The sequence below is a fragment of the Streptosporangium sp. NPDC049644 genome, from assembly GCF_040675205.1.
In the GTDB taxonomy this organism is placed as follows: domain Bacteria; phylum Actinomycetota; class Actinomycetes; order Streptosporangiales; family Streptosporangiaceae; genus Streptosporangium; species Streptosporangium fukuiense.
The window spans coordinates 1-54976 of the sequence record NZ_JBFAOJ010000036.1 but is presented as its reverse complement, the minus strand read 5'-3'; the positions used below and the strand labels follow the sequence as shown (position 1 = coordinate 54976).

At 70.1% G+C, this 54976-nt stretch carries 55 protein-coding genes, 2 tRNA genes and 1 other RNA gene (1 of these 58 cut by a window edge); 27 read left to right on the top strand and 31 right to left on the bottom strand.

The annotated features are described in order from the left end of the window. The 3 genes from AB0J58_RS21305 to AB0J58_RS21295 form a co-directional block, all read right to left on the bottom strand. Nucleotides 1-298 carry the 5' end (the start) of an extracellular solute-binding protein gene (locus AB0J58_RS21305; RefSeq protein ID WP_364218013.1) on the bottom strand. Its footprint begins 1064 nt before the window's first position, so 298 of the gene's 1362 nt are visible here — the first part of the coding sequence; it begins with the start codon at nucleotides 296-298; its stop codon lies beyond the left edge, outside the window. A 173-nt stretch (nucleotides 299-471) separates the two neighbouring features. Next, nucleotides 472-852 (bottom strand): metalloregulator ArsR/SmtB family transcription factor, encoded by a 381-nt coding sequence (locus tag AB0J58_RS21300; RefSeq protein WP_343971596.1) that lies wholly within the window; start codon nucleotides 850-852, stop codon nucleotides 472-474. Between the two features lie 89 nt (nucleotides 853-941). Then, complete coding sequence (locus AB0J58_RS21295) at nucleotides 942-2366, bottom strand: MFS transporter (RefSeq protein WP_364218051.1); 1425 nt, start codon at nucleotides 2364-2366, stop codon at nucleotides 942-944. A gap of 170 nt (nucleotides 2367-2536) precedes the next feature. On the opposite strand from AB0J58_RS21295, the gene AB0J58_RS21290 reads away from it, so the two are divergent. Genes AB0J58_RS21290 through AB0J58_RS21270 form a run of 5 tightly spaced genes read left to right on the top strand, consistent with a single transcriptional unit; the run spans nucleotide 2537 to nucleotide 7820 of the window. Then, nucleotides 2537-3496: a ketoacyl-ACP synthase III gene (locus tag AB0J58_RS21290; RefSeq protein WP_364218011.1), complete on the top strand. Its 960-nt coding sequence runs from the start codon at nucleotides 2537-2539 to the stop codon at nucleotides 3494-3496. After that, complete coding sequence (locus AB0J58_RS21285) at nucleotides 3496-4227, top strand: glycosyltransferase (RefSeq protein WP_364218009.1); 732 nt, start codon at nucleotides 3496-3498, stop codon at nucleotides 4225-4227. The genes AB0J58_RS21290 and AB0J58_RS21285 overlap by 1 nt, the downstream gene beginning before the upstream one ends. After that, complete coding sequence (locus AB0J58_RS21280) at nucleotides 4224-5345, top strand: cytochrome P450 (protein ID WP_364218007.1); 1122 nt, start codon at nucleotides 4224-4226, stop codon at nucleotides 5343-5345. Before AB0J58_RS21285 ends, AB0J58_RS21280 begins: the two co-directional genes overlap by 4 nt. Beyond that, the gene (locus tag AB0J58_RS21275) at nucleotides 5342-6847 is read left to right on the top strand and encodes a class I adenylate-forming enzyme family protein (RefSeq protein ID WP_364218005.1); all 1506 of its coding nucleotides are present in this window, start codon (nucleotides 5342-5344) and stop codon (nucleotides 6845-6847) included. The genes AB0J58_RS21280 and AB0J58_RS21275 overlap by 4 nt, the downstream gene beginning before the upstream one ends. Continuing rightward, entirely contained in the window at nucleotides 6840-7820 is a 981-nt protein-coding gene (locus AB0J58_RS21270; protein ID WP_364218003.1) for an NAD(P)-dependent oxidoreductase, read from the top strand. The genes AB0J58_RS21275 and AB0J58_RS21270 overlap by 8 nt, the downstream gene beginning before the upstream one ends. Here AB0J58_RS21270 and AB0J58_RS21265 read toward each other — a convergent pair. Beyond that, a complete protein-coding gene (locus AB0J58_RS21265) occupies nucleotides 7775-8671 on the bottom strand; it encodes a hypothetical protein (RefSeq protein ID WP_364218001.1) in 897 nt (298 codons plus the stop codon). The two genes, AB0J58_RS21270 and AB0J58_RS21265, sit on opposite strands and share 46 nt — an antisense overlap. Nucleotides 8672-8907: 236 nt before the next feature. On the opposite strand from AB0J58_RS21265, the gene AB0J58_RS21260 reads away from it, so the two are divergent. After that, nucleotides 8908-10290 (top strand): LCP family protein, encoded by a 1383-nt coding sequence (locus AB0J58_RS21260; protein WP_364217999.1) that lies wholly within the window; start codon nucleotides 8908-8910, stop codon nucleotides 10288-10290. A 118-nt stretch (nucleotides 10291-10408) separates the two neighbouring features. Continuing rightward, nucleotides 10409-10972, top strand: coding sequence for a hypothetical protein (locus AB0J58_RS21255; RefSeq protein ID WP_364217997.1), 564 nt, complete (start codon nucleotides 10409-10411; stop codon nucleotides 10970-10972). A gap of 114 nt (nucleotides 10973-11086) precedes the next feature. On the opposite strand, the gene AB0J58_RS21250 is transcribed toward AB0J58_RS21255, so the two are convergent. After that, on the bottom strand, nucleotides 11087-12838 hold the full coding sequence (locus AB0J58_RS21250; RefSeq protein WP_364217995.1) for a hypothetical protein: 1752 nt from the start codon (nucleotides 12836-12838) through the stop codon (nucleotides 11087-11089). 607 nt (nucleotides 12839-13445) lie between these two features. Here AB0J58_RS21250 and AB0J58_RS21245 point away from each other — a divergent pair. Together AB0J58_RS21245 and AB0J58_RS21240 are read left to right on the top strand one after the other, a co-directional pair. After that, on the top strand, nucleotides 13446-14411 hold the full coding sequence (locus AB0J58_RS21245; RefSeq protein WP_364217993.1) for an ATP-binding protein: 966 nt from the start codon (nucleotides 13446-13448) through the stop codon (nucleotides 14409-14411). 63 nt (nucleotides 14412-14474) lie between these two features. Then, nucleotides 14475-14861 carry an SCO5389 family protein gene (locus AB0J58_RS21240; protein WP_343971632.1) on the top strand — a complete coding sequence of 129 codons (387 nt, stop codon included), beginning with the start codon at nucleotides 14475-14477 and terminating at the stop codon, nucleotides 14859-14861. Nucleotides 14862-14869: 8 nt separating this feature from the next. Here AB0J58_RS21240 and AB0J58_RS21235 read toward each other — a convergent pair whose 3' ends face one another. The 3 genes from AB0J58_RS21235 to AB0J58_RS21225 are packed head-to-tail and all read right to left on the bottom strand — an operon-like array spanning nucleotide 14870 to nucleotide 17590. Beyond that, on the bottom strand, nucleotides 14870-15904 hold the full coding sequence (locus AB0J58_RS21235) for an LLM class flavin-dependent oxidoreductase (protein WP_364217990.1): 1035 nt from the start codon (nucleotides 15902-15904) through the stop codon (nucleotides 14870-14872). Nucleotides 15905-15930: 26 nt separating this feature from the next. After that, the gene (locus AB0J58_RS21230; protein WP_364217988.1) at nucleotides 15931-16599 is read right to left on the bottom strand and encodes a ribonuclease HII; all 669 of its coding nucleotides are present in this window, start codon (nucleotides 16597-16599) and stop codon (nucleotides 15931-15933) included. Between the two features lie 55 nt (nucleotides 16600-16654). Beyond that, nucleotides 16655-17590: a LysR family transcriptional regulator gene (locus AB0J58_RS21225; RefSeq protein WP_364217986.1), complete on the bottom strand. Its 936-nt coding sequence runs from the start codon at nucleotides 17588-17590 to the stop codon at nucleotides 16655-16657. Nucleotides 17591-17688: 98 nt separating this feature from the next. Here AB0J58_RS21225 and AB0J58_RS21220 point away from each other — a divergent pair, with 98 nt between their 5' ends. Together AB0J58_RS21220 and AB0J58_RS21215 are read left to right on the top strand one after the other, a co-directional pair. Further along, nucleotides 17689-18969, top strand: a complete 1281-nt coding sequence (locus tag AB0J58_RS21220) for a pyridoxal phosphate-dependent aminotransferase (RefSeq protein ID WP_364217984.1) — start codon at nucleotides 17689-17691, stop codon at nucleotides 18967-18969. 172 nt (nucleotides 18970-19141) lie between these two features. After that, nucleotides 19142-19786 carry a GNAT family protein gene (locus AB0J58_RS21215; RefSeq protein WP_364217982.1) on the top strand — a complete coding sequence of 215 codons (645 nt, stop codon included), beginning with the start codon at nucleotides 19142-19144 and terminating at the stop codon, nucleotides 19784-19786. 182 nt (nucleotides 19787-19968) lie between these two features. Here AB0J58_RS21215 and AB0J58_RS21210 read toward each other — a convergent pair whose 3' ends face one another. Further along, on the bottom strand, nucleotides 19969-20454 hold the full coding sequence (locus AB0J58_RS21210; protein ID WP_364217980.1) for a hypothetical protein: 486 nt from the start codon (nucleotides 20452-20454) through the stop codon (nucleotides 19969-19971). Between the two features lie 303 nt (nucleotides 20455-20757). On the opposite strand from AB0J58_RS21210, the gene AB0J58_RS21205 reads away from it, so the two are divergent. Beyond that, the gene (locus tag AB0J58_RS21205) at nucleotides 20758-23850 is read left to right on the top strand and encodes a BTAD domain-containing putative transcriptional regulator (protein ID WP_364217978.1); all 3093 of its coding nucleotides are present in this window, start codon (nucleotides 20758-20760) and stop codon (nucleotides 23848-23850) included. Nucleotides 23851-24162: 312 nt separating this feature from the next. Here the strand turns inward: AB0J58_RS21205 and AB0J58_RS21200 are convergent, their stop codons facing one another. Continuing rightward, nucleotides 24163-25614 carry a methyltransferase gene (locus AB0J58_RS21200; protein ID WP_364217976.1) on the bottom strand — a complete coding sequence of 484 codons (1452 nt, stop codon included), beginning with the start codon at nucleotides 25612-25614 and terminating at the stop codon, nucleotides 24163-24165. A gap of 269 nt (nucleotides 25615-25883) precedes the next feature. On the opposite strand from AB0J58_RS21200, the gene AB0J58_RS21195 reads away from it, so the two are divergent. Then, nucleotides 25884-26066: a hypothetical protein gene (locus tag AB0J58_RS21195; protein ID WP_343971659.1), complete on the top strand. Its 183-nt coding sequence runs from the start codon at nucleotides 25884-25886 to the stop codon at nucleotides 26064-26066. A 34-nt stretch (nucleotides 26067-26100) separates the two neighbouring features. On the opposite strand, the gene AB0J58_RS21190 is transcribed toward AB0J58_RS21195, so the two are convergent. Then, nucleotides 26101-26697 (bottom strand): TetR/AcrR family transcriptional regulator, encoded by a 597-nt coding sequence (locus tag AB0J58_RS21190; RefSeq protein WP_343971662.1) that lies wholly within the window; start codon nucleotides 26695-26697, stop codon nucleotides 26101-26103. A 145-nt stretch (nucleotides 26698-26842) separates the two neighbouring features. Then, complete coding sequence (locus AB0J58_RS21185) at nucleotides 26843-27328, bottom strand: GNAT family N-acetyltransferase (protein ID WP_364217974.1); 486 nt, start codon at nucleotides 27326-27328, stop codon at nucleotides 26843-26845. A gap of 142 nt (nucleotides 27329-27470) precedes the next feature. Between AB0J58_RS21185 and AB0J58_RS21180 the strand changes: the two genes are divergently transcribed. Then, complete coding sequence (locus AB0J58_RS21180; protein ID WP_364217972.1) at nucleotides 27471-27995, top strand: helix-turn-helix domain-containing protein; 525 nt, start codon at nucleotides 27471-27473, stop codon at nucleotides 27993-27995. Here the strand turns inward: AB0J58_RS21180 and AB0J58_RS21175 are convergent. Then, on the bottom strand, nucleotides 27943-28596 hold the full coding sequence (locus tag AB0J58_RS21175) for a VC0807 family protein (RefSeq protein ID WP_343971670.1): 654 nt from the start codon (nucleotides 28594-28596) through the stop codon (nucleotides 27943-27945). The genes AB0J58_RS21180 and AB0J58_RS21175 overlap by 53 nt on opposite strands. A 205-nt stretch (nucleotides 28597-28801) precedes the next feature. On the opposite strand from AB0J58_RS21175, the gene AB0J58_RS21170 reads away from it, so the two are divergent. Continuing rightward, nucleotides 28802-29659: an SURF1 family protein gene (locus tag AB0J58_RS21170; RefSeq protein WP_364217971.1), complete on the top strand. Its 858-nt coding sequence runs from the start codon at nucleotides 28802-28804 to the stop codon at nucleotides 29657-29659. A 105-nt stretch (nucleotides 29660-29764) separates the two neighbouring features. Here AB0J58_RS21170 and AB0J58_RS21165 read toward each other — a convergent pair whose 3' ends face one another. After that, nucleotides 29765-30463 carry a hypothetical protein gene (locus tag AB0J58_RS21165; RefSeq protein ID WP_364217969.1) on the bottom strand — a complete coding sequence of 233 codons (699 nt, stop codon included), beginning with the start codon at nucleotides 30461-30463 and terminating at the stop codon, nucleotides 29765-29767. A 148-nt stretch (nucleotides 30464-30611) separates the two neighbouring features. Between AB0J58_RS21165 and AB0J58_RS21160 the strand changes: the two genes are divergently transcribed. Continuing rightward, nucleotides 30612-31808: an amidohydrolase family protein gene (locus tag AB0J58_RS21160; RefSeq protein ID WP_364217967.1), complete on the top strand. Its 1197-nt coding sequence runs from the start codon at nucleotides 30612-30614 to the stop codon at nucleotides 31806-31808. Here the strand turns inward: AB0J58_RS21160 and AB0J58_RS21155 are convergent. The 3 genes from AB0J58_RS21155 to AB0J58_RS21145 all read right to left on the bottom strand — a co-directional run bounded on the left by AB0J58_RS21155 (nucleotide 31789) and on the right by AB0J58_RS21145 (nucleotide 34669). Continuing rightward, nucleotides 31789-32127: a YkvA family protein gene (locus AB0J58_RS21155; RefSeq protein WP_343971680.1), complete on the bottom strand. Its 339-nt coding sequence runs from the start codon at nucleotides 32125-32127 to the stop codon at nucleotides 31789-31791. The two genes, AB0J58_RS21160 and AB0J58_RS21155, sit on opposite strands and share 20 nt — an antisense overlap. 154 nt (nucleotides 32128-32281) lie before the next feature. Next, nucleotides 32282-33697 (bottom strand): amidase, encoded by a 1416-nt coding sequence (locus AB0J58_RS21150; protein ID WP_364217965.1) that lies wholly within the window; start codon nucleotides 33695-33697, stop codon nucleotides 32282-32284. A 3-nt stretch (nucleotides 33698-33700) separates the two neighbouring features. Next, nucleotides 33701-34669 carry an LLM class F420-dependent oxidoreductase gene (locus AB0J58_RS21145; protein ID WP_364217963.1) on the bottom strand — a complete coding sequence of 323 codons (969 nt, stop codon included), beginning with the start codon at nucleotides 34667-34669 and terminating at the stop codon, nucleotides 33701-33703. Nucleotides 34670-35507: 838 nt separating this feature from the next. On the opposite strand from AB0J58_RS21145, the gene AB0J58_RS21140 reads away from it, so the two are divergent. Beyond that, complete coding sequence (locus tag AB0J58_RS21140; RefSeq protein WP_364217961.1) at nucleotides 35508-35672, top strand: hypothetical protein; 165 nt, start codon at nucleotides 35508-35510, stop codon at nucleotides 35670-35672. A gap of 74 nt (nucleotides 35673-35746) precedes the next feature. Here AB0J58_RS21140 and AB0J58_RS21135 read toward each other — a convergent pair whose 3' ends face one another. Further along, on the bottom strand, nucleotides 35747-36514 hold the full coding sequence (locus AB0J58_RS21135; protein ID WP_364217959.1) for a hypothetical protein: 768 nt from the start codon (nucleotides 36512-36514) through the stop codon (nucleotides 35747-35749). Between the two features lie 81 nt (nucleotides 36515-36595). Next, complete coding sequence (locus tag AB0J58_RS21130; protein WP_343971696.1) at nucleotides 36596-37216, bottom strand: TetR family transcriptional regulator; 621 nt, start codon at nucleotides 37214-37216, stop codon at nucleotides 36596-36598. A 473-nt stretch (nucleotides 37217-37689) separates the two neighbouring features. On the opposite strand from AB0J58_RS21130, the gene AB0J58_RS21125 reads away from it, so the two are divergent. Next, on the top strand, nucleotides 37690-38613 hold the full coding sequence (locus AB0J58_RS21125) for a hypothetical protein (protein WP_364217957.1): 924 nt from the start codon (nucleotides 37690-37692) through the stop codon (nucleotides 38611-38613). A 102-nt stretch (nucleotides 38614-38715) separates the two neighbouring features. Here the strand turns inward: AB0J58_RS21125 and AB0J58_RS21120 are convergent, their stop codons facing one another. The 5 genes from AB0J58_RS21120 to AB0J58_RS21100 form a co-directional block, all read right to left on the bottom strand. Further along, on the bottom strand, nucleotides 38716-39783 hold the full coding sequence (locus tag AB0J58_RS21120; protein WP_364217955.1) for an aspartate-semialdehyde dehydrogenase: 1068 nt from the start codon (nucleotides 39781-39783) through the stop codon (nucleotides 38716-38718). Continuing rightward, a complete protein-coding gene (locus AB0J58_RS21115; protein ID WP_355547632.1) occupies nucleotides 39780-41054 on the bottom strand; it encodes an aspartate kinase in 1275 nt (424 codons plus the stop codon). The genes AB0J58_RS21120 and AB0J58_RS21115 overlap by 4 nt, the downstream gene beginning before the upstream one ends. 91 nt (nucleotides 41055-41145) lie before the next feature. Continuing rightward, nucleotides 41146-41679, bottom strand: a complete 534-nt coding sequence (locus AB0J58_RS21110; protein ID WP_030919805.1) for a DUF5063 domain-containing protein — start codon at nucleotides 41677-41679, stop codon at nucleotides 41146-41148. Then, nucleotides 41672-42271 (bottom strand): recombination mediator RecR, encoded by a 600-nt coding sequence (gene recR / locus AB0J58_RS21105; RefSeq protein ID WP_030919803.1) that lies wholly within the window; start codon nucleotides 42269-42271, stop codon nucleotides 41672-41674. The genes AB0J58_RS21110 and recR overlap by 8 nt, the downstream gene beginning before the upstream one ends. Nucleotides 42272-42274: 3 nt before the next feature. Then, nucleotides 42275-42628 carry a YbaB/EbfC family nucleoid-associated protein gene (locus tag AB0J58_RS21100; protein ID WP_343971709.1) on the bottom strand — a complete coding sequence of 118 codons (354 nt, stop codon included), beginning with the start codon at nucleotides 42626-42628 and terminating at the stop codon, nucleotides 42275-42277. 342 nt (nucleotides 42629-42970) lie between these two features. Here AB0J58_RS21100 and AB0J58_RS21095 point away from each other — a divergent pair, with 342 nt between their 5' ends. Beyond that, nucleotides 42971-44437: a GAF domain-containing protein gene (locus tag AB0J58_RS21095; RefSeq protein WP_364217953.1), complete on the top strand. Its 1467-nt coding sequence runs from the start codon at nucleotides 42971-42973 to the stop codon at nucleotides 44435-44437. A gap of 139 nt (nucleotides 44438-44576) precedes the next feature. Here AB0J58_RS21095 and AB0J58_RS21090 read toward each other — a convergent pair whose 3' ends face one another. After that, nucleotides 44577-46757 carry a DNA polymerase III subunit gamma and tau gene (locus tag AB0J58_RS21090; protein ID WP_364217951.1) on the bottom strand — a complete coding sequence of 727 codons (2181 nt, stop codon included), beginning with the start codon at nucleotides 46755-46757 and terminating at the stop codon, nucleotides 44577-44579. A gap of 30 nt (nucleotides 46758-46787) precedes the next feature. Continuing rightward, nucleotides 46788-46883, bottom strand: an RNA gene (gene ffs / locus AB0J58_RS21085) — signal recognition particle sRNA small type. Between the two features lie 82 nt (nucleotides 46884-46965). On the opposite strand from ffs, the gene AB0J58_RS21080 reads away from it, so the two are divergent. Further along, nucleotides 46966-47054 (top strand) — tRNA-Ser (locus tag AB0J58_RS21080). A 255-nt stretch (nucleotides 47055-47309) separates the two neighbouring features. Here AB0J58_RS21080 and AB0J58_RS21075 read toward each other — a convergent pair. Then, on the bottom strand, nucleotides 47310-47474 hold the full coding sequence (locus tag AB0J58_RS21075) for a hypothetical protein (protein WP_364217949.1): 165 nt from the start codon (nucleotides 47472-47474) through the stop codon (nucleotides 47310-47312). A gap of 87 nt (nucleotides 47475-47561) precedes the next feature. Here AB0J58_RS21075 and AB0J58_RS21070 point away from each other — a divergent pair, with 87 nt between their 5' ends. After that, nucleotides 47562-48419, top strand: a complete 858-nt coding sequence (locus AB0J58_RS21070) for a neutral zinc metallopeptidase (protein WP_364217947.1) — start codon at nucleotides 47562-47564, stop codon at nucleotides 48417-48419. A 106-nt stretch (nucleotides 48420-48525) separates the two neighbouring features. Next, nucleotides 48526-48828 carry a type II toxin-antitoxin system VapB family antitoxin gene (locus AB0J58_RS21065; protein WP_030919787.1) on the top strand — a complete coding sequence of 101 codons (303 nt, stop codon included), beginning with the start codon at nucleotides 48526-48528 and terminating at the stop codon, nucleotides 48826-48828. A 105-nt stretch (nucleotides 48829-48933) separates the two neighbouring features. Here AB0J58_RS21065 and AB0J58_RS21060 read toward each other — a convergent pair. The 4 genes from AB0J58_RS21060 to AB0J58_RS21045 all read right to left on the bottom strand — a co-directional run bounded on the left by AB0J58_RS21060 (nucleotide 48934) and on the right by AB0J58_RS21045 (nucleotide 50526). Further along, a tRNA-Ser gene (locus AB0J58_RS21060) sits at nucleotides 48934-49023 on the bottom strand. 24 nt (nucleotides 49024-49047) lie between these two features. After that, nucleotides 49048-49491: a tRNA adenosine(34) deaminase TadA gene (tadA, locus tag AB0J58_RS21055; protein WP_364218049.1), complete on the bottom strand. Its 444-nt coding sequence runs from the start codon at nucleotides 49489-49491 to the stop codon at nucleotides 49048-49050. A 17-nt stretch (nucleotides 49492-49508) separates the two neighbouring features. Next, nucleotides 49509-50000, bottom strand: coding sequence for a tRNA adenosine deaminase-associated protein (locus AB0J58_RS21050; RefSeq protein ID WP_343970237.1), 492 nt, complete (start codon nucleotides 49998-50000; stop codon nucleotides 49509-49511). Between the two features lie 16 nt (nucleotides 50001-50016). Beyond that, nucleotides 50017-50526 (bottom strand): tRNA adenosine deaminase-associated protein, encoded by a 510-nt coding sequence (locus tag AB0J58_RS21045; protein ID WP_245651776.1) that lies wholly within the window; start codon nucleotides 50524-50526, stop codon nucleotides 50017-50019. A gap of 178 nt (nucleotides 50527-50704) precedes the next feature. On the opposite strand from AB0J58_RS21045, the gene upp reads away from it, so the two are divergent. The 5 genes from upp to AB0J58_RS21020 all read left to right on the top strand — a co-directional run bounded on the left by upp (nucleotide 50705) and on the right by AB0J58_RS21020 (nucleotide 54918). Further along, complete coding sequence (gene upp, locus AB0J58_RS21040; RefSeq protein WP_343970242.1) at nucleotides 50705-51343, top strand: uracil phosphoribosyltransferase; 639 nt, start codon at nucleotides 50705-50707, stop codon at nucleotides 51341-51343. A 185-nt stretch (nucleotides 51344-51528) separates the two neighbouring features. Beyond that, the gene (locus AB0J58_RS21035; protein ID WP_343970245.1) at nucleotides 51529-51759 is read left to right on the top strand and encodes a hypothetical protein; all 231 of its coding nucleotides are present in this window, start codon (nucleotides 51529-51531) and stop codon (nucleotides 51757-51759) included. 317 nt (nucleotides 51760-52076) lie between these two features. Next, nucleotides 52077-52607, top strand: coding sequence for a PH domain-containing protein (locus AB0J58_RS21030; RefSeq protein WP_030919774.1), 531 nt, complete (start codon nucleotides 52077-52079; stop codon nucleotides 52605-52607). A 141-nt stretch (nucleotides 52608-52748) separates the two neighbouring features. Next, nucleotides 52749-54107: a helix-turn-helix transcriptional regulator gene (locus tag AB0J58_RS21025; protein WP_364217945.1), complete on the top strand. Its 1359-nt coding sequence runs from the start codon at nucleotides 52749-52751 to the stop codon at nucleotides 54105-54107. 109 nt (nucleotides 54108-54216) lie between these two features. After that, the gene (locus tag AB0J58_RS21020; protein WP_030919768.1) at nucleotides 54217-54918 is read left to right on the top strand and encodes an FCD domain-containing protein; all 702 of its coding nucleotides are present in this window, start codon (nucleotides 54217-54219) and stop codon (nucleotides 54916-54918) included. Nucleotides 54919-54976 lie beyond the last annotated feature (58 nt).

Genomic DNA, 54976 nt, shown 5'->3' with positions numbered 1-54976 from the left:
GTGCCTTGGACAGCCGCTTGTGGTAGCCGGCCTCGTCGAAGGTGCGCAGGTCGACCTTGATGCCGGGATTCGCCTCCTCGAAGGTGGCGAGCGCCGCCTTCAGCCCGGCCTCGGGCGGGGAGAAGGTCCAGTACTTCAGGGTGACGGGCCCACCGGGCTTCTCGGTCGGTTTCTCCGTGGGTTTGGAAACGGACTGCTCGACCGGTTTCCCGCCTTCGGCCGCCCCTCCGACGCCGCAGGCGGTCAGCCCCAGGGCGAGGGCGGCGGTCATGGCGAACACGCGAGTCGTACCACGCATGCATACCTCCAAAAGGATCACGGTGCGGGTGACGGTGTTCAGCCCGGCGAGCCTGATCACAGTAGATCGTGAAAAAAGATCTTATGTGCTCCTCTGCCGCGACGACGGGACCTGAAACCCGCTGCGCCCCGCGACCCTGCCGCGAACCCGGGTGACAACCGGACGGGCCGCTCTCAGCCCTCGACGATCTCGTGACGGAGGTGCTCGCGACTGAGGTCGAGGAGCATCCTGACATGGGCGTCGGCGAGACGGTAGTAGATCATCCGACCGGACCGACGGCCGGCCACGATGCCCGCCGTCCGCAGCAGCCTCAGGGCGTGTGACACGGCGGTGTCGCTGACCTCGACGGTCTCGGCGAGGTCGCAGACGCACAGCTCACCCGCCTCGAGCAGCGCGTACAGCAGCTGCGCGCGGGTCTGGTCGCCCAGCAGCCTGAACAGGTCGGCGAGCCGGGCCGCCTCGCTCGGGGTGACAAGACGATCCCGTGTCGCCGCCACCCTGGCCTCGTCGGGCTCCACGGTCACGCACGTGTCCAGACCGGCGACGACTTCCATGGGCGAACTCCTGAACAGATACTCAAATGATAACGACTATCGTACCAAGTCGCCCGGACGGCGGCGGGGCCGCGAGCCCGGCTGGACGGTCAGCCCTGTTTGGCGCTCAACGGCTGGGCGATGTCCTCCAGCCCCCTGCCCTCGGCCTTGACCCCGAGGAACAGCTCCACCAGCCCTGCGATGATCATGAGAGTCGCGCCGATGCAGAAGGCCAGCGCCGTGTCACCGGGTCTGCCGCTCTTGACCAGGTTGGCGAAGACCAGCGGCCCGGACACGCCGCCGGCGAAGGTGCCGATCGCGTAGAAGAACGCGATCGCCATGGCCCGGGTCTCCATCGGGAAGATCTCACTGACCGTCAGGTAGGCCGCGCTCGCCCCGGCGGAGGCGAAGAAGAGCACGACGCACCAGCAGGCGGTGAGCGTGACCGCGGTCAGCACCCCCTGGTCGAACAGCCAGGCCGTGCCGAGAAGGAGCACCCCGGATCCGATGTAGGTGCCGGAGATCATGGGGATGCGGCCGACCGTGTCGAACAACCGCCCGAGCAGGAGCGGGCCGAGGAAGTTGCCGACCGCGATGACCGCGAAGTAGTAGCCGGTGTGGGTGACGATGCCGAAGAAGGTCGACAGGATCTGCGCGTACCCGAAGGTGACGGCGTTGTAGAGGAACGCCTGGCCGATGAAGAGCGCCAGGCCGAGGACCGTGCGCTTGGGGTAGCGGGCGACCATGGTGTGCGCGATCCGCCCGAAGCCGATCGACGTGCGTTGGTGGATGGTCATCGACCGCGAGGGCTCGTCGAGCGGGATGCCCTCCTCGCGCTCGATCCGCTCCTCCACCTCGTCGACCAACCTCTCGGCCTCCCGGTCGCGGCCGTGGATGAACAGCCAGCGGGGACTCTCCGGCACGTGTCTGCGGACCAGCAGGATGGCCAGGCCGAGCACCACTCCCAGGCCGAAGGCGACGCGCCAGCCGATGTTCAGCGGAAGGTTGTCGAGCAGCGGCACGGTCAGCAGCGCGCCTCCGGCGGCGCCGAGCCAGTAGCTGCCGTTGATGATGATGTCGATCCTGCCGCGATGGCGGCTCGGGATGAGCTCGTCGATGGCCGAGTTGATGGCCGCGTACTCGCCACCGATGCCGAAACCGGTCAGGAACCGGAACAGGAAGAACCACCAGGCGGAGAAGGAGAACGCCGTCGCGGCGGTGGCGACCAGGTAGACGGCCATTGTGATCATGAACATCTTCTTCCGGCCGAACCTGTCGGTGAGCCAGCCGAAGAACAGCGCCCCGAGACACGCCCCCGCCACGTAGAGGGCCGCGGCCGTGCCCGCGACCTGGGCCTGGGTGATCGCCAGGCCGCTGCCCTCCTTGGCCAGCTGGGCGGAGAGGTTTCCGATGATCGTCACTTCGAGGCCGTCGAGGATCCAGACGGTGCCGAGGCCGACGACGATCATCCAGTGCCATCGCGACCACGGCAGCCGGTCCAACCTCGCGGGGACCTTCGTGGTCACGGTCCCCATCTGAACATCGCTCACGACAGGATCGGCTACCCCTGCATGACCGGCTTATGCCGGTGTGAGACACGCCGTTTCACCGGTCCCCAGCCGCACAATCAGGACAAATCCGCACCTTTTCGATACATTGCGCGAGCATGTGACATGGGGAGACTAAATCCTGTATAGGGAGATCAATGAAAGCCCGGATCACGGGCGTCGCGACGTATCTGCCGGAACGGACCATGTCCAGCGCGGATGTGGAGCGGCGGATCGAGGGCTACGTGCCCTACGGAGGCGTCGTCGAGAGGCTGACGGGAGTCCGACGGCGCCATGTGGCCCGCGATGACCAGCAGGCCTCGGACCTGGCCGCCGAGGCGGCGCGCGGCCTCGACCACTCGGGCGTCGACCTGCTCGTCTTCGCGTCGGCCTCGCAGGACATGGTCGAGCCCGCCACCGCGCACATCGTGGCGGCCAAGCTGGGGCTCTCCTGCCCGGTGTTCGACATCAAGAACGCCTGCAACAGCATGCTCAACGGGATCCAGATCGCCGAGGCACTGATCCTGTCCGGGGCGTACCGCAAGGTACTGGTCTGCTCGGGCGAGATCCCCTCACGGGCGATCCGCTGGCGGGTCAGGGACCGCGCGCAGTTCGTCGACTCCTTCGCGGGCTACACGATGTCGGACACCGGAGCCGCGGTCACGGTCGCCGCCGATATGGAACGCGGCATTTTCTACCGCGACTTCGCGGCCGACTCCACGGCGTGGGCGATCGGCACCCTGCCGGGAGGCGGTTCGGCGCATCCCCGCGACCCCGAATACTCCTACTTCCGAGGCGACGGGCGCAGGTTGAAGGAGGCGTTCGAGATGACCGGCCCGGACATCTTCCTCAACGCGCTCAAGCGCACCGGCCTGACCTGGGACGACTTCGCCATCGTGGCGGTGCACCAGGTGGCACTGCCCTACCTGCGCTTCCTGGCCCAGGTGCTCGGCATCCCCGCCGACAGGCTCGTGGTCAGCCTGCCCGAGCACGGCAACTGCGCCTCGACCACGCTGCCGCTCCAGCTCGCACTGGGCGGCTGGCGGCCCGGCGACCGGGTGGCGCTGCTCGGCCTGGGCGGCGGGATCAGCACCGGTGTGATCCTGGCGGAGATGTGATGAACCTCTGGGTGATCATCCCTGCCTACAACGAGGCCCCCGGCATCGAGGCGACGCTGAGCGCGCTGGCCGAGCAGGACGATCGGGACTTCACGCTGCTCGTGGTGGACAACGCGAGCACCGACGGCACCGCCGAGATCGTCCGGCGGCACGGTGTCCAGGTGATCGTCGAGACCCGGAAGGGCACGGGCGCCGCCTCCGACACCGGCATGCGCCACGCCATCGCGCACGGGGCGACCCATCTGGCCAGGACCGACGCCGACTGCCTGCCTCGCCCCGACTGGGTGCGCAACATCCGGCGGGCCTTCGGTGACGGTCTGGAGATGGTCGGCGGCCAGCTGCGCCCCCGGACCGACGAATTCCGGCTGAAGTTCTGGGAGCGGCGCCTCATCCCGTTCGTGGTGGAGGTGGCGGCCACCTTCGGGCGCTTTCGGCCCGGCAACAGGGACCCGCGCTACCTGGGGCCGTACGTGATGATGCCCGGCGCCACCCTGGCCATCACCGCGGACCTCTACGACCGCGCGGGCGGCTTCCCCAGGACCGCGATCGAGGAGGTCCACGAGGACCGCGCCCTGGTCAACCGGGTGCGCATGCTCACCGCCGCGTACGGCTCGCGCCGCGACGTGGTGGTCTTCGGCTCCGTGCGCAGGCTCAGGGCGTACGGTCTCGTGGGCACCCTCGCCTGGTACGCCGACCACCACTACCGCCCAGAAGTGATCGACGTCCGGTGAACCACGAGACACGGCTCTACCTGGCCGCGCATCCCTTCGCCTACCCGCTCCTGCGGCTGCTGGCCAGGTTCGGGCCCGTGGTGCGGGTTCCCGGGCTGGGCGTCGTGGTCAACGACGCCACCGTCGCACGGGCCGTGCTGATGGACGAGCGGTTCCGCAAGGACGGCCCCGGATCGCCCGGCGACCTGTGGACGCCCGTGCTCGGCCCCTCCGTGCTGCTCAACATGGAGGGAGCGGGCCACCTCGCGCTGCGCAGGAAGCTGATGCCGCTGTTCACCCCCGCGTACGTCTCGGCGCTGGTGGACGACGTGCTCCGCGGGCCGCTCGACGACCTCTCGGCGCGCCTGGGGCGCGGCGAGGCGGTCGACCTGGTGGACGCCATGCGGCTGATGGCCGGAGCGGTGATCTGCCGGGTGATCGGGCTGGGCGAGGTCTCCGAGGCTCGGGCCAGGGAGCTGTTCGCGGAAGGGGAACGGGTCGTCTCGATGGTCTCGCTCCGCTCGCGGCGGCTGTCCGATCGGCAGGTGGCGGCCGCCCGGCAGGTGCTGGACCGGATCGGGGACATCGCACAGGCCGCCTACGAGGCCGCCGACGAGTCCACGGTGATGGGCCGGATGCGGGCACAGGGGCTCTCGCCCGCCGAGGCCAGGGGAGCGGCCGGGGCGTTCTTCCTGACCGGTACCGAGACGGTCGCCACGTTCGTCCCCCGGCTCTTCGCCCTCCTGCACGACCACCGGACCCCGGTGGACGACCTGGACCGGGTCATCGAGGAGGCCATGCGGGTCACCACGCCGACCCCGCTGATGCTCCGCTCGGTGTCCGCCGCCGCGCGCGTCGGCAGGGCCGCGGTGCGCCCCGGCGACAGGGTGCTGATCGTCACTCACAACTGCGCCAGGGCGTACGGCCCGTTCGATCCCTCCCGCCCCCACCCGCCCGAGCTGCGCAGGCTCTGGTTCGGCGCGGGCCCGCACTTCTGCATCGGCTACCCGCTGGCCCTGGCGGAGATCCGGGCGGTGGCCTCCGTACTGCTCTCCCACCGGGTGCGCGTCCTGCGACGGCGCGCGGCCAGAGGGGTCCTCATTCCCACCTACGAGCACCTGTGGGTCAGTGCCACATGAACGACATCATCAACGGGATCATGACCATCGCCGGGCGGGAGCCAGGACGGACCGCCATCGTCGACGGCCGGGGCCGCGAGATCACCTACGGTGAGCTCGCCCGCCGGGTGTCGGCGGTCCGCGACGCGATGGGCGGACCGTCGGCCGAGGAGGGGATGCGGCCCGGGGACGGGGTGCTGTTCGCGGTGCGGCCCGGGGTGGACGCGGTGGCGCTGGCGCTGGGGGCGGTCGCGGCGGGCGGGACGCTCGTCCTCGCGGATCCCGGGCTGGCGCCCGACGTGCTCGCGGCCCGCATGGCCGCGACCCGGCCCGCGTGGGTGATCAGCGAGTCCCTGCTCTACACGCTGAGCGGCCCGCTCAGGAGCCTGGCCCGCCGCCGCGGCCTGCTCCTGCCGAACCTCGCCGATCCGCTTCCCGGCCGGCCCGTCCGCCACCTGTACACCGGCCCCTGGCTGCCGGGGGTTCCCCGGGAAGCGCTGCGGCTGCCCGGGATCCTCCGATCGCCGTCCGGCCCGTCCTGGCGGCGGGCGTACGAGTCCGACCCGGACCAACCGGCGGCGGTGATCTTCACCTCCGGGACCACGGCGCGTCCGCGAGGGGTGGTGCACACCCGAAGGTCGCTCGCGACCGGGTTGGAGATGTTCAGGAGCGCGTTCCCGCTCGGCCCCGGCGACATCGTGCACACCGACCAGCTGATGCTCGGCCTTCCCGCCCTGCTGGCCGGGGCGACCTGGTCACTGCCCGGGGGCGGGGACCTCGCCGCCGAGCTGGCCGCGAGAAGGGCCACCCACACCTTCGCCGTGCCGGTGCACCTGGACAGGCTGCTGCGCCGGACCCCCAGGCTTCCCGGAACCCTCCGCTACCTCCTGCTCGGCGCCGCCCCCGCCCCGCCGGGCGTGCTCCGGCGCGCGATCGAGGCCGGCCCCGAGGTGCTGTCCGTCTACGCGATGACCGAGGCGCTCCCCATCGCCATCGCGTCGGCGCGGGAGAAGCTGGCCCAGTCCGAGGGAGACCTGCTCGGGGCACCGCTGCCCGGCGTCGGCGTCCGGATCGCCGAGGACGGCGAGCTGTTCGTCTCGGGGCCCCACCTCGCGCGGTGCTACCTCGGCGAGGAGCCGTTGCGCGAGATCGCCACCGGTGACCTGGTCCGGCTCGACGCCGGCCGGCTGGTCCTGCTCGGCCGGAAGAAGGACATGATCCTCCGCGACGGCGTCAACATCTATCCGGGTCTGTACGAGTCCGGCATCGCGGCGCTGCCCGGGGTGGCCGAGGCCGCGATCGTCGGACTCGCCGACCCGGAAACCGGGGACGAGGAAGTCGTGCTGGCCGTCGTGCCCACCGGCGGCTACGACGAGAGCCTGCTGCGCGGGGCACTTCCCGAGATCGTGGACTCGGCGGCCCTGCCCGACCGGATCGAGCCGCTCGACGCCTTCCCCCGCTCGGGGCGGGCCGACAAGCTCGACCGGGCAGCCCTGCGTGATCTGGTCGCCCGCCGTGGCTGAGCGTCGAAACCCCCCGCGTCGGGCCGGCACCGCCTCCAGGCCGGGCGGCGGGGCCTTGCGGGTCGCGGTGACGGGGGCCTCGGGGTTCGTGGGAGGCGCGGTCTGCCGGGCGGCCGTGGCGGAGGGCTGGACGGTGTTCGCCTTCGGCAGGCGGCCCGGAGTGGACGGCGGGCACGTCGGCCAGGCGCCGTACACATCGTGGGATCTCCTCGGCGAGCGGCCGGAGCCGCCGGAGGTGGACGCGGTGATCCACTGTGCCGGGAGCGTCACGGACTGGGGGCCGGCCCGCGGCATCTGGGCGGCCAATGTCGACGGCACCCGCAACGCGGCCGCGGCCTTCCCCGGCGCCAGGTTCGTACACGTCAGCACGGCGAGCGTCTACGACCCGTTCCTGCCGACCGTGATGGCCACCGAGGACGCCGCCCCGGTCGGGCGGTACGTGGGCGCCTACGGTGCCTCGAAGGCCGCCGCGGAGAGGTGCCTGGAGCGGGCGGTCATCCTACGGCCGCACGCGGTCTACGGCAGGGGGGACACCACGCTGCTTCCCCGAGTCCTCGGCGCGGTCAGGGGGAGCCGGCTTCTCGCGGTGGGCGACGGACGCCAGCGGATCAGCCTGACCTCGGTGGACAACCTGGTCCTGGCCTGCCTGCTCGCCGCCGCGGGGCCCGTCGACCACGGCGTCTTCAACGTGACCGACGCCGAACCCGTAGTGCTCGACGACGCCCTGCGCGCGATCCTCGCGGAGCGCGGCATCGACGCCGAACCGTACTATCTGCCCCTGAAGCTGGTCGACCCCGTCGCGGCCGTCGCCGAGGCCGCCTTCCGGCTGCTCCGGCGCCCGCACCCGCCCCGGCTGACGCGTTACGCCGCGGGCCACCTGGCCGTCGAGCGGACCCTGGACATCACCGCGGCGCGCACCCGCCTCGGCTACCGGCCGTCGGCGACGTCGTTCGTCGGCTCCTCCGACTGGTGAGCGCGGGATTCGAACATGGCGAGGGCCCGGTACCGGATGAGCCCGTTCCTGGCGACGAATACCGCCCCCGCCGTGAGCAGGCCGAGCACGAAGAGCACGCGCAGGCCGTTCCTCAGGAAGGTGGTCAGCGCGTCGAATATCACGAGCACGGCGGCGACCGGCAGGCCCCCTGGGCCGGTGGTCTGCGGCAGGTAGACGTTACGTAGCGCGGACATGGCGATCGCCAGTGTGAACATGCCCCCGGCCAGGCCGACACCGGCACCGATCAGTGCGGTGCACCGGTCGCGTGCCAGGAGGATTCCGGAGGCGATCAGAGCCGGTGACATGCCCGCCAGGGCCCATCTCAGTGAGATCAGCCCGTCATGGACGTGGTCGATCTTGGAAACGCCGGAGGCGGGGAGCACCTGGACGACGAGAGGTGTCCTGGGCAGGAGGGCGGCGGCTTTCAGACCGTCGCTCCGCAGCCGGTGTTTGACCAGTTCGTACATGGGAGCGAGGTCGTAGCCGATGCCGCTTGGTATGCCGGATTCCGCGCTCAGGACCGCGACGAACCGGCGGTGCGCCAGCCTGTTGGTCTCCACCCAGGCGGTGACGAAGTCATCGTCGACCTGATCACCCACCACGTTGTGGACGAGCCCCTCCTCGGCCGCGACGCCCCTCTCGCGCAGCCTCAGGGTGATCTCGTCGGCGACGCGGCCGGTGACCGCGTCCCGCACGTCCGGGTGGCGGGCCAGCGGTGCCATGTTCCTGAGGTAGCCGCCGGGGTCCGCCACCTCGTTCGCCGCCCAGAAGGCGACGAGGGTAAGGGGCGCAAGAAGGCAGCCGAGCGCGATCAAAATCGAGCTGATCATTTTACGCACGGGACCTCCTAACCGCTTTACCTGGAAATCCCCGCGTTTGCCAGCCAAAATCGATTACGTGTCCTTTTTGACGATAACTTGGAGGTCAGCGTCATCCCGACGGCGTGATCTGGTTTACAAACCTTGACCGACCGCCCTCAGCGCGTCGAACAACCACATAGCCCATTCAACTGGAAACCGTTACTAACCTGCGACGTATTGGGGTGACGGACGGGAGATGTAGGGCTATGGCCGATAACACGGGGCGGACAGGCGTCGGATCGAGTCTGGCACTGACACTGGGCTCGGCCGTTCTGTGGGGCCTGGCCCACGTCTGGGCGGGCCGCCGCCTGACGGGCGCCTTTCTGATGGGCATCGAGCTGACCCTCGCCGGAGCCGCCGCGATCGCCGTACTGACCGCGGGACCCGCCCTGCTCGCCCTCGCCGTACAACCCGTCTGGCTCTGGGCCTTCGCGCTCGCCGTGATGTTGCTGGCCGCCGTGGCGGTGGCCGTGGTCATACACTCCTACCTGCTGGTGCGGCCGGAGTCGTCGTCTCCCGCGGCCCAGTACCTCTCAGCCGCCGTCGTCGGCCTGCTGTGCGTGCTGGTGACCGCTCCGATGATCTACGTGGCTCGGCTGGCCTACGTATCCCAGAGCGTGGTGACCTCGGTGTTCGCGGAAAGCGTCACGCCGATGCCGACGGACCCGTGGAAGGGCATGGAACGGATCAACATCCTGCTCATCGGCGCGGACGCGGCGGCCAACCGGGTCGGCGTGCGCACCGACAGCATGACCGTGGCCAGCGTCGACACCCGGACCGGCGAAACCGTGCTTTTCGGCCTGCCGAGGAACCTGGAGAAAGTCCCGATGCCGCCGGGCCCGGCCCGCGAGCGATTTCCCTACGGTTTCGAAGGCGAGCCGCCCTACACACCGGGCATGCTCAACGAGGTCTACCAGTACGCCGAGGACTACCCGGAGATGGCGCCGAAGCTGGGTAAGAGGCACCGTGGCCCCTCGCTGCTGAAAAGGACGATCGGCGGCATCCTCGGGCTCGACATCTCCTACTACGCGATGGTCGACATGAGGGGATTCGTGGAAATCGTCGATGCGATGGGCGGCGTGCGGATCCGAATCAAGGACCCCATCGTGTACGGCAGGCAGAACGAGGGCCGGATCGAGGCGGGCCGGCGGAAACTCTCGGGTGAGGAGGCGCTCTGGTACGGCAGGTCCCGCACCTTCAGCGACGACTACGTACGGATGAGCCGCCAGAAATGCCTGCTGAACGCCGTCGCCAAGCAGGCCGACCCCGTGACGGTGTTCAAGAGCTTCGAGAGACTGGCCACCGCCACCGTCGACGCGATCTCCACCGACATACCGCGGCAGCTACTGCCCGACCTGGTCGAGCTTTCGGAGAAGGTGAAGAACTCCAGGATCAGGAGCCTCCAGTTCGTGCCCCCGCTGATCTATTCGGGTGCACCCGACTACCACCTGATCAGGCGCGAGGTCACCGCCACCCTGGCGGCCCCGCCCGCCGGGGCCGACGCCGCCGTACCCGCCGTGCCGACGGGGAACCGCGGCAGGGAGCGCGCGGGAGCGAACGCCGTCGTCCTCGACTCCGCCTGCGGCTGACAGACGGCGGACCGGCGGGCAACGCCGATGAGCGACACGCCCGGCGCGTTGAGAGCGCCCACGAGGGCCGGAATGCTGTTATGGAGTGATTACTTAGAGTCACCATGGAGGTAAGAGGATGAAACGCCACCTGGCCAGCCTGAGCCTGCTCACCGCGGTCGCCGTACCCGCTGTCGGATGGCAGCCGGCCTGGGGTGATCCGGTCCCCTCGCTCTCCATCTCCATCGACGACGGAATGAGGGACACCGCTCCCGGCGCGGAGAGCACGTACACGCTCCGCGTCAGCAACCAGGGAACCACCCGGTTGAGGCGCATCCTCCTGGTGCAGTCCCTGCCGCCGTCGATGACCTTCGTGAAGGCCGACGCCGGAGGCCGCGTGGAGCGGGACAAGGTGGCGTGGACCGTGAACGTCCTGCCCAGGAAGGAGACCGTCGTCCACCTGAGCGCCCGGGTCGGCGCGGTCGCCGGGGCAGCGGAGGCGCGGAACCTGGCGACGACCGCCTGCGCCCGCAGGAGCGCGGCCGGCCCCGTGCTGGTCTGCGCCACGGACGTCAACACCGTGGCCTCGCCGGAGACGACCGACTGGGTCCTGCCGATCTCACTGGCCTCCGCCGCCGCGGCCGGGCTGGCCACCACCGCGTTCCTGCTCCGTCGCCGTCGCCGCCGGTCCCAGTCGGCCTGACCCGCGGGAGACTCCCGGTGCGGTGTCCCTCACCGGACGCCGGGCACGGGAGACCGTCCTGACGGCTTCAGCCTCCCGGCCGCGCGTTCACGGCCTCCGTTGAGGAACGGAACATCAGTACGTCCCGCGCCGGTGGCACAGCCGCGGGGCCAGGCCGAGACCGAGGAGCAGGAGCCCCGCCAGGACCGGTCCGAGCGGCAGGCCCGTGAACGGCAGGGCGGGGCGGCCCGGTCCCGCGCAGGGCCCGCCGACGGGACAGGGGATCGGCAGGGGCCGTTCCCAGCCCGGCCCGTACGGCGGCGCGGGAGACCGCCCGGTCACCCGCGTGGGCGAAGGGATCGGCCCCGGATCGGAAACGGGTGGCGACACCGGTTCCCGGCCGGGGATCGGCGCCGGCTCCGGCACAGGATCGGTGGCGGCCCCCGGTTCCTGGTCGGGGCCGGCCCCCGATGCCGAGGCCGGCGTCGGTGCCGAGGCTATCCCCACCGGCTCCGTTCCGCAGTCGGGATCGGTCGACCCCGCGGAGCAGTTGGACTCGGGCTCCACGCCCACCACCTCGTCGCGCAGCGCGGAGTCGCCCGGAGGAGGGTCGCCCACCGTGACGCGGTAGGTGATCGTCACCGCGGACTCCGCCGGAATGTCACCCCGCCAGTCGAGCACCGGCTCGGCGTAGCTGACGGTGCCCGAGGATGCCTCCACATCGCCGAACACCGCGTCGTCGAGCACCCCCGACAGATCGTCCGTGAGGCGGGCTGCGGGGTACGCGATCCGCCCCGGGTTGGTGACCGTGATCGTGTAGGTCACGGTGTCACCCGCCTCGGGCTCCTCCGGCGCGAGCGTCCTGCTGATCGTCACACCCTCCACCGCGACCCGCTGCGCACAGCCGAGGCCCGTCACGGGAAGGGGCTCGCCGGGCCTGGCCGGTCCCGGCGCCGGGCCGGGGCAGTTCGTGCCGCCCCCGCGAGCCTGGACGGCGCTGTCCAGCACCCGGTCCCCGGTGTCGGGGGTGTTCACGGTCACGCTGTAGGTGATCGTGACCGTCTCGCCCGCCGGGATGTCACCGGTCCAGGCCAGCTTCGACGCGCCGTACGAGACGGTTCCCCCCGTGGCCCGCGCGTCGCCGTTGTAGATCGCGTCGTCGAGCACCCCGGAGAGTTCCCCGGTGAGCGCGGCACCCGGATAGGCGGCGGTGCCGACATTGCCGACGGTGACCGTGTACGCGACCACCTGGCCGGGATCGACCGTCTCCCGGTCCGCGGTCATGAGGACGTACAGCAGCGGCAGGCCGGGCGCGTCGAGGTTGCCGCAGGCGGGATCGGTGGAACCGGCCTCGCAGTTGGAACCCTCGCCACCGACCAGTTCGCCGGAGAGCCGCATGTCCCCCGCCGGAGGGTCGTTCACCGTGACTCCGTAGGTGATCGTCACCGTCTGGCCTACGGCCACGTCACCCGACCAGGTGAGCCTGGACTCGGTGAAGGAGACCGTGCCCGAGGTGGCCGACGCGTCGTGGTCGAAGTCCGCGTCGTCGAGCACGCCCGACAGGTCGTCGGTGAAGCCGAAGTCCGGCCGGTCGGCGTCACCGGTGTTGCGCAGTTCGACGGTGTAGGTGATCTTCTGCCCGGGCTTGGCGAGAGCGGGCGAGGCCGTCTTGGTGATCTCGACCCTCGCCCCCGCCCCCGCCTCCGCTGGAGCGGGCGAGGAACTCTTTCCGCCGGGCCCGGCAAGAACGGGCGAGGCCGTCTCGACGGCCCCCGCCCCAGCCTCCGCCCCCGCCTCCGCTGGAGCGGGCGAGGACCTCTTTCCGCCAGGCCCGGCAAGAACGGGCGAGGCCGTCTCGACGGCCCCCGCCTCCGCCGCCTCCGTCATCTCGGTCACCTCCGCCGGAGCGGACGGGGCTCTCTCGCCGGCCTCCGATCGCTGCGAAGACGTCACGGTGGCCGGGTGGGACGGTGGTGTCTCCGTCCCGGCTCGGGGCGGGGCGGACACGACCAACGGCGTCGCGAGCATCGCGAGCGCGACCCCCCACGCGGCGAACCCGTCGGCTCGCCGCTCGGAAACGCGACGTGACCAGGTATCGGTACCTACCACCAAAGCCCCTTGCTGACTTCTTGTCCACGATCCCGCCGGGGGGCTCAAGATCAACCGACTCGGGGTGGGATACCCGGGCGACCGGGATCTCACCGGAGTCGATGGCAAACATCTGCCCTACCCGCCCCCAAGGCCGTCGCCGAGTCCATACAGGAAGGAGCGAAGCGGTAACGGCGGACCTTCAGCACCGGTCATGACATGGCAGGTGTTTTCCCTCAGGCCCCACATCCGTACTTGTCATGAGAGACCACTTTCATCCGTGTACGCAGCGAGGGCGCCCTCCCGCCCCGCTCGGTGATACACGCCACGCGCCCTCGCCCCCCGTGGCATGATGGTCCCCTCGCAAGAGTTGCAATGATTTTCATAACCAGATTGGATCGTCGTCGTGAGGGTGGCATTCGTCGGCAAGGGCGGCAGCGGCAAGACGACTCTGTCGGCGCTGTTCTCGAGATACACAGCAGGCCGGGGCGGTCCCGTCGTGGCCGTCGACGCCGACATCAACCAGCACCTGGGCATGGCGCTGGGGGTGGCCGACGGCGCGCTGCCAAGACCGATGGGCTCACACCTGACCGAGATCAAGGAATACCTGCGAGGCGACAACCCGCGCATCTCCTCGGCCTCGGCGATGGTCAAGACCACCCCGCCGGGGCGCGGCTCGCGTCTGCTCCGCCTCGACGAGCGGAACGACCCGATCCACACCGGATTCGCCGTCGCCGCACCCGAGGGGCCCCTGTTGATGGTCACCGGGCCGTTCAGCGAGGACGACCTGGGGGTGGCGTGTTACCACTCCAAGGTCGGTGCCGTAGAGCTGTATCTCAACCATCTGCTCGACGGCGCGGGTGAGTACGTCGTGGTCGACATGACGGCCGGAGCCGACTCCTTCGCCTCGGGGCTGTTCACCCGCTTCGACATGACCTTCCTGGTGGTCGAGCCGACCCGCCAGGGAGTGAGCGTCTACCGGCAGTACCGTGACTACGCCGCCGACTACGGCGTGCCGATCGCGGTGGTGGGCAACAAGATCCACGGCCCCGGTGACGTGTCGTTCCTGCGCGAGCAGGTCGGCGCCGACCTGCTCGTCTGCCTGGAGCACTCCGCGGCGATCCGCGCGATGGAGCAGGGCCGCCCCTTCACCCTCTCCGACCTCGAGGTGGCCAACTCCCGGGCCCTGGGCACGCTCCTCGACCATCTCGACGCCCAGGAGAAGGACTGGGACCGCTTCGGCCGCCAGGCCGTGCGGTTCCACCTCCGCAATGCCGAGGCCTGGGCCAACAGGGCAACGGGCGAGGATCTGGCGGCTCAGATCGACCCCGACTTCGTCTTCGGGCCCACGCGAGTGTCGCTCTCCCGCTAGATGGAGCGATCACTACGCCCGACCTAGTGTCTGATTGATCCCCTTCCGAGAGGAGAACGCAGTATGTCACTGACCGTTTCGAACGATCTTCTCGACCAGGCCAGGACCGGTGAGGTGGACGACGCGGCTTTTGTCACCTGCGTCAGAGACTCACTGCCCTACGCCTGGTCACTGATCAGCGACCTGGTCAAACAGCGTGAACATACCGGTGCCGAATTCGCCGACAACACCGTGCCCCCGCCGGACGAGGCCGCCCGCGGCCAGCTCCTGCGCGCGCTCGCCAGCGACGCCATGCGTGGCGCCCTGGAGCGGCACTTCGGGGTGCGGCTGGCCTTCCAGAACTGCCACCGGGTCGCGGTCTTCGACCCGGCCGCCACCGGGGCCCACGCGGAGTTCATCACCGCCAGGTCTCAGATCCTCAACCAGACGCCCGAGCTCGTCGACTGCTGACGGCGGCCTCATCCCGAGGCCGTTCCTCCCCGTGCCCGCCGTACCCGGCGGGCACGGCCGGAGAGCCTGGGCAGCACCTCGGCTCCCAGCCGTCTGATGTTCTCAAGGGTGCGGGCGCGATCGCCCGCCCCCTCCACCATGAGGATCAAATGCCGCAGGCCGGTGACCTCGGCGGTCCGCTCGATCCTCGTCACGCAGAGGTCGGGCGAGCCGACCGGATGCGTCCCGCAGAGGAAGTCCACGTACTCCCCGATGTCGCGCACCGGCCGCGCCCGCCCGTCCACCGGTACGTATCCGGCGAGCCCCGGCTCCAGCCAGCGCGGCATGGCCTTCCGCATCTCCCGCACAGCCTGCTCCGTCGTGTCGGCCACGTACCCCACGGCCGCCGCGACATGACCGGGCGGTGACAGCGGGCCGGCCACCAGCGCGCCGTAGTCACGGAGCATGGCCGCCTTCTCCCGGTCCCCGACATGCATGCCCAGCAGCATCGGCAGCCCGCGTTCGGCGGCGATCCGCACGGTCGCGGGCGAGGTGCACGCGACAACCGGCCTGAGCCGGGCCGCCGGCACCATCGGCACCTGCCTGAAGTCGAAGAACTCCCCGCTCGCGGAGAGCGTGTCACGCGAGAGCGCCTCGCACAGCAGGTCGAGGGACTCGGGGAAGCCGCGCTCGAACCTCGCCAGGCCGGTGCCGAACACCTCCAGGTCCACCCACGGCCCGCCCCTGCCCACCCCCAGGGAGAACCGGCCCCCGGAGACCTGGTCGAGGATCGCCGCCTGCTCGGCCAGATCCACCGGATGCCGGGTGGACAGGACGCTCACCGCCGTCCCGACCCTGATCCTGGCGGTGCGTCCCAGCGCCACACCGGCCAGCGTCGCCGCCGACGGGCAGACGCCGTACGACATGAAGTGGTGCTCGGCGATCCACGCGTCATCGAATCCCGCCTCCTCCGCGGCCACGACCGCGTCCACGGTGTCGCGCAGCACCTCTCCCGGTCGCCGGCCGGGAAATCCCGCCGCGACCAGGAAGACTCCGATTCGCACTCTTCGATGATGTCCGATGTCCGCCGTTAGCCGAAGAGGCCGAGCTGGCCCTCACCGGCCAATGGGTTGCGGTGCCTCTTGAGGTGGCGCCAGCGGGGCAGATCGTCCAGGTACGACCAGGACAGGCGGTGGTGCTCCGTCGGGCCGAGCTCGGCCAGGGCCGCCTGGTGGACCGGGGAGGGGTAACCCGCGTTCTCGGCGAACCCGTACTCGGAGAAGCCCAGCGAGGCCATGTAGGTGTCCCGGCGAACCTTCGCGATCACCGAGGCCGCGGCCACCGAGACACAGGACAGGTCACCCTTGACCTCGCACCGGACCGGCCAGGGCGCACCCAGATAGTCGTGCTTGCCGTCCAGCACGACCACGTCGGGCCGGGCGGGAAGCCCGGCCAGCGCCCTCCTGGCCGCCCTGCGCAGGGCCTCGGTCATCCCGAGCGTGTCGATCTCCTCGTGGGACGCCTCGCCGTACCCGATACCGGCCGCCCAGGCGGTGATCTCGGCGACCATGGCGGCGCGGCGGGCGGGGGTGAGCAGTTTGGAATCGGTGAGGCCGGCGGGCGGTTCCGACAGGTCGGTGACCACGGCGCAGACCGCCACCGGGCCCGCCCAGGCTCCCCGCCCGACCTCGTCCACCCCGGCGACCAGCTTGGCACCGCCGTCGTTCAGCAATCGCTCGAGCGCGTAGGAGGGAGGCATGCGCCGACGTTACCGCCCAAGGGAGAGCGACCGTCTCCCGGCGTACCCGAGGGCGTCATCTGGGTACGGGCTCGACCGCCTCCAGGTCGGCGGCGAGGAGCCTGGCGGCGACGTGGACGGCCCTGAGGGTGACGGAGACGGCAGGGCGGTGAACGCTGGAGGATCGGGCGACGGCGTGGACGGTCCGGCCGACCGGCGGGCCGGGCAGCCGGCGGACGACGATGCCCCGGACACCCGCGGCCAGTGCCAGAGCGGGAACGGCCGCGATGCCGATGCCCTTGGCGACCAGACCGATGATCGTGCTCAGTCCCTCGAACTCCCAGGGCACCGGCCGGTGGCCGCCGACGTCGGCCATCAGCCGGTCCACCGCCAGCCGGGAGGGCTCGCCGTCCGGGGTGGCCATCCAGGACTCCTCCCTCAGCTCGCGCAGGTCGACGGGGATGTCAGGGGAGGCGAGCCGGTGCGTGCGCGGTACCACGAGCACCAGCGGATCGCGCAACAGCGGGAAGACCCGCATGGTGTCCGGTTCGCGTATGCCGCCGTACCAGTCGTCGATCAGAGCGATGTCCACCTCGCCTGACTGCACCTCGCGCATCCCGCGCCCCGAGCGCCCCTGCCCCATCCGCAGGGTGATCCCACCGTGCCGGCGGAGCGTCCTGGTCAGCGCGGGCGCGAAGGCGACCGCGGCGGTGGGGAAGGCGGTCACCGTGACCCGTCCCGCCGGGGTGACGGCCTGGGCCGACAGATCGGACTCGGCACTCTCCACCATGGCCAGGATGCGCTCGGCGTGCTCGACCAGGCGGCGCCCCGCGTCGGTCAGCTCCGCGCTCCTGGCGGTCCTGTCGATCAACGCGGTCCCGGCCTGGCGTTCCAGCGCGGCCAGTTGCTGGGAGACCGCCGAGGGGCTGTAACCCAGGGATGCCGCAGTGGCGGCGATGCTGCCCCGGCGGGCGAATTCGCAGATCAGCGCGAGTCTCCGCAAATCAAGCATCAGCTTTCCTTATGCCCACCCGCGAGAACCGAAGCTTGTCCTTACGCCCCTACCTCATCAGGGTTGGGAACGTTCCGCAACGAGGGAGGGACCTCACGATGAACGTCACCCTTTCCGCCACCCTGGCGGCCAACGAGGACATCGAGCGAAGACGGCTCGCCGGGGAGCGCGTGCTGCACCTGGCCTTCGGAGAGGCGGGGCTGCCCGTTCATCCGGCTCTGCGCGAGCGGCTGGCCGCGGCGTCCGGGCACAACGGGTACGGACCTGTCGCCGGCGCGCCGGCGCTGCGCGAGGCTGCCTCCGGCTACTGGTCGCGGCGGGGGCTGCCCACCGACCCGGAACTGGTGGTCTGCGGCCCCGGGAGCAAACCCCTGCTGTACGGCCTGCTGCTGGCGGTCGGCGGCGACATCGTGCTGCCGATGCCGAGCTGGGTCAGCTACGCCGCCCAGGCCGACCTGGTCGGGGCGCGTTCCCTGCTCGTTCCCGCGCCCGATGGCGAGGGCGGGGTGCCCGACCCCGAGCGCGTGGCGGCGGCGGTCACACACGCCCGCGCCCAGGGACGCGACGTGCGTTCGCTGCTGGTCACACTGCCCGACAACCCCAGCGGCACGCTGGCCGGGGCGTCCACGATCCGGCGGATCGCCGAGGTCGCCCGCGAGCTCGACCTCACCATCGTTTCCGACGAGATCTACCGCGACCTGGTCCACTCCCCGGCCACCGGCTTTCTCAGCCCCGCCGACGTGGCCCCCGAACGGACCGTGATCACCAGCGGGCTCAGCAAGAGCCTCGCCCTGGGCGGCTGGCGGATCGGTGTGGCCCGGCTCCCGTCCGCGGGGCTGCGTGACCGGCTGCTGGCGGTCGCCAGCGAGATCTGGTCCAGCCCGGCCGCACCCGTCCAGCAGGCGGCGGCGTACGCGTACACCGAACCGCCGGAGCTCGTCGAGCGGATCGGCGAGAGCCGCAGGCTGCACGGCACCGTGGCGCGGGCGGTGCACGAGCGGCTCGTCCGCGCGGGCGTGAGGGTGGACGCGCCGCAGGGCGGCTTCTACCTCTACCCCGACTTCACCGGGCTGGACTTCGCGTCCTCCGCCGACCTGTCGGCGTATCTGCTCGACCGGCACGGCGTCGGGGTGCTCCCCGGCCACGCCTTCGGCGACGACCCGGCGGCCCTGCGGACGCGGGTGGCGACCAGCCTCCTGTACGGCGAGACGACACGGCGTCGGCTGGCCGCGCTCGGTGCCTCCGACCCCCTGGAACTGCCCTGGATCTCGGCCTCGCTGGACCATCTGAGCGAGGCTCTGGCCGACCTGCGCACCACCCGGCGGCCACCTCGCCCGCAGGTACGCGCCCCGCTCGTCGCGGCCCCTGCGACGGGGTGAGATCGCACGCGGCCCCCGCGTCGGCGACGCGCGTTCCCAGGGCGGATTCAGCGGGCCTGACCTGCTCTTTCTCACTGTGGAGAGTCCTGCGGCCGGTGCTTCTCACGATGCTCGCCAAGATGTCTCGTGTCGTTTGGCACCGAGCAGGGGAAAGAGCCCTCATTATGTGCTCATGCCCGCTTCTGTCACCCTGTCCGGGCGCCTCGTGCGCCTGGAACCGCTCAGCCTCGCGGTCGTCGACGACCTCGTCGCCGCGGCGAGTGAGGACCGCTCTACCTACGGCTTCACTCGCGTCCCCAATGGCCGGGACGAGATGGTCTCCTACGTGGAGGCCACTCTGGCTGAGCAGGCGGAGGGCCGCACGATGCCCTTCGCCATCCGGTGGCTTCACACCGACCGCGTGGTCGGTGCCACCCGTCTCATGAACCTGGAGTACTGGCAGGGCCCCATGCCCTGGCCGCCGGGCACTCGTGGGGCGGTGGGCGATGTCCCGTCCGTGGCGGACATCGGTTACACCTGGCTCTCCGCCTCCGCGCAGGGGACCGGTGCCAACCGCGAGAGCAAGTACCTGATGCTCTCCCTCGCCTTCGAGACCTGGCAGGTCCACCGCATAACCCTCAAGGCCGACATACGGAACGTACGATCCCGGGCCGCCATCGAAGCCCTCGGCGCGCACCTCGACGGTGTGCGGCGGGCGGAGAGCCGAGGCGCCGACGACACGGTCCGAGATACCGCGTACTACTCGATCCTGAGCGACGAATGGCCGATCGTCCGAGAACGGCTGCGTGCGCGGATGGGCCTGTTCGAGGCCGCGTGAGACGCCCCCGGACGAGGGGTGAGGCAAGGAGGACCAAATAAACCGACAAAAGCCACATAACGGTAAAAGCTTACTTTAACTACTTAATTGAGCAAAAGGCCCGCCCGGGGGTCTCGGGCGGGCCTGGTATTCGTCTGATGGCGTACGCGGGTCACGGATGAGATCCGCCGGACGAGGTGGGATCACTCCTCGCCATCGACCTCGTAGATGTAGCGCCACTTGCCGCACAGCGCCCTCTTGGCGTCGTGCTTGTCCCAGTAGCAGACCCTGACCTGCAGGTTTTCAACCTCTTCGCGGACAAAGTGGAAGGGGGTGTAGCCCTGGGAGCCGCACTTGCGCGCCCAGTAGTAGCTCTCCTCGCCCTCGTGGTCCTCGACCTTGAACTGGACGTAGCCGCAGAGCCAGCTCGGCGAGTACTTGTCGTAGAGCCTGCCCTGGACGTGGACGCTGTCGTCGTCCTCGGTCCAGACGCGGCCCTTGGCGCTGGCGCGGGAGCCGTTGTAGTACTTGGAGTAGTAGGAGCCCCAGAACTCGTCGTAGTCGCTGGAGGCGGCCGAGCCGGCGGTGGGGGTGGCGGCCGAGGCCGGGGAGGCGAGGGCCGGAACACCGATCGCGATGACGGCGGTGGCGGCGGCGAGACCGAGGAGTTTGCTGATCGAGCGGCGCATGATGGTTCTCTCCTTGAGGGGGCGGCTCCCGACTTCCTCTAGGAGCCATGGCTCATTGATAGGCCCGCCCGCCTTCATCACGCTTACAGCGCCTTTATTCATACCTGCAATCCACCGACATGTCGGGCATGGCCGCCCCCGTATGGGGCCATGCCCGACAGCCACAGCATTGTGGACATGACTCAACAGCCGATTAACGTGTGATCAACGGCTCGGCGAACGGACAACCCTCTACTTACTGAGTCAGCAGGGGAGGATCTATCATTTGGCCATAAAACTTCCCATCGGGCGGAGATTCAAGAAATGGCTGTTCAGGGCAGCGGAGACGGATTACGGTTCGCCGTACTCGGTCCTGTCCAGGCCTGGCGTGACGGATCCGAGCTCGACCTGGGCACCCCACTGCAACGTTCCATCCTGGCGATGCTCCTACTGAGGGAGAACCGGGCGGTGACGCCGACCGAGATGATCGACGCGATCTGGGGGGACGACGCCCCGCCCCGCGCGCTCGGCGCCCTGCGCACCTACGTCTCCCGGCTGCGCGCGGTGCTGGAGCCGGGCAGGTCCCCGCGCACCCGCCCCGAACTGCTCACCTCCGTCGGCAGGGGGTACGCGCTACGGCTGAACGGGGTCGTCCTTGACCTGGTTCTCTTCGAGCGTGGCATCGCCGAGGCCGAGGTCGCGCGCCGCGCGGGCGAGCTGGCGAAAGCCGCGGAGAGCCTGCGTGCGAGCCTGGCGCTGTGCACCGGCGAGCCGCTGGCCGGAGCCGTCGGCCCCTATGCCGAACACCAGCGCGACCGGCTCACCGAGCGCCGGATGAGCGTGCTGGAAGTCCTGATGGACCTGGACCTGGAGCTAGGCAGGCACGCCGACGTGCTGTCCGAGCTGATCGCGCTGACCGCCGACCATCCGCTGCGCGAGCGACTCCGCGCCCAGCTGATGCTGGCCTACTACCGCTGCGGGCGCAGGGCGGAGGCACTCGCCGCCTTCGCCGACACCCGCGCCACGCTGATCGAGGAACTGGGCATCGAGCCCGGCCCCGACCTGACGAGCATGCACCAGCGCATCCTCACCGACGACCCGGCCCTCGCGCTCGCCGGCCGCCCCGCACGGCTCGCGCCCGCCGAGGCCGCACCGGGCGCCCCGGACCGGAGCCCGGAGCCGGAGCCGATGAGAACGTCGGGGAGGCGGGGAACACCGGTGGTCCCGGAGCTGCCGCGCCCCGCGCAGCTTCCCGCCGCCGTGAACGACTTCACCGGGCGCCGTCAGATCATCGCGCGGCTGCGCACGCTGCTGTCGGCCCAGGAGGGCTCCGAGGGCGTGCCCGTGGCGGCCATCTCCGGCATCGGCGGCGTGGGCAAGACGGCTCTGGCGGTGCACGTCGCCCATGCCATGCACGATCTGTTCCCCGATGGCCAGCTCTACGCCGACCTGCGCGGGTACGGCGTGGAGCCGACCGCGCCCGAGTCCGTACTGGCCGCGTTCCTGCGCGGGCTCGGCCTGCCCGCCGACGCCATCCCCGACGGCCTGGCCGAGCGTTCCGCGCTGTTCCGGTCGCTCCTGGCCGACCGGCGGATGCTCGTGCTGCTGGACAACGCCCGCGACGCCGCGCAGGTGAGCCAGCTGCTCCCCGGTTCGGCAGGGTGCGCGGCGATCGTGACCAGTCGCGGCAAACTCGCCGACCTGGCCTCGGCCCGGCTGATCGACCTGGACGTCATGGAGCCGGAGGAGGCCCTCGCGCTGTTCGGCACCGTCGCGGGCACCGAGAGGGTGGAGGCGGAACGCGCCGCCGCCATGGACGTGGTCGCCGCCTGCGGTTTCCTGCCGCTCGCGGTGCGAATCGTGGCGGCGCGCCTGGCCGCCCGGCCGTCCTGGACCGTCGCCTCCCTGGTTCCCCGGCTGGCCGACGAGCGCCGCCGTCTGGACGAGATGCGCGTGGGAGACCTCGCGGTGGAGGCGACCTTCGCTCTCGGGTACGGCCAGCTCAGTCCGGCTCAGGCCCGCGCGTTCCGGCTGCTCTCCCTGCCCGGTGGCCCGGACATCTCGATCGGGGCCGCCTCCGGGCTGCTCGCGCTGGAGGCGATGGACACTGAGGACGTCCTGGAGTCCCTGGTGGACGCCAGCCTGCTTGAGGCTCCGGCCCCCGGCCGTTACCGCTTCCACGATCTGCTCAAGCTCTTCGCCCGCCGGATCGCGGAACGGGCCGAGAGCACGGCGGAGGGAGACGGCGGTCAGGACGGCGAAGAGCGGCGCGGGTCCGGGCTGAGTGTGGCCATCGGCGGGGAGGGCGCGGCGGCGCTGGCCCGGCTGCTCGACTTCTACCTGGCGTCCGCGCGCTCGGCGCACCGCCTCGCCTACGAGGGCAGCACGATCGCCGACCAGCTGGGGGTCACCGGTACCGGTCACGCCTTCGTCTCCGCCGACGAGGCTGTGGCCTGGCTGTCGGTGGAGGCGGAGTCGCTGTTCGCGTCGATCGCCCAGGTGGCCCGCGCGAACCGGGCCGAGGCACTGCTGCCGGGGGCCGACCTGCTGCTCGCCATGGAGCCGCTGCTGGAGTCGGGGAGCCACGGCCGCGAATTCGAGAGCCGGACGCGGGAGATGCTGGCCGTGGCGCGACGGCTCGGTGCCGTCTCCAGCGAGCTGCGCTGCCGCTACGTGCTGGGCCGTGTGCTGTTCGGCACCAACCGGCTGGCCGAGGCCGAGGAGGAGTTCCGCGCCTCCCTGGAGCTGTCGGCCGGGGGCGACCGCATCGTTGTCGGCGAGGTGCTGAACGCGTTGGCCGTCGTGGCCGGGCGCCGGCGCCACCACGTGGAGGCCCTGGCCTGGTTCAGCTCGGCGCGCGAGGCGTTCAGGGAGGTCGGAGCGCGGGGCGGGGAGGCGCTGACGCTCAGCTACTCCGCCCGTGACCACCTGTTCCTGGAGCAGCCGCAGGAGGCGATCGCCGCCGCCGAGCAGGGGCTGGCCCTGTTCATCGAGATGGGCTCCAGCGCCGGCACCGCCAGGGCCCGCTACCACCTGGGGATGATCCTGTCGCGGGTCGGCCGGTTGAACGAGGCGGTCCACCACCATGCCGAGTGCCTCGCCTTCTTCCGGGCCAGCAGGCAGCGGGTCTGGGAGCAGCGGGTCTGTTCCCGGCTGGCCGAGACCTTCATCCACGCGGGCCGCTTCACGGACGCGACCCGTCACGCGGAGCAGGCGCTTACCGTGAGCCGGGAGATCAGCCACCCGTACGGTGAGGCGCAGGCTCTGTGGGTGCTAGGCAAGGCGCTCAACGGCCTCGGCAGCACCGGCCGCGGTCGCGACTGCCTCGAACGCGCCCACGACCTGTTCAGCAGGCTCGGGGCGCCCGAGGCCGAGGATCTGCGCCTTCTGCTGGAGCGCGACCAGGTCGACAGTTGATCCAAGATCATCATAAAGATCATCGTCAAGTCGCGTCATCCAGATGTGGTTGATCACTGGCATACCCCTCGAAGTCGGTCCGCGGTCCGGAATGGACGTGGCAGCCCGGCCGGCCGCCTGGCCCCGGGAGACGTGTAGGGGGCCCGGTCATCCGGTACGTCACCCGCGGGCCGGCCGCCTCACTGTGGCGACCGGCCGGACTTTGCACGGACCCTTCACCCCCCGGATCCGTGCCCACGCCCAGAGCTTCCCCCGCCGGGTTTGACATTCGATTGACAGGCGATAGCGGCGATATCCACAGCCTGTGGATAATCACCCTGTGGATATGTGGAAAAACCCCTCGGCAATCAGCGGGCGGAGCACGGCAGGAGCCTTGGCCCGCAGGTCGTCGGGGTCCTCGCCGATGAGTTCCGCGATCGCGTCGAGCAGCGGGGCCAGTGGATAGTCGCCGTCGCAGACCCCCGCGAGGGCGGCCTCCACGGTCCCGACCCGCGTGCTGCGGCGCAGTCCCCCGGTCTGCCGCAGCACGATCCGCGCCGGGTCCTCGGCGCCTGGCGGTCCGGTCCGCTCCTCCAGCACCCCCTCGGCGACCGCCAGTCTGGCGCCCAGCAGCTGGGCGTCGGTCAGCCGGTGTGCCGTGGTGATCGCGCCGAGCACCTCGTCCACGTATCCGCCGACCGGCAACTCCACCGGCAGCCCGTACTCCTCCACCCGCACGACCGGGTCAAGACTCCCTGAGTCGTGCAGTGTGATCCAGCCGAAGCCGATCCCGGTGACGTTCTCGGACTCGAACCAGCCGAGCCAGTCGTCGTAGAGCTCGCGGTAGCGCGGGGTGCCCTGCTCGGCGGCGTCCCTCAGCCACAGCTCGACGTACTCGGCGGGATCCTGCACGTCGCGCTGGACCGCCCAGCCGTCACAGCCGGTCCCGGCGAGCCAGCCGCCCACCCGGTCACGCCAGTCCTCGCCGTCGACGTGCAGCCAGTTGGCCAGCAGGTGGCAGGTGCCGCCGGGTGCGAGGTGGCCCGGCGCCCGCCGTACGAGGTCGCGGCAGAAGTCGTCGGCGGACAAGCCCGACTCCCGGTAGGTGAACCGGCCGGCCGGGGAGATCACGAACGGCGGGTTGGAGACGACCAGGTCGAAGCGCTCGCCCTCGACGGGATCGAACATGGAACCCCTCCGCGCCTCGACCCCGGTGATCCCGGACAGCGCCCAGCTCAACCGGGCCAGCTCCAGCGCGCGCGGGTTGACGTCGGTGGCCGTGATCTCCTCGGCGCGGCCGTTCAGATGGAGCACCTGGACCCCGCACCCGGTACCGAGATCCAGAGCACGCCCGACCGGGCGACGTGAGGCCAGCTGGGCGAGGTTCGCCGAGGCTCCCCCCGCGCCGACGACGTGGTCCGGGCGCAGGGCGGGGTCGCCCGGCCTGACCTTGCGGTCGGAGACCAGGTAACCACCGGTCTCCCAGGGCTGCAGGTGAACCGTGGAGGCGACCCGCCCGCCCTCGACGGTCACCAATCCCGCGGCGGCCAGTTCCTCCAGCGGAAGCCCCGCCGGTGCCCCTCGCACCTCCACGGGGGCGCCGAGCCACCACAGCCGGATCAGGGTGCCGAGCGGGTCACCCTGGCCGGTGGCGCGCAGGGCGGGCACCGTCTCCTCGCGAGAGAGCGCGGTGGCGGCGACGTCCCCGAGTCGCTCGCGGACGCCGTCGATGGTGTAGCCGGTGTCGAGCAGAAGCTCTCTGAGCCGGTCCAGCAGATCGTTCACCGGGCAATCCTCGCACCGGGCACGTCCGACTGCCCCGAGTGATGAGACTGTTACACACCGGGGTAAGCATTCTGCAAGCGGGCTTCAACCGGGAGGCGGTACTTCTTGGTAACTGCGCCATCCGTTTCAAAGGATCCGTGATGCTGATCCCCTGCTTCGCCTGCGAGTCCCGTTTTCGCCCTGATGAGTATTTTCGCGCCTGCCACGATTACTGCCGAGGCAAGGATCTGGTCGCCTGGACCTGTCCGCGATGTGGCAATCAGGATGAGTTGCGAGTCCTCCCCGGAGAGCTGGGGTTCGGCTACGCCAGGCGCGGCAGGTTCGACGTCTCCGACCGGGTGCGCGTGCCCGGCCTGCGGCGTCGGCGCCAGGACCTGCGACTGGACATCTCGCTCGACGAGGACGTCTGGCGGGTGTCGACGCGGATGCGCCAGTTGGCGGGCACCCGCTGAGCCCGCTCCGGCCGGGCGGGAACGGTGACGGCGGTCAGGAACCCGGCTGCCGCAGGCTCTGCCAGGCCGCCTCGCAGAGGCCGCCGATCTCCTCGGAGGTGGGCTGGTGCGCCCCGGCGAACCACAGGCGGCACATCTCGTTGGCCGGTCCGAGCCAGAGCACGTAGCACATCGTCGGGTGGACGGGCTGGAGCAGCCCGTTCTTCATGTGCGGGCGCCACCAGTCGGAGACCGTTCTGAAGAACGCCCTGCGCGACTCCGACACCTCGGTGCCACCCGGCTCCTCGCGCCTGGGCGGCCGCTCACTGATCAGCAGGTGGGCGCGCTCGCGATGCTCGCCACACCAGGACATGTGCAGCGCGACGATGGCCTCGATGCCCTCCCGCGCCCCTTCGTGGCGATGGAGTTCGGCGAGGAACGCGTCCTGGTACATGCGCAGGGTCTCGGCGTACAGGACGCCGAAGACATGTTCCTTGCTGGCGAAATGGTGATAGAAGCTGCCGACGCTGACGCCGCTCTCCTCGCGGAGGCTGGCCAGCGTGGTGGCCGAGACACCATCTTGGCTGAATCGTCGTAGGGCGCCCTCGACGATCCTGGTGCGGCCGTCGCGTCCGTTCTTGGCAGTCTTCACGATTCCAATGGTGAGGCACCAGAACCTTATTCCGCAAACTGTGCGGGAAACGACTTGGGCCACGCTGATCCTACCGCCTTGATCGCGATACCGCGCCACCACCCCCGAGGCCCCCCACACGCCCGCGCCCCGGCGCGGGGCCCCCTCAGCGCAGGATTCTCGCGGTCACCTCCACCGCGCCGCAGGAGGCGCGCATGGTCGCCTCGGGCCACATCTTGCGGATCATCGCCAGTACCGTGCGGTTGTCTCCGAGCACGTCCATCCCCACCGTCCCGGCTCCCCGGGCCGCCGCGCGGCGCATCAGCGTGCGGACGAGCCGGGAGCCGAGCCCCACTCCCTGCCACTCGTCGCCCACCACCACGGCGATCTCGATGTCGACCGCCTCCCCCTCTCTCCGGTGGCTCATCGCGTGCCCGACGACGAGGCCCTCGTGGACCGCGAGGAGCGCGTCGCACCGTTCGTCCACCGCGAGGAGCGCCCTGACGAAGCCCGCGCCGGGACGGCTCACCCCGCTGAAGAACCGCCGTGTCCGCGTCCGGGACGACAGCCCCCCGAGGAAGCGACGGACCCGCTCCTCGTCATCCGGCCGCGCGGGCCGGATCTCGATGGCCTCCCCCGGCACGGCGTCCATGGGCACGGGTGACGCCGGGGCCGGGCACGGCGGCACAAGCTGAGTTCGCATCATGGACTCAGATTCTCGCGAGAGAGCTAAGTATGTCAAGTAGACTTAGGCGAGCGTTGGAGGTGGCGTCATGGCGACTTACGATTCGCACATGAGTGAGGCGGCTCCCGGCAACCTGCCCCTGCGGCTGGAGAACTGTTCCATCGAGCGCGCCCTCGGCGTCGTCGGCGAGAAGTGGACGTTCCTGGTGCTGCGCGAGGCGTTCAGCGGGGTACGGCGTTTCGCCGACATGCAGGCCGCCACGGGAGCCCCCAGGCAGGTGCTCAGCGCCAGGCTGGCCCGTCTCGTGGAGGAGGGACTGCTGCGCAAGGTGCCCTACCGCGAACCCGGGCAGCGGCAGCGCGACGAATACCGGCTGACCCAGATGGGCCTCGACCTCTATCCGACCCTGGTGGCCCTGATGCAGTGGGGCGACAGGTATCTCAGCGACCACGAGGGGCCGCCGACACTTCTCACCCACCGCGGCTGCGGCGCTCCGATCGAGCAGCACTTCCGCTGCACCGAGGGGCACGAGGTGTCCGGCCCGAGAGAGGTCACCGCGCTTCCCGGGCCCGGCATGCGCCTCAGCCCTCCGGCCCTCGCGTCTCCAGGCCCCGCAGGCAGTGCCGGAGGCTGAGCACCGAGATCAGTGCCACACCGCCGAGCAGCACCGCCACCGCCGAGGTGCGCACCAGAAGGTAGGTCTCCAGAGTCTGGCTGAGCAGCAGCCACAGGCTCAGCGCCGCGTTCAGCAGTTGCGCGCACCCCCACAGCACCGACTGCGACACGAAGAACCGGCGCATCCGCGGATGCTCGGTCACCTGGTCGGGCAACGGCACGAGATCGGCCACCACCCGCCGGATCAACGGCCGCCGCAACGGCGCGGTGAGCAGGAAGCCCATGCTCACGCAGAACACCCCGAGGCAGGGCTGGAGGAAGAACACGATGGGGTTGCCCGTCGCCACGGTCAGCACCACCCTGACCGTGATCGTGCCCGCCGCCAGCATGAGCGTGCCGGGTGCCTCGCTCCGCCTGACCAGCCGCCAGGCGACCCCGCCGTAGACCCAGAGCGCCGCCACCGCGAGCGCGACGTGCGAGTTGGTGAAGATCAGTGCGACGTAGAAGACGAGAACGGGAAGCATCATGCTCTCGAACACCCTGGGGGCGGCATGCCGCAGCAGAGCGCCGAGACGGGGGAGTGCGATCGGAGCCGTGGGAGCGGGCATGAGCACAGTCATCAGGAGCAGGCTCCGAGGGTGGTGGAACGTCCCGGGGGATATTTCAGCCGAACATATGCGATGTCCAGAGTGTCCATGGAATTTTCCATGACATCCGACGATCGCGCGGTTCCGGGCACCTTACTACGCCCGCGGGCACCCTCCGCCACTCCCAAAAGCGCACTCGGAGGACGGGGCGACGCTCCCGATGCCTACTCTTGAGAGCGTGTACCGGTTTCTGCTGACTCCCCGATGGCTGGCTCTGCACGTGGTGGTGTTGCTGGTCATCCCCGCTTTCGTGCTGCTGGGCCAGTGGCAGTTCGGGCGTTTCACGGAAAGATCCACCAGCAGCGACCAGATCACGCGCAACCTCGCCGCCACCCCCGTCGCCGTAGAAGAGCTGACCTCGCCCGGCGGCACCGTCTCCGTGCAGGACAAATACCGCCCCGTCACGGTCCGCGGCAGGTACGACGCGGACGCCCAGCTCCTGGTCAGGCGCCGCATCCAGAACAAGGTGGTCGGCTTCTACGTGCTGACCCCGTTGATCTCCCCGAAGGGCACCGGCGTGCTGGTGAACCGGGGCTGGGTCAAGGCCGGTGCCACGGCCGACGCCCTCCCCGAGGTCCCCGCCCCGTCCTCAGGTGAGGTAACTGTCACCGGCAGGCTACGGCCCACCGAGACCGAGGAGACCTCGGGCATCCGGGACCGAGCGGGCCTGCCCACGGGCCAGGTCCTGCTGATCAACACCGAGGCGATCGGCAGCCGCCTGCCGTACCGGCTTCTCGGCGGGTACGTCGAGTTGACCGAGCAGTCACCCGCGGCCGCCGCCGCGCCGGACCCCGTCCCGGCGCCGGACGTCGGCGGGGGAGGCGGGCTCAACCTGGCGTACGGCGTGCAGTGGTGGCTGTTCATCGGGGTCGCGATCGGCGGCTGGGTGCTGCTGATCCGCAGGGAGGCCGCCGACCTCAGGGCTGCGGCCGCGACCGGCGGTCCGGAGTCCGGCGAACCCGACGAACTCCCGGACGGTCCCGGGCGGCCCGCACCGGCGGAACAGACCGCGTCGGCGGAGCGGGCCGGCACCTGAGATCGGGGCGAGCGGGAGCGCCGTCCGGACGGTCGGCCCGAGGATCCGCCGGCCACGACGGACTTCGACCCCCTTCGGGAACCATGCCCCATTACTACCTCATGGTCATGCGTTGACCATGGCCATGCCGAAAAGGAGCGCCACCGCGATCGCGAACCCCCGCGTGCCGTCGATTCTGGCCGGTGCGGGCAGCACCTCGTACGGTCCGCGCCATAGTGGACGGGGCTCCAGCAGGACGTAGAGCAGCGAGCCGCCGGTGAGGAACATCCAGAACCACGCCCAGCGGCTGGCGTAGCGGGGGTTCGGCCGGGTCAGCATGAGCAGCCAGGCCAGCACCTCCGCCGCCACCGCCACCGGGCCGAAGGGTGCCCACCAGCGCCCGTAGGCGGGCGAGCCCACCGAGCCGCCGATCGGGCCGCCGAAGCCCTCGGTGCGCACGATCTCCACGCCGGGGTCGGCCGCGGCGCGTACCTGGGTCAGGAAGGCCCCCTGGCGCCGCTCAAGGGCCTCGGGAACCAGCCGGGTGGTCTCCGGGTCCCAGACGTCGTCGGGCTGGTCGAAGCGGGCCTGGTTCCAGGAGAGCGGCCCGTGCGACCACGTCAGCGTGCCGTAGGCGGGCCAGTTGCGGTCGTAGACGACCTTGGTCACCCCGCCGGCCCGCAGGTCCGAGATGAGCTCCGCGGCGGGCCGCAGGGGTGGCGCCTGGTTGAAATGGACGACCACCGTGGAGATCGCGAGCACGAACAGCAGCGCCAGACGCACGACGTGCGGTATGTCGCCCCGTGCCGGAACCACCACTCGCATCTCTGCCCCCGTCACGCGAGATCCACCGCCGGACAGGCTAGCCGGTGGCCCCGTAGGGTGCCTGTAAGAGACGTCCGGGGAGACAGAGATACCAACCGGAGACCTTGCGGCTTGAACAGTGTTATTCCAGCGTCATACGGTTGACCGTGTGACTACGCCGCTGCTCCCCGACCCCGAGCCCAGGCGGCGGGACTATGTGATCATTTCAGCCGACGACCACCTGATCGAGCCGCCCGACATGTTCGACGACCGGCTGCCGGAGAAGTACACCGAACTGGCTCCAAAGGTGGTCGAGACCGATTCGGGTCACCAGGTCTGGCGCTACGGCGGTGCCACCTACCCCTGCGCCGGGCTCGACGTGGGCGCCGGTCTGCCCCGCGAGCAGTGGACGCTCGACCCGGTGCGGTTCGAGCACATGCGCCCCGGCTGCCACGACATCGAGGCCCGGATCGAGGACATGGACCGCGCCGGCGTCTGGGCCGCGCTCTGCTTCCCCGGCATGCTGGCCGGGCAGTCGGGCATGGTCTTCGCCAAGACCCGCGACCAGGAGCTCGGCCTGGCGATCCTGCGCGCGTGGAACGACTGGCACGTGGACGTCTGGGCGGGCACCTATCCGGAGCGGATCATCGCCCTGCAGCTGCCCTGGCTGACCGACCCCGAGATCGCCGCCAAGGAGATCCGCGACAACGCGGCGCGCGGCTTCAAGGCGGTGCTCTTCCCCGAGTTCCCCACCCGGCTACGTCTGCCGTCCATCCACAGCGACCACTGGGACCCGTTCTTCCAGGCGTGCGAGGAGACGGGCACGGTCGTCTGCCTGAACGCCGGCGCCGGTTCCTGGGCCCCCGTCCCCTCACCGGACACCCCGATCGAGGCGATCACCACGCTGATGCCGACGAGCGCCATGTTCGCCTGTGCCGACTGGCTCTGGTCGGGCATCCCGCTGCGCTTCCCCGCGCTGCGGATCCTCATCGTGGAGGGGGGCGTGGGCTGGCTGCCGATGCTCGCCGAGCGGGCCGACTACGCGCTCGACCACCCGGTGGCCGGCGAGGCCTCCTGGGAGGGCGGCCTGAAGCCCAGCGAGGTCCTGCGCAGAAACTTCTTCTTCGGCACGCTCAACGACCACGCCCTGTCCGGGGTGCGGCTCGCCGTCGGGCTGGAGCACGTGCTGCTGGAGAGCGGCTACCCCCACTCCGACTCCACCTGGCCCGACACCCAGCAGGCCATCGCGACGAACCTGGGCAGCCTGCCGCCCGCCGACATCGCCCGGGTGGCCTACGGCAACGCCGCCCGCCTGTTCGGCCACCCGCTGCCGTCTCGCGCCTGGCTCAGGATGGAACAGCTCTGACCCGGTCACGCTCCCAGTCGACGTAGCGTCCGCCCTCACCGAGCAGGGAGCTCATCAGCCACAGGAAGACCCCGAAGTCGTCGGCCACCCCGATGAGAACCAGGAAGTCGGGGACGATGTCGACCGGCGAGATGATGTAGAGCACGCCAAGGCCCATCATGGCCAGCTTGCCCTTGCTCATACCGGGGTACTGCCCGCGCATGACCGCGCCGATCATCCTGGGGAGAGCGCGCAGGCGAGCGCCGAGACCGGGCGAACCCGGCTTCGACACACTCCGGTACGTCTTCCACGCCTGTGCCGCGCGCGCCGCCTTCGCCATGGGGATTCCTCTCGGAAGCACGTTCGCCTGGTGGCGTACTACCCCGCCACTTCACGATATAACGCGTGATTTTCCGATACGGTTCCCGAACGCCGACCGCGACCGGGGCGATCATGCCCCGCCGCTCCCGTCCGTCCTTCCCCGAAAAACCGGGTCAGCGCATCGCCGTGTGCCGGAAGGGCCGCTCCTCCTCGATCTGGGCGGCCACCCGGATGAGCAGGTCCTCCCGTCCCGCCGCGGCGACCAGTTGCACGCCTACCGGCAGACCGTCCGCGGTGCGGTGCAGCGGCAGGGAGATCGCGGGCTGCCCGGTGGCGTTGATCGGCGAGGTGAACGCCACCGCCTGGTTGGTCAGGCCCCGTGAGAGGCTCACATCGTCCGCGGGCAGCTCGCCGAGGCGGAAGGGCGCCACTCCCAGGGACGGCATGAGCAGCAGGTCGTGTGAGTTCCACCAGGCGGCCATCCGCCGCCGGAACCCGTCGATCCAGTCGCGCGAGGCCAGGTAGCCGACCGCACCGAGCTCGCGACCCGCCGCGCCCAGGATCCGGTTGCGCGTCTCCAGCTCGTCCAGCTCCACGGGTCTGCCGCGCCAGCGCCCGACGTCCTCCAGGTCGGCGGCCACATGGGCGGCGACGACGGTGCCGAAGTGCGCGGCGAAGCCGTCCTCGGCGAGCGCGGGCGGCCCTCCCGGCTCGACGTCGTGTCCCAGCGCCGCCAGCAGCCCGGCGGCCCCGGTGACCGCGGTCACCAGGTCCGCCTCCGGCGGGACGGTCCCGCCCGGATGTCCGGTGAGGAAGCCGATCCGCAGCCGCCCGGGGTCGGCTCCGACCTCCTCGGCGAGCGGGCGCCGCCAGGGGGGCGCGCCGTACGGATCACCCGGCATCGCCCCCGCGACCACGTCGAGGGTCGCCGCGCTGTCCCTGACCGTACGGCAGAGCAGGCCCGCGGCCGAGAAGCCCGCCCAGGGCTCGCCCGCCGACGGCCCCGAGCTGACCCTGCCCCTGCTGGGCTTCAGGCCGACCAGCCCGCACATGCTCGCCGGTATCCGGATCGATCCGCCGCCGTCGCTGGCCGTGGCCACCGCGACCATGCCCGCCGCCACCGCCGCCGCGGACCCTCCGCTCGACCCGCCGCTGCTGTAGCGGAGGTCGTACGGGTTACGGGTCGGACCGAACGCCACCGGCTCGGTGGTGATCGCGGTGCCGAACTCCGGGGTGTTGGTCCGGCCCAGGATGGTGAACCCCGCCCGGCGCAGCTTGGTCACCGCGTAGCCGTCGCGCTCCGCCGAGATCCCGTCGAGGGTGCGCGATCCCGCGCGGTACGGCTCACCGGCCATGCCCCAGCCCAGGTCCTTCAGCAGCGTCGGCACCCCCGCGAAGGGGGCGTCGAGCTCGACCTTGCCCGCCTCCTCCAGCGCCCGCTCGAACCTGCGGTGCACCACCGCGTTGATCGCGCCGTCGCACGCCTCTATCCGGGCGATCGCCGCCTCGGCGAGTTCCCTCGGGGAGACCTCTCCCTTCGATACGGCCTGCGCCTGTCCGAGCGCGTCCAAACCCAACAGGTCGTGCAAGAGTCACTCCTCGGCGGGGGCCAGATCTCGTACGGCCTGCGTGATCGGAACCTCGCCGCCGGGGATGGGGGCGAGGACCGGGGTGTTCAGGCCGTTGCGCACATACTCCCGGATCCTGGCCCGGCACGTGGCGGCGTCCCCGTGCACGATGAGGTCGTCCACCACCTCGTCCGGAATGGCCTTGAGCGCCGCCTGCCGGTCACCGGCCGCCCAGGCCTCGTGCATCGGCCGCAGTGTCTCCCCACGTCCCAGCCAGTCGTGGAAGGCCGCGTAGACCGGGACTGTCAGGTAGCTGGCGAGCATCCAACGTCCGAGCTCGCGCGCCTTCTCCGCGTCCTCGCTGACGCACACGAACAGCCGGGCGATCAGTTCGGTCTCCTCGCCGATCTCGGCCCTGACCTTCAGCACGTCCTGCGGGGAGAGCCAGTTGGTGATCGCGCCGTCGGCCTCGTCGGCGGCCAGGTGCAGCATGCGGGGACGGAGCGCGGCGAGCACGATCTTCGGCGGGATCTTGGGGGCGCGCTCCAGCTTGAAACCCTTGATCTCGAACGTCTCGTACCGCTCGGTGACCTTCTCTCCCGCGAGGGCCTTGCGCAGGAAGCGCAGGGTGTCCCTGGTCCTGGCGAACGGCTTGACGAACGCTCCGGCGTTCCAGCGCTCCACGATGGCCGGGGAGGAGGCCCCGATGCCCAGGACGAAGCGCTCGGGGGCCAGGCCGGCGAGCGTCGCGGCGGACATGGCGAGCAGGCCGGGCCCCCGGGTGGAGACCGGGACGATCGCGCTGCCGAGCCGCATCTCCGGCGCCCATTCCGCGGTCATCGCCAGGGGCACGAAGCCGTCGACCCCGTTGACCTCGGCGGACCAGGCGTCGGTGTAGCCGAGTCCGGGGAGTTCGGCGATCAGCTCCTTGGAACCGGCCAGTGAGCGGTCGTAGAAGGGAACCGTCATACCCCAGCGCGGGCCTGTAGCCATCGTGCCACCTCCGTGTCAGTGGTCGCCGTCCCGGGACTTTGCCTAGAACGATGTTCTGATGTAGCTTGCCGCACCCGGCCGGGGGGTCGTCAATAGGCCGACTGTACCAACCAGACGGTATGCCTCGGATGCAATGATCTATGTCGACTCCCCGCTTACCCTCCCATCACTTTCCGCATGATGTTAGAAACTTTGCGTGACGACGCATCGGTGGAGGAAAAGACGACGGGGCCTGCTCGGCGCGGCGGTCCTCACGACCTGTATCGCGGCACCCGCGCCGGCCGTGGCGCCCTCGCTCTCGGCGTTCTCGGCGACCTCGACGGCGGGCGGTGCCGGCCCGCCCACCCCGCAGGTCGTCCGGCACGTCAGAGAGCCGATCTCGGCCTCCGGCCGTTCAACGCACCCGGAACCCGGGACGGAGCACTCGGCCACAGGCTCCCAGGCGAGCCGGGAGCCGGTGTATCCGGGATATCCGGGATATCCGGCCATGCCGCCACCCGAGATGAAGGCCGAGCCCGACTACCCGACAGCACCTCCCCGGGTGGGCCTGGAGCCCGGGGACCCGGTCGCGTTTCCCTCCGAGGGGAAACCCGAACCGGACCATCCGAAGAAACCGCCGGAGAAACCGGGCTACCCGACAGAAATTCCGGTCAAGCCGGAACCGGAGCCGACTCCCGAACCCAAACCTGATCCCAAGCCCGAACCGACACCCGAGCCCGAACCGGTGTCGCCGACGCCCGCCCCGCCCTCACCACCCCGTCCCCTCCCACCCGCCTACATTCCCAAGGCCGCTGTCACGCCGGCACCATCCCGGACCCGCCCCACGCGGCCCGCCCCGGTGACGCGCCCCAGCGCTCCTCCCCTCCTGCGGCAGCGCCTGGTGCCGGACCGCTACGCCGAGCGGCGCAAGGGCACCGACCGCAGGCTCGTCCTTCTGGTGATGTTCACCGGCGTGATCTCGGTCACCGCGGTCGCCGCCCTCAACCAGCGGGGCCGCGGATAGCGCGGACGGCCCCGATCGGACAGCGAAGCCCGCCGGGGAACCACCGGCGGGCTTTTCGATCCGGACGCGCCGGGCTACGGCTGGGCGGGAAACTGGCCGTCGATCTGGTCGTACTGCCGCTGCGCGGCCTTGAACGCGTCAGGCCCGACGGCGCCCGGCCCGCTGAACGGGTGGCTGATCAGGATGATGAAACCCACCCCGATGACGACCACGCCCACCCGGACCAGATCGGCGACGATCGACGGGAAGGTGGGCCGCACCCTGAGCGTCCAGGGCAGCGCGATCACCAGCAGCCCGGAAATGATCATCGAGACCACGAAGATGCTCTCCAGGCCGGTGCCCGCGTCGTCACCCCTTACGGTTCGGGCGTGGGAGATCTCGGAGACCCGGTCGAGCGCGTCCTGCTGGAGGTTCTTGCCCGCGTCGCCGATCGGCCGGAGCCGGAGCACCGAGGCCCGCATGTCAGCGAGGGTCTGCCCGGGGAGCGGGGACATCTCGCTGTCGGCCATGAGCGGCCAGTCGAGGTCGATGCTCTGCGCGGTGTACTGACGGATCTGGGTCCTGACGGGCGCCGCCTCGGGGATGGGCGCCACCGACCAGTACATCTCGGTGAGGCTCTCGGCCTCGGCCTGGACGTCCGTCTCCGTCGTCCAGAGTCCGTCCCGGCACAGAACCGCGGCGTAGGCCAGCACCAGCAGGTAGACGGCGAGGGCGAGGTTGGCGGAGAAGTCGATGGACGACGAACCGTGCCCGTCGTCATCCCGCCCCTTCCTCCTCAGCACACGGAACGCGATCAGCGGGATCGCGACGGACAGCACCACCAGCACGGCTACCCAACCCATGGGACTCCCTTGAATCCGCCATCGAATCAACCACTCAGGGTAATCAGATCGACACGATGATTCCTGGAGTTCCGCCGGTATTCACTCGCGAAGTTCATGGACTCCCGCGATGAAGTCACGGGCGACCCCGCGCAGGCCAGGCAGGTGCGAGAGCCCCACCAACCGGTCCACCAGCGGCACGGTGAGCTCGATGAACCGATATGTCCGTCGACATCCCTCCGAGTCGTCGTGCACCCAGAACAGGACGACGCCCATCGACATCAGCCAGAGCAGTTCGGGCAGTTCGGCCCGCAACTCGGCGTCCATGCGGTCGGAGGATCCCTCCACGACCCGCCGGTAGATCCCGATCGACGCGTCCCTGGAGGGCGAGGACTCGGCGCTGAACGGGTTGAGCGGGTTGCTCGGCTCGGCCGCGTGCTTGAAGAACTTCACCGCGAACTCGTGGTAGGGCTCGGAGACCCGTACCCACTCCCGCAGCACGCCCTCCAGCCGCGCGGCGAACCGGTGCTCGGTGGCCAGCAGCTTCTCGCACGCGGCCTCGTGCTCGGCCTGGGCCCGGTCGTAATAGGCCTGGACCAGGATCTCCTTCGAGGCGAAGTAGTAGTAGGCGTTGCCCACCGACACCCCGGCCTCGGCGGCGATGGCCCGCATCGTGGTCGCCTCGTACCCTCGCTCGCGAAAAAGCCGCAGGGCCGTCTCCACGATGACCTCACGGGTCCTGTCTGATCCACGGCTTCTCGGGGGCGGCTCGGCCATAGAGCACCTGTCACCTATCGATTGGAGCTGGGAGAACGGGCTCATCTGGTCTCTCTCCACTGGACGAACCCTAGATCATCCGTCCCGTGTCACCAGGGAGAAGCCCCAGTCAACGACCCTAGGCGCGCCACATTGCCCCCGCCACTCATATCGACCATCGCCACACGACTCTCGTCTCCGTGCGCCTTCGGCGGTAGCGACCCGATCACCGCGCGACCGCTGTCTCAGCAGGTCATCGAGCCGCACGATGATCCCCATTACCGGGCAAAATTCACTCTTCGGGAGGGATCATCCGGGTTCGGGGGTGGGATTGATCCATTTGGCGGAAGGGCTCCCGCGACAAGGGATACATAATGGGGACACGTCCCTGTAGACAGCGGGCTGCCCGGTTTACCGCCGGAGCACTGCTCGCTCTGCAGATGTCTTTCATCGCGTCGGCCCGGGACGACAGTGCGACCGCGGAGAGCGGACGCGCCTCGGCCACCGTCACGATCGTGAGCCGGCCGATCACGGCCGGCCCGGCGGAGGCACGCCGGTCCACGCCCCTCGGGACGTACGGCACCGGCGCCCTGGAAACCGCAGGGCTCACCCGCCGGACCGTCCACCGGGTGAGGGACATCGCCACCGCGGGCACACCCCCCGAACAGGCGGCCCCCCTGATCCCCGAGACCACGGGACGAACACGGGCCGCCGCCCCGGCGGGCACACCACCGGAACAGGCGACTCTCCCGATCCTCGAAACCGCGGCGCGAACGTGGGACACCACCGCCGCGGACGCGCCATCGGAACAGGCGGCCCTCCTGATCCCCCAGAGCCCCCGGGAGAGCCGGGCCTTCCAGCCGCGGTCCCGCCCCGAAACCTTCGCGGAGCAGGCGCCCTCCGTCCCCGAGAAGGCGACCGAGGCCCACCCCCCTCAGGCGCAGCGGGCCAAGCAGCGCCAGCCGGTGCGGCTGGCGCAGGCGGACGCCAGACAGCGCCTGCGGGCGGCGGGCCTGACCTGGAGTTCTTCGGGTAAATGCGCGAACCGCCAAGGACGGCACTGCACCTCGCTGCAGGCGGTCCGGGCCGCCACCGTCTCCGACGTGATCGAGCTGAAGCGCCGCAGCGGTTGTCCCCTGGTCATCACCGGCGGCACCGAGGTGGGCCATGCCCCGGGCCCCTACAGCCACTACATGGGCTACAAGCTGGACATCAAGCCCAACACATGCATCAACCGCTACGTCACGAAGAACTATCCGCCACAGGGCATACGAGGCGACGGAGCCCCCCTGTACGGCGAATCGGCGACCTCGGGCACCCTCTTCGCCCGCGAGGCGGACCACTGGGACATCCTCTTCCGCTGACTCACGAGATCCCGCCGCCTCCGGTGTTCGCCGTTCACACCAGTGCCGCGGAACCGCGAGGGTCGTGCGGCGGCATCCGATGCCGCCGCACGACCGGGGAGGTCACCCGAATTCGGCCGCGACCAGCTCGGCGATCTCCGCCGCGTTCAGGGCAGCGCCCTTGCGGAGATTGTCGCCACAGACGAACAGGTCGAGGGTGTTGGGGAAGTCGAGCGCCTGACGGATTCGGCCCACGTAGGTGGGGTCGGTTCCGACGACGTCCGCCGGGGTCGGGAAGACGCCGTTGGCCGGGTCGTCCATGACGACCACGGTCGGAGCGGCCTCCAGAATCCGATGGGCGTCGGCGACGGTGATCTCACGCTCGAAGGTCGCGTGCACGGCCAGTGAGTGGGTGGTGATCACTGGGACGCGGACGCAGGTCGCCGAGACCTTCAGGTCGTGGATCCCAAGGATCTTCCGCGACTCGTTGCGGAGCTTGATCTCCTCGGAGGCCCAGCCGCCGTCCTTGAGCGAGCCCGCCCACGGCACCACGTTGAACGCCACCGGTGCCGGGAAGGGCGACTCGGCGCCGGAGAGCTTGTTCTGCAGGACCTTGCGCACGTCACCGGCGGTCTGCCCGACCGTACGGTCACCCGCCAGGGCCTCGACCTCGTCGTAGAGGCGGGCCGAGCCCGCCACACCCGCGCCGGAGACCGCCTGGTAGGAGGCGACCACCAGCTCACGCAGGCCGTACTCCTCGTGGAGGACACCCATCGCGGCCATCATCGACAGGGTCGTGCAGTTGGGGGTGGAGATGATTCCCAGCGGCCGCTCGCGCGCGGCCTCGGGGTTGACCTCCGGCACGACCAGCGGGACCTCGGGGTTCATCCGGAAGGTGCCCGACTTGTCGATGACGACGGCACCGCGCTCGGCGGCGATCGGCACCCACGTCGCGGAGACCTCGTCCGGCACGTCGAAGATCGCGATGTCGACGCCGTCGAAGACCTCGGGAGTCAGCTCCTGGACGACGAGGTCCTCACCGCGGACCCTTAGGACCTTGCCCGCCGAGCGGGCGGACGCGACGAGCTTGATGTCTCCGTAGACGTTCTCGCGGCCGGAGATGATGTCGCGCATCACGGTGCCGACGGCGCCGGTCGCGCCGATCAGGGCAAGAGTGGGCTTGCGGCTCATCGCCCGGTACCTCCATAGATAACGGCTTCGACCTGGTCGGCGTCGAGGTCGAACGCGCGGTGCGCGGCGCTGACCGCCGTGTCCACCTCGTCCTGTCCGACGATCACCGAGATACGGATCTCCGAAGTGGAGATCATCTCGATGTTCACCCCCGCGTCGGCGAGAGCGGCGAAGAACGTCGCGGTGACGCCGGGGTGCGAGCGCATACCCGCTCCGATCAGCGAGACCTTGCCGATCTGGTCGTCGAAGAGCAGCGACTCGAAGCCGATGCGCTCCTGGATCTTCTTCAGCGCGGTGAGCGCCACGGAGGCGTCACTCGTGGGCAGCGTGAAGGAGATGTCGGTCCGGCCGGTCGTCGCCGCCGACACGTTCTGCACGATCATGTCGATGTTGACCTCGGCGTCGGCGAGTGTTTTGAAGATCGTCGCAGCCTCGCCGACCTTGTCGGGCACCCCGACAACGGTGATCTTGGCCTCGCTCCGGTCGTGCGCGACGCCGGAGATGATCGGCTGCTCCATCTCTGTTCCTTCGCTGTCGGGGTCGGATACGACCCACGTGCCTTCCTTGGTGCTGAACGAGCTTCTGACGTGGATCGGCAGGCCGAAACGGCGAGCGTACTCAACGCAGCGCAGGTGCAGGATCTTCGCACCGCAGGCCGCCATCTCCATCATCTCGTCATACGAGATCTTGGGAATCTTACGGGCGGTCGGGACGATGCGGGGGTCGGCGGTGAAGACGCCGTCCACGTCGGTGTAGATCTCACACACGTCGGCGTTCAAGGCGGCGGCGAGCGCGACCGCCGTGGTGTCCGAGCCGCCCCTGCCGAGCGTGGTGATGTCCTTGGTGTCCTGGGAGACGCCCTGGAACCCGGCCACGATCGCGACCTGGCCGTTGTCGAGCGCCCCGCGTATCCGGCCGGGCGTCACGTCGATGATGCGCGCGCGGCCGTGCGAGGAGTCAGTGATCACACCGGCCTGGGAGCCGGTGAACGAACGCGCCTCCTGGCCGAGGTTGGCGATCGCCATCGCCAGCAGCGCCATCGAGATGCGCTCGCCCGAGGTGAGCAGCATGTCAAGCTCCCGGCCAGGCGGGAGCGGCGAGACCTGCTGGGCGAGGTCGAGCAGTTCGTCCGTCGTGTCACCCATGGCGGAAACGATCACCACGACGTCGTTGCCGGCTTTTTTCGTCGCGACGATCCGCTGAGCGACCCGCTTGATGCAGGACGCGTCGGCGACGGACGAACCACCATACTTCTGAACAACGAGCGCCACGAGATGTCTCCGAAGCAATCTAGGGCTGTGGAGTTCACAGTCTACTGGCGCCCTAGCTGGGACCTTCTGATGTGGCTCAGTATGTGGACGATCACACGGTTGTGCGCTCCTCGGCGACATCAAGCCGGGTATGGGCGACAAGGGCCTGAAGTGCCCGCATCGCCGCTCCGGCGTGGTTTCCCCAGGTGTTGAAATAGGAGTACTGCCACCACCAGAGAGCCTCCAGCGGGCGACCCGCACTGTGGTGCCGCAGACCGTGCAGGAGGTCGGCGGCCACCGCCGTCAGGTCGTCGGAGAGACGGTACGGGGTGACCACGGTGTCCTTGTAGGGGTCGAAGACCTCGGCGTAGTCGTCGACCGGCCCCAGCCGTTCGGCCAGAGCCGTTCGGACGGCGTCGACGTCCGGGTCCTCCCCCAGATGCGGTTCCCAGTTGCCGGACAGGATCACGTCCTGACTCGCGCCGAGTTGCGCGCCGGCCGAGCTGACCTGCGCGACCTCCACCAGCAGCAGGGGCAGGATGGCGTCGCCGCCCTCGCCGCCCGCCAGGCGGGTCAGGCCGTCGATGTAGTTCTTCGCGTGCTCCGCGATCCGCTCCGCGAGAGCACTCCATGCGTCATCAGACATCAAGGAGCCTCCTTCCCTCGAACGCGCGGCCCAAGGTGACCTCGTCCGCGTACTCGAGGTCACCGCCTACCGGCAGACCGCTGGCCAGTCGTGTCACTTTCAGTCCCATCGGCTTGACCAGACGGGCGAGATAGGTCGCCGTCGCCTCCCCCTCAAGGTTGGGGTCGGTGGCGAGGATCAGCTCGGTGACCTGGCCGTCCGCCAGGCGGGTCATGAGCTCTCTGATGCGCAGGTCGTCGGGGCCGACACCGTCGATCGGGCTGATCGCCCCGCCCAGCACGTGGTAGCGGCCTCGGAACTCGCGGGTCTTCTCGATGGCCACGACGTCCTTCGACTCCTCGACGACGCAGATCACGTGGGGATCGCGCCTGGCGTCACGGCAGATCCGGCACTCCTCCTCCGCGGCGACGTTGCCACAGACCCGGCAGAAACGGACCTTCTCCTTGACCTCCAGCAGAGCGTGCGCGAGCCGTTTCACGTCGGCCGGCTCCGCGGCCAGCAGATGAAACGCGATGCGTTGCGCGCTCTTGGGACCGACGCCGGGAAGCATCCCCAACTCGTCGATCAGGTTCTGGACGACCCCTTCGTACATGACCTAGAACCCGGGAAGCTGGCCGAGCCCGCCCCCGCCCCCCAGCCCCTGTGCGAGGGGACCGAGCTTCTCCTGCTGCAGGTCGGCCGCGGCGCGCACGGCGTCGCGGATGGCCGCGATGACCAGGTCGGCGACGGTGTCCGCCGTCTCCTGGGGATCACCGGGGTCGATGGCCTCGGCGCTGATCTCGAGTTCGAGCAGCTCGCCCCCGCCGTTGACCGTGGCCACGACCAGGCCGCCGCCCGCGGAGCCCTGGACCTCCGCGTCGTTCAGTTCCTGCTGGGCGCTCACAAGCTGCTGCTGCATGAGCTGAGCCTGCTCCAGCAGCTGCTGCAGGTTGACATCCCCTGGGTTCACCGTCGTTGTGCTCCTCATTCGCGACATCGGTCGTCACGAGCCTACGGGTTCTGAGCCGGGTGTTGTACTGAAGCGGGCACGGGTTCCCTGCTGACGGGGATTAAACCTCCATCGGGCCCCGTACCCCCTCCAGACGTCCGAGACCCGACATGACACGTCCCGGAGCGGCCGCACACGGCGACGTGTGAGCGAAAGGTAACCGCCCGAAGGTTGCGCACACGTTGCGGTCGTCCGCTCACACTCCGCGTGCCCTCTTTGAGGGAACGGGTTGCGTGCGGGGTTCCGAGCCCCGATGCTTCCGCCATCGGCTCTGTTCCGGGGGGATATGTGTCCGACGGCCAGATGAGAGCTGCCCAGGCAGCCGATCTCGACTCCTACGCGTCACGGTTGCGGCGCCTGCACGAGGTCCTGAGCGACGGTGGGCAACCGGTGGCCGAGGGACCCAGAAGCGTGATCTCCTCGTCGTGGCGGCGGTCGCTGGACGCCGGGGTCGACCTCGGGGCCAGGTCGGCTCCGCCGGCCTTCGAGGGCCAGGACATCAGGGAGGTCCGTTCGGCCCACCCGATGAACGGGCTGCTGCCGATCATCACCGGCACCCTTCTGGGAGCCGCCGACGAGGACGACCAGATCCTGCTCATCGCCGACGCCAAGGGCAGGGTGCTCTGGCGGGACGGCAACCACCGGACGATGGAACGCGCCGACGAGGTGGGACTGGCCGCCGGCTTCGACTGGAGCGAGCAGGCGATCGGGACCAACGGCCTGGGCACCGCGCTCGCGACCCGGCGGCCCCTCCACGTCTTCTCCTCCGAACACCTGGTCAGAGCACTCCACATCTGGTCCTGTTCCGCCGCGCCGGTCATCGATCCCGACGGCGGCGGCCTGCTGGGCTGCGTCGACGTCAGTGGCACGACGCGCGCCATGCACCCGGCGAGCGTCGCCCTCGTCGAGGCCGCCGCGCGGCTGGCCGAGAGCCACCTCACGCTGCGCATGCTCGAACGCGACGAGCGGCTCAGACGCCGCCACGAGAGGCAGGTGAGCGCGCTGCGCGGCGAGCCCGGCGCCCTGGTCACCGCGACCGGGCGGATCATCGCCGATGACGACGCGCGGCAGTGGGGTCACCGCATCCGCCTGCCCGAGGTGGGCCACCGGGTGGTCCTGCCCGACGGGCGGAGCGCCTTCCTTGAACCGCTCGGTGACGAGGGCTTCCTGCTCCGCCTCGCGGGTCCGGCGCGCGGCCCCGTGCTGACCTTGTCCCTCCTCGGCACCGAGCACCCCTCGGCGTACCTGGAGGGGGTCCGCCTGCCGCTCTCCCTGCGCCACGCCGAGATCCTCGCGATGCTCGTCCTCAACCCCCGGGGAATGACGGCCGCCCAACTCTCCTTCCATCTGTACGGCGACGAGGGAAATCCGGTGACCGTCCGTGCCGAGATCCACCGGCTCCGCGCCCACCTCGGCCGCACCATCGCCGCCAAGCCGTACCGCCTTACCTGCCAGGTCGAGGCCGACTTCCTGGAGCTCAAGCGGCTGCTCGCGGCCGGCGAGACCGCGCCGGTCGCCCGCGCCTACCGCGGCCCCCTGCTGCCCCGCTCCGAGGCGCCCGCCCTGCGCCGCGAGCGGGAGGAGCTGGAGGGCCAGGTACGGGCCCGTCTCCTGCGGCGGGGCGACCCCGACGACCTCTGGGCCTACACCGAGACCGAGCACGGCAGGAACGACGTCCAGGTCCTCGAACGCCTCGCCGCCACGCTGCCCGGCCACGACCACCGCGCGGTGGCGGCCCGGATCCGCCTCAGCGGCGGCGACCCGCCCTGAGATCCTCGTCATCCCGAAGGCGAAGCTCCCGTGCTGCCACGGGTGCGGCGGGTTTCCCGGCGACCGCTTCCGGGCGGACGCGCGCCGTCGACCGGTCTGAGGCCTCCGGGACGCGGCTGGGAGCCCGGCGTGAAACCGGTCAGGTGTGGTCGATCTCGCCGATGATCTGGCCACCCAGCTCGCGCTGGATGAGGGCCATCCCGCTGAGCGCGTCGACGTCGGCGTCCGCGTCGTTCAGCGGGTCGACCTCGTCGGCGTCGGGGGCGGCGCCGCGGTTACCCCGGCCGGGCACCGCGTCGGGCCAGGCCGGCTTGGCACCGGTCTTGGCCGCGGCCCGTGGACCGGCCTGGGCCGCGGCCTTGGCGGCCGAGCGGGCGGCGGCCAGACCGGGACCGGGACCGGAGATCGACGGGGGAGGCGAGCCCGGGTCCTCCGGCATGGGGGCGTCCGGCCAGGACTCGTCCGTCGCGGGCGGGCTCTGACGCGCCGGGGCTTCCCGCTCCGCCTGCGGCGCGGGCGGGGCGGCTGGGGCCTGTGCCTGCCGGACCGGCGCCTGGGCCTGGGCCTGCGGCTGCGACGGCTGGGGGGTGGGCTGTCTCGGTGCCGGCGCACGGCCCCCGCCCGACGGAGCGGGCCCGTTGCCGACGACGGCCTCGACCTTCCAGGTCCCGCCCAGAACCTCCTGCAGCACCGCCGCGACGACCGCGTCCTTGCCGCCCCCGGTGAAGTTCTTCATCGCGCCGACCTGCGCGAACCCCAAAGTTACGATCTTGCCCTCGACCCCGACGACCTGGGCGTTGGTGTTGACGTTGGCCCACACGACGATGCTGCGCCGCTTGAGCGCGGCGAGCACCTGGGGCCACGCCTGCTGCACGGCCCCGCCCCCGGAACCGGGTGCGGCAGCCATGTCGACCGGCGCGGGTGCGCCGGGAGCCTGCTGAACGGGCGCCTGGGCCTGCTGCCCCGTAGCCGGTGCGCCGGGCCTGACCGCCACCGGCCAGTCGTCGCCCTGGGCAGCGGGCTGCTCGGCGGGTGCCTTGACGACGGGCGGCGCGGGCCGCTCCGCCTGCGGCGGGGGCGCCGCGTGGACCACGGGTGCCGGAGCCGCGGCCTGCGGGGCCACGGCCTGCGAAACGGCGGCCTGCGGGGCGGCGGGCACGGCGATCCCGCCCCGCTCCAGCCGCTCCAGCCGTGTCAGCAGCGCCGCCTCGCCCTGCGCCGCACCGGGAAGCAGGATCCTGGCGCACATCAGCTCAAGGAGCAGCCGAGGCGAGGCCGCGCCGCGCATCTCGATCAGGCCCGCGTTGAGGATCTCCGCGGCGCGGGTCAGCTCGGCCGGCCCCATCGAGGCCGCCTGAATCTGGAGCCGCTCCAGCTCGTCGCCTGGCCGGTCGAGCAGCCCGCTGGTGGCCGCCTCCGGCACGTTGGCCAGGATCACCAGGTCACGGAAGCGCTCCAGCAGGTCCATCGCGAACCGCCGGGGGTCGTGGCCGCCCTCGATCACCCGGTTCACCACCTGGAACACCAGCGCACCGTCGCGGCCGGCGAAGGCCGCGACCACGTCGTCGAGCAGGTCACCGTCGGTGTAGCCGAGCAGGGAGACGGCACGCGCGTACGTGATGCCCGCCTCGTCCGACCCGGCGAACAGCTGGTCGAGGATGGAGAGCGAGTCCCGGGCCGAACCCGCGCCCGCCCGGACCACCAGCGGGAGCGCGGCGGGCTCGAACGGCACGTTCTCGGAGGTGAGGATCTCCTCCATGAGCGTGCGCAGCGCGGCCGGCGGGATCAGCCGGAACGGGTAGTGATGGGTCCTGGACTTGATCGTCCCGATGACCTTCTCTGGCTCGGTGGTCGCGAAGACGAACTTCAGGTGAGGGGGAGGCTCCTCGACGAGCTTGAGCAGCGCGTTGAAACCCTCGCGGGTCACCATGTGCGCCTCGTCGATGATGTAGATCTTGAAGCGCGACGACACCGGCGCGAAGAAGGCCCGCTCGCGCAGGTCGCGGGCGTCGTCCACGCCGCCGTGCGAGGCGGCGTCGATCTCGATGACGTCGAGGTGGCCGGGACCGGTGGGCGCCAGCGCCACGCAGGACTCGCACTCCCCGCACGGTTCGGGGGTCGGGCCCTTCTCGCAGTTCAGGGAGCGCGCGAGGATGCGCGCGCTGGACGTCTTGCCACATCCCCTGGGGCCGCTGAACAGGTAGGCGTGGTTGATGCGCCCGCTGCGCAGCGCCTGGCGGAGCGGATCGGTGACGTGTTCCTGACCCTTGACCTCGGCGAAGGTTCCGGGCCGGTACTTGCGGTACAGCGCAAGACTCATGCGACGATCCCACCTGCGAGGGGTCCTGAAACGAAAGACCCCTCGCACACCCGCCAGAGCCCGCTTATCCTTGCTGCCTTCCGGCCCTGGGGAGGTTCACAGGATGACGCCGCGCGAGGGGTCGACCCTCAGTCTAGCCTCAGATCCGAGTGCTCGGGGTCGGAAATCCATGGTCCGTGCACCTCGAAAGTTGGGTAAGCTTCTCCACGGAGGATTCGCCTAGTTGGCCTAGGGCGCACGCTTGGAAAGCGTGTTGGGGGCAACCCCTCAGGAGTTCGAATCTCCTATCCTCCGCCACCTCGAAGGGCCGGACGGCATATGCCGTCCGGCCCTTCGTCGTCTCAGGCCGCTGTGGGACGCCCACCGGCTCCGAACGGCTACAGGCTTCGGTCCCACCGTGCCCGTCCGATCGTCTCGCCCCCGGACTGGCGGTCGTCCTGCCGGTGGTGTTCGTGCCGCTGTCGGTGCGCGCGTACCCCGCAGGAACCGATGACGGCGCCCTGCGCTCACCTCGCGCCGAGGCGCTCCAGGTAGGCGGCTGTCTCGGCCTCGTCACGGAGAGTCCGTGACGAGGCCGAGACAGCCGTCGAGCCGTACGACGAAGAGGACGTCTTCGCCAAGGGTGACGCCGTGGGCCGAGTGCGCCGTCGCGTCCTCGTCCACGAAGGCGGGGGAGCCGATCGCGACGGTCAGCCCGGGTGCGACGGCCCGCGCCACCTTTCATGCCTTTGTCCGCGTGCGGGCATGTCAAGCTCTGTTCGGGGCAGGGGAAGCGCCCCAAGCGGATCGAAGGGATGTCGGGCGATGGATTTCAAGGACGATGTCCAGCTGGACAGCTCTCAGGTCGAAAGCCGCGGCCGGGGGAGGATTCCCGGTGGAGGTCTCGCGGTCGGCGGTGGGGCGGCCGGAATCATCGCGCTCATCCTCGCGCTGGTGTTCGGGATCAACCCCGGAGACATCACCGGCGGCTCCGCTCCGGCCCCGGTCGGCCCGGGCTCCGACCTCTCGGCGCAGTGCAAGACCGGGCGGGACGCCGACCAGAACGAGGAGTGCCGGGTGGTCGGCGTGGTCAACAGCATCCAGGAGTACTGGCCGAAGGCTGTCCAAGGATACGAGCCCGCCAAGACCGTCATGTTCTCCGGCCAGGTCAACACCGCCTGCGGTGCCGCCGACGCCTCCGTCGGCCCGTTCTACTGCCCGGCCGACCGCCAGGTCTACCTGGACCTCAGCTTCTTCAAGGAACTGGAGAGCAGGTTCGGCGCCAAGGGCGGCCCCTTCGCCCAGGCGTACGTCATCGGGCACGAGTACGGTCACCACGTCCAGCACCTGATCGGTACCGACGCCAAGGCCCAGGGGGACCGGCAGGGCCCCAAGAGCGGCTCGGTAAGACTGGAACTGCAGGCCGACTGCTACTCGGGCGCCTGGGCCAAGAACGCCTACGAGACCGGCCTGTTCGAGAAGCCGTTCAGCAGGACGGACATCGAGGAGGCGCTGAGCGCCGCGTCCGCCGTGGGCGACGACAGCATCCAGGAGCGGACCCAGGGCCGGGTCACCCCCGAGGGCTTCACCCACGGCACGTCCGCGCAGCGCGTCAAGTGGTTCACCACCGGCTACCAGAGCGGCGATCCCGGCAGGTGCGACACCTTCTCCGGCGACATCTGAGAACTCCGGCGGCACCTGCCCAGGACGCATCCGAAAGACGGCCTCCGAACTGCGGCGATGAAGATCGGACAGGCGAGAGGCCTGATTCTCTCCTAAACTACGTACTGTGATCTTCAAGCTGGTCGGCGATGGACGGCCCTACCCCGAGCACGGTCTCTCGCATCGCGAGTGGGCGCAGATACCGCCGCGACAGGTCCGGCTCGACACGCTGATCACCACGAAAGCGGTGCTGGACCTGCATTCCCTGCTCGCCAAGGACTCCACGTTCTACGGCGACCTGTTCCCGCACGTGGTCCAGTGGCGCGGCGACCTCTATCTGGAGGACGGCCTGCACCGGGCCCTGCGCTCGGCCCTGCACCAGCGCTCGGTGCTGCACGCCCGGGTCCTGGAACTGCCCACGGAGAACTGAGGCCCCGGGCGGGATGTTGCCGGGTTCGCGAAAGGGATGGAACGGCGGGGGAAAGAAGGCAGAACGCGAGGAAGGGCTCCCGCGACCGCGGGAGCCCTTCCTGTGTGGCGGTGGAGGTGGGATTTGAACCCACGGATAGGTTGCCCCATCACACGCTTTCGAGGCGTGCGCCCTCGGCCACTAGGCGACTCCACCGCGGAGCAGCCTACCGGATAACCGCTATTGCTCGCGCATCCGGCGAGCGGTGAAGAACTCGGTGAGAACCGCCGCGCAGTCATCGGCCAGGACCCCCCGCAGGACCTCGGGCCGGTGGTTGAGGCGGCGGTCCCTGAGCACGTCCCAGAGCGACCCCGCCGCTCCGCCCTTGGGATCGACGGCGCCGTAGACGACGCGGTCGACCCGGGCGAGCACGGCGGCGCCCGCGCACATGGTGCAGGGCTCCAGGGTGACCACCAACGTGCAGCCGGTCAGCCGCCACCGCCCGCACACCTTCGCGGCCCGCCTCAGGGCGAGCACCTCGGCGTGTGCGGTGGGGTCGGCCGAGGCCTCCCTGTCGTTTCCCGCGCGCCCCAGCACGGAGCCGTCCGGGCCGATGACCACCGCACCGACGGGCACCTCGCCGCGGGCTCCGGCTTCGGCGGCCTGCGCCAGGGCGAGCCTCATCTCCCCGACGTAGTCCGTCAACGCAACCGGTCGAGCTCGTCGGCGAAGGCCATCCGCTCGGCGATCACCGAGAGCGTGTCCCCGGGGAGCGCGCCCTCCTCCATGCTGAGCTCGACGAGCTCGTCGGAACTCAGCCCGAGGTCCTCCAGCAACTCGAAGTCGCCCGCCGGCCGCACGCCCAGGTCGGGGGTGTCCTTGTCGACCGCCACCCCGGCCAGCTCGGTGAAGAGCTCACCGAGGCCGTCGGAGAGCCCCGCGTGGGCGTCGGACAGGAAGGTGCGTGGCTCCAGGTCGCCCTGATATCGGACGATCGCGAACCACTCGTCCTCCACCTCCACACACAGAAGAGCAAGCTCGTCGCCGTTGAGCCCCAGATGCTCCTGAACGGCGTCGCCGAGATCGTCGACGATCTCGGCCTCACTGAGGTCGACCTCCGCGCCTTTCCAACCGTCCGGTGTACGGACGAAGGCCGCGGAGAAAACACTGTTGCGGGGTGGTCTGGAGGGCATGGCCGATCTCCCGAGGTCAGCCGAACACAGAGTCGATGGCGCGTTCGAACGGCTCGGAGAACCCCAGCCGCGCGGCGATGCTGGACAGGACGTCCTCCGGCAGGAGGTCGATGTCGCCGGAGAGGATGCCGAGTTCCATCTCGTCAAGCCCCAGGTCCGCGAAGATCGACAGGTCCCCCGCGGGGAGCGCCGTCTCCTCGTCCTGAAGAATCGCGTCGAGTTCGTCCTCGTCGGGAACCGGCACGTCCAGGTATTCCAGCGCCTGCCGGGCGAGCGGGAAGTCCCAGGACGCGGCGATGTCGGACAGGAAGACCTCGACCCTCTCGCCGAACACCCGTAGCGCCACGAAGAACTCATCCCCAACGGCGACCAGGCCAATCGTGCCGTTCATGCTCGGCTGCTGGCGCAGGGCGTGGATGAGGCCGTCGAGGTCGGACGTGAGGGCCACGGGGAGCATCTCCGCCTCCCAGCCGTCGTCCTCACGGTAGATCACGATGGCAAAGTCCAGCGAGTCTTCGTCTGACATGGCCATCCCCACCGAATGCTTTCTCTACGGAGGTCAATGCTTTCAGAAGCGGGACACGGACGTGGGCCCCTCCGACCAAATTGTGATCAAATCCGAGTGAGCGGGTGATGTCGAGCAGGTGCCGCCCGCCCTCCCCCGGCTCATCGCCCGCCGAGTGCCCAGGATATCTTTGGCCACCATGGAAACCCTGGTCGTCGACCATCCCCTGGTGGCCCACAAGCTGACCGTGCTGCGGGACGTCGGCACGGACTCCCCCACTTTCCGGCGTCTCGCCGACGAGTTGGTGACCCTGCTGGCCTACGAGGCGACCAGGCACGTCCGCGTCACCGAGTGGTCGGTGCAGACGCCCGTGGCTCCCGCCAAGGGCGTGCGGCTGGCACAGCCCTGCCCGCTGGTGGTCCCGATCCTGCGCGCGGGACTGGGGATGCTGGAGGGCATGACCCGGCTACTGCCCACGGCCGAGGTCGGTTTCCTGGGAATGATCCGCAACGAGTCCACCCTCCAGGCGGAGACCTACGCCACCCGGCTGCCCGACGACCTCTCCGGCCGTCAGGTCTACGTGGTGGACCCGATGCTGGCCACCGGCGGCACCCTCGCCGCCGCGATCCAGTTCCTCTTCGACCGGGGCGCCGACGACGTGACCGCGCTCTGCCTGCTGGCCGCCCCCGAGGGCATCGCCTACATGGACCAGGTCTTCAACGGCAGCGGCAAGCCGATCCGCCTGGTGACCGCGGCCCTGGACGAGCGCCTGAACGAGCACGGCTACATCGTTCCCGGGCTGGGCGACGCCGGAGACCGCCTCTACGGCGTCGTCTGAGTACTCCCCGGTATCGCCGCCGGCCCGAAGGTTCCGGGATTTCAGAGCCATCCTTTTCCCTTGAAGGATGGTTCTTCTACCCGCCGATCGTTACATAACGCGATCGAGCGGGTACGAAGAGTCGCGAAGACATCTCTTCTGTGTCCCCGGTCCGCCGAGGCCGCGGGCGCACACCAGGGAGAACCATGAGCGAGCGAATCATCCCGGACACCGAACCCGACCCTTACGCGGACTTCAGCGCCGCGCTCAGGGACGAGTTCTCCGAGGTCCATCCGGCGGCCACGGTGACCCGCTGCATAGAGGCGGCTCACTACGGAGCGCTGGAGGTCGTCGGCCACGCCCATCCGACGCTGGTCGAGCGGATCGCCCGCAAGCACCTCGAGGTCCTCGCACTGGTCGCGAGCGAACGCGGGTGACGGGTCATGAGGGGCACGGATGTCCGGGAGGGGCCCGCGGGGCCCTCGCGCGAGATCCTCGCGACGCGTACGAGACCGAATGAGCCGATGCGCTTTACCGCGGCATGGCCCTGGGTAATGTATATGGCGGGTGCAGTGGGTGAGTGGTAGTGGGAGGCCAACGTGCAGGTCAAGAAAGTCCTATCGTATAGCGCTGTCGGTTTTGTGGCGTTTTTCCTGTTCACCCGACCAGGTGACGCAGCCAACGCCGTAAGGGGTGCCATGGACACGGTTTACACGGCGGCCGATTCTCTGGCCCAATTCGTCTCACACCTGTCATGAGGCTCGTGACCCACGGGGACTCCGCTCCCTCGTCGGTCAACCGCTACCTGCTCCCCCACGAACACCAGGTCATCATGGTGCGGCGCCACCCGGCCGTGCTGCTTCGCGCGGTCGCCGAGGTCTTCGGCGGCCTGATCCTCGCCGGACTGCTCAGCAAGTGGTTCGGCGACCAGGGCGGCGGTGGCGTGCTCGTCATCGTCTGGTGGGCCTGGCTGCTGTTGTTGATCCGCTTCGTCTGGAAGGTCGCGGAGTGGTCGGTCGACTACTTCGTCGTCACCTCCAAGCGCATGCTGCTCACCACCGGCTTGATCACCCGCAAGGTCGACATGATGCCGCTCGGCAAAGTGACCGACATGAGCTTCCAGCGCTCGATCCTCGGCCGCATGCTGGGCTACGGCGAGTTCGTTCTGGAGTCGGCCGGTCAGGACCAGGCTCTGTCGAGGGTCAATTACATTCCATACCCGGAGACCCTCTACCTGGAGGTCTGCCAGATGCTCTTCCCGGGGGGCAATGATTCGGATGATTAGTTCCCTATGTCCATATTGACAGCAATGACATAGTGGCTGCCCACACTCCCCGGTGAGGATTTTTCACGCGGGGTTACCCGATTCGACTGCTTCATGCAATCATGGCGGGAACATTGACCATCCCCCGCCCTGAGAGATCAGATGCCGAGTCAGGGAACCATCGGTGACCGCGTCCGCGGACTGCGACTGAGTAGGCGCATGTCCCAGGCCCAGTTGGCAGGGCCCGACCTTTCCGACAGCTACGTCTCCCTCATCGAGTCCGGCAAGCGGACGCCGACGCCCGTGGTCGCCCGTCTGCTGGCCGAGCGACTGGGGTGCACCACCGAGTTCCTGCTGCACGGGATCGAGCCGCGCCAGCGCATCGACACCGAGCTCGGCCTGCGCCACGCGGAGTTGGAGCTCCTCCACGGCGACCCGTCCGTCGCGGCGGACCGTTTCGGTGAGATCGTCAAGGTCGCCGGCGAGGAGAACGCGATGCTGGCCGCGCACGCGCGACTCGGCCGCGCACGCGCGCTGGAGGCCCAGGGCAGGATCGGTCCGGCGTTGGAGGCGTTCGAGCGACTCCGCCGTGAGGCGGCCGCCCACCCCGAGCGCCTGGCCGACCTGCCGCTGACGGTGGCGCTGAGCCGCTGCTACCAGCGTGCCGGAGACACCCCTCGCTCGCGCGACCTGGCCGCCCACGCGCTCAGCGAAGTCAACCGGCTTCCCCTGTCGCAGGGCGAGATCGCCGTCGAGCTGGCCGCCTCCCTGATGGAGGCCGAAACCCCTCACGGACCCGGCTCACCGGGCATCTCCTACGTCCGGCACGTCCTGTCGACCAATGGCGTCCCCACCGCGGTCAACCGCACCGCGGAGATCCACGCCCTCTGGCGAGCGAGTGTCGCGGCCTCTGACAGAGAGGACTCGGCCCTGGCCGTCCGCCTCGCCGACGACGCGATCGCGACCGGTCGCCCGGCACGGATGGCGTCACAGCTCGCCCTCATCGCGATGGACTGGGCACGTCTCGCGGCCTCCACGGGCGACGAGTCGCTCGACGAGGCCCACAAGCTCGCGACCAGCGCCGGCAAGGTCTTCGCGGCGTTCCCCGAGCGCGTCCACGAGTACATCAGGAGCATCGTCGTGCTCGCCCAGGTCCGGCTGGCGACCGGCGACGCTCAGGGTGCGGCGGATCTGGCCAGAACCGCCCTCGACATGCCGGGCGGCCAGGCGGGCGCCATCGGGGCGACCGCGCAGCTGGTTCTCGCCCGGGTCGCGCTGGCCCACGGCCGGAGCGACGTCACGACCGCCCTGGACACCGCCAAGCTGCTGCTGAACGGCGTCCGGTACGAGCTCTCCGGCCCTGATCGGGGGACCGCGCGAGTCTGGCGTGACCTAGGAGACCTGTACGGCCAGGTCGGTGCGCGTGATGACCAGGCCGGCGCGTATCGTAGGGCTCTCGAAACCGCTGGGGTGCGCGACGCGCTGGTGGGCGTGACCGTCGACTCGGCTTTGGTTCGATAAGACCGGTTTCGTTAAGGGAGTTCCAGATTTGTTTTCGCACCTCTGGAATAACTAGGGTCTACCAGTCATTGATTCATAGGATGATTGGTTTCTCCGGAGGAGGCGGACGGTGAGTCTGCGTACGGCGCAGCGAGCATCCCTCGTCGACCAAGTGATCGATCAACTCAAGGAGCAGATCACTTCTAACTCCTGGCAGATGCACGCGAAGATTCCTACCGAGACCGTACTCGCCGAGCAACTCGGGGTCGGTCGCAACACCGTGCGCGAGGCGGTGCGGGCGCTCACACACGCCGGCCTGCTGGAGTGTCGCCAGGGTGACGGGACGTACGTTCGCGCCACGAGCGAGCTCTCCGGGGCCATGCTGCGCCGGCTACGCTCCGCCGAGCAGCTTGAGATCCTGGAGGTGCGGCGTGCGCTGGAGGTGGAGGCCGCCAGGCTCGCCGCGACCAGACGCACCGACGCCGACATCGCCGCGATCGAGGCGGCGCTGACCGAGCGGGACAACGCCTGGCAACTGGGCGAACCCAACGCGTTCGTCGAGTCCGACCTCGCCTTCCACATCGCGGTGGTCCGTGCCACCCACAACCTGGTGCTGATCGAGCTTTACGAGGACTTCTCAGCGGCGCTGCGCGCCAGCATCACCGCCGCGGGCACCTCGCTGAGCAGCACCCTGAACACCACCTACATCCCGCACGACGCCATCGCCCGCGCCATCGCGGCCGGTGACGCCGCCGCCGCCGAACACGCGGGACATGCGTGCATGGAGCACATCCTGATCGCCCTGACCGAGGAACAGGAACTCTCCGCCTGACCCCTCCCTCCCACGGCTTCTCACAGTGCGGGCCCCGCCACCGGCCGGTGGCGGGGCC

Bases quoted from the DNA above. Each gene is read 5' to 3' on its own strand.
- AB0J58_RS21300 (WP_343971596.1), bottom strand. From the start codon at position 852: ATGGAAGTCGTCGCCGGTCTGGACACGTGCGTGACCGTGGAGCCCGAC.
- AB0J58_RS21295 (WP_364218051.1), bottom strand. From the start codon at position 2,366: ATGGGGACCGTGACCACGAAGGTCCCCGCGAGGTTGGACCGGCTGCCG.
- AB0J58_RS21290 (WP_364218011.1), top strand. From the start codon at position 2,537: ATGAAAGCCCGGATCACGGGCGTCGCGACGTATCTGCCGGAACGGACC.
- AB0J58_RS21285 (WP_364218009.1), top strand. From the start codon at position 3,496: ATGAACCTCTGGGTGATCATCCCTGCCTACAACGAGGCCCCCGGCATC.
- AB0J58_RS21275 (WP_364218005.1), top strand. From the start codon at position 5,342: ATGAACGACATCATCAACGGGATCATGACCATCGCCGGGCGGGAGCCA.
- AB0J58_RS21265 (WP_364218001.1), bottom strand. From the start codon at position 8,671: ATGATCAGCTCGATTTTGATCGCGCTCGGCTGCCTTCTTGCGCCCCTT.
- AB0J58_RS21260 (WP_364217999.1), top strand. From the start codon at position 8,908: ATGGCCGATAACACGGGGCGGACAGGCGTCGGATCGAGTCTGGCACTG.
- AB0J58_RS21255 (WP_364217997.1), top strand. From the start codon at position 10,409: ATGAAACGCCACCTGGCCAGCCTGAGCCTGCTCACCGCGGTCGCCGTA.
- AB0J58_RS21250 (WP_364217995.1), bottom strand. From the start codon at position 12,838: ATGACGGAGGCGGCGGAGGCGGGGGCCGTCGAGACGGCCTCGCCCGTT.
- AB0J58_RS21240 (WP_343971632.1), top strand. From the start codon at position 14,475: ATGTCACTGACCGTTTCGAACGATCTTCTCGACCAGGCCAGGACCGGT.
- AB0J58_RS21230 (WP_364217988.1), bottom strand. From the start codon at position 16,599: ATGCCTCCCTCCTACGCGCTCGAGCGATTGCTGAACGACGGCGGTGCC.
- AB0J58_RS21225 (WP_364217986.1), bottom strand. From the start codon at position 17,590: ATGCTTGATTTGCGGAGACTCGCGCTGATCTGCGAATTCGCCCGCCGG.
- AB0J58_RS21220 (WP_364217984.1), top strand. From the start codon at position 17,689: ATGAACGTCACCCTTTCCGCCACCCTGGCGGCCAACGAGGACATCGAG.
- AB0J58_RS21215 (WP_364217982.1), top strand. From the start codon at position 19,142: ATGCCCGCTTCTGTCACCCTGTCCGGGCGCCTCGTGCGCCTGGAACCG.
- AB0J58_RS21210 (WP_364217980.1), bottom strand. From the start codon at position 20,454: ATGCGCCGCTCGATCAGCAAACTCCTCGGTCTCGCCGCCGCCACCGCC.
- AB0J58_RS21205 (WP_364217978.1), top strand. From the start codon at position 20,758: ATGGCTGTTCAGGGCAGCGGAGACGGATTACGGTTCGCCGTACTCGGT.
- AB0J58_RS21185 (WP_364217974.1), bottom strand. From the start codon at position 27,328: ATGGACGCCGTGCCGGGGGAGGCCATCGAGATCCGGCCCGCGCGGCCG.
- AB0J58_RS21180 (WP_364217972.1), top strand. From the start codon at position 27,471: ATGAGTGAGGCGGCTCCCGGCAACCTGCCCCTGCGGCTGGAGAACTGT.
- AB0J58_RS21175 (WP_343971670.1), bottom strand. From the start codon at position 28,596: ATGACTGTGCTCATGCCCGCTCCCACGGCTCCGATCGCACTCCCCCGT.
- AB0J58_RS21165 (WP_364217969.1), bottom strand. From the start codon at position 30,463: ATGCGAGTGGTGGTTCCGGCACGGGGCGACATACCGCACGTCGTGCGT.
- AB0J58_RS21155 (WP_343971680.1), bottom strand. From the start codon at position 32,127: ATGGCGAAGGCGGCGCGCGCGGCACAGGCGTGGAAGACGTACCGGAGT.
- AB0J58_RS21145 (WP_364217963.1), bottom strand. From the start codon at position 34,669: ATGGCTACAGGCCCGCGCTGGGGTATGACGGTTCCCTTCTACGACCGC.
- AB0J58_RS21135 (WP_364217959.1), bottom strand. From the start codon at position 36,514: ATGGGTTGGGTAGCCGTGCTGGTGGTGCTGTCCGTCGCGATCCCGCTG.
- AB0J58_RS21125 (WP_364217957.1), top strand. From the start codon at position 37,690: ATGTCTTTCATCGCGTCGGCCCGGGACGACAGTGCGACCGCGGAGAGC.
- AB0J58_RS21120 (WP_364217955.1), bottom strand. From the start codon at position 39,783: ATGAGCCGCAAGCCCACTCTTGCCCTGATCGGCGCGACCGGCGCCGTC.
- AB0J58_RS21110 (WP_030919805.1), bottom strand. From the start codon at position 41,679: ATGTCTGATGACGCATGGAGTGCTCTCGCGGAGCGGATCGCGGAGCAC.
- recR (WP_030919803.1), bottom strand. From the start codon at position 42,271: ATGTACGAAGGGGTCGTCCAGAACCTGATCGACGAGTTGGGGATGCTT.
- AB0J58_RS21095 (WP_364217953.1), top strand. From the start codon at position 42,971: ATGAGAGCTGCCCAGGCAGCCGATCTCGACTCCTACGCGTCACGGTTG.
- AB0J58_RS21090 (WP_364217951.1), bottom strand. From the start codon at position 46,757: ATGAGTCTTGCGCTGTACCGCAAGTACCGGCCCGGAACCTTCGCCGAG.
- AB0J58_RS21070 (WP_364217947.1), top strand. From the start codon at position 47,562: ATGGATTTCAAGGACGATGTCCAGCTGGACAGCTCTCAGGTCGAAAGC.
- tadA (WP_364218049.1), bottom strand. From the start codon at position 49,491: ATGAGGCTCGCCCTGGCGCAGGCCGCCGAAGCCGGAGCCCGCGGCGAG.
- AB0J58_RS21050 (WP_343970237.1), bottom strand. From the start codon at position 50,000: ATGCCCTCCAGACCACCCCGCAACAGTGTTTTCTCCGCGGCCTTCGTC.
- AB0J58_RS21045 (WP_245651776.1), bottom strand. From the start codon at position 50,526: ATGTCAGACGAAGACTCGCTGGACTTTGCCATCGTGATCTACCGTGAG.
- upp (WP_343970242.1), top strand. From the start codon at position 50,705: ATGGAAACCCTGGTCGTCGACCATCCCCTGGTGGCCCACAAGCTGACC.
- AB0J58_RS21035 (WP_343970245.1), top strand. From the start codon at position 51,529: ATGAGCGAGCGAATCATCCCGGACACCGAACCCGACCCTTACGCGGAC.
- AB0J58_RS21030 (WP_030919774.1), top strand. From the start codon at position 52,077: ATGAGGCTCGTGACCCACGGGGACTCCGCTCCCTCGTCGGTCAACCGC.
- AB0J58_RS21025 (WP_364217945.1), top strand. From the start codon at position 52,749: ATGCCGAGTCAGGGAACCATCGGTGACCGCGTCCGCGGACTGCGACTG.